General features: G+C 68.3%; 54 protein-coding genes and 3 tRNA genes (2 of these 57 running past the window's edge). 23 read left to right on the forward strand and 34 right to left on the reverse strand.

Annotated elements, in window-relative coordinates; translation table 11 throughout:
* Positions 1-485, forward strand: partial view of an inorganic diphosphatase gene (locus CQ045_RS06005; protein WP_105721758.1) — the 3' portion only. 7 nt of this gene lie to the left of the window's left edge; the window shows 485 of its 492 coding nt (coding positions 8-492); the start codon falls outside the window, past its left edge; its stop codon occupies positions 483-485.
* Between the two features lie 92 nt (positions 486-577).
* Here CQ045_RS06005 and CQ045_RS06010 read toward each other — a convergent pair whose 3' ends face one another.
* Positions 578-1,930 carry a M23 family metallopeptidase gene (locus CQ045_RS06010; RefSeq protein WP_105721759.1) on the reverse strand — a complete coding sequence of 451 codons (1,353 nt, stop codon included), beginning with the start codon at positions 1,928-1,930 and terminating at the stop codon, positions 578-580.
* Positions 1,931-2,141: 211 nt separating this feature from the next.
* Between CQ045_RS06010 and CQ045_RS06015 the strand changes: the two genes are divergently transcribed.
* From CQ045_RS06015 to CQ045_RS06025, 3 genes are all read left to right on the forward strand, one after another.
* A tRNA-Glu gene (locus tag CQ045_RS06015) sits at positions 2,142-2,214 on the forward strand.
* Positions 2,215-2,243: 29 nt separating this feature from the next.
* Positions 2,244-2,317, forward strand: a tRNA-Asp gene (locus CQ045_RS06020).
* Between the two features lie 69 nt (positions 2,318-2,386).
* A tRNA-Phe gene (locus tag CQ045_RS06025) sits at positions 2,387-2,459 on the forward strand.
* 117 nt (positions 2,460-2,576) lie between these two features.
* Here CQ045_RS06025 and CQ045_RS06030 read toward each other — a convergent pair.
* From CQ045_RS06030 to CQ045_RS06045, 5 genes are all read right to left on the reverse strand, one after another.
* Positions 2,577-3,527 (reverse strand): manganese catalase family protein, encoded by a 951-nt coding sequence (locus CQ045_RS06030; RefSeq protein WP_105721760.1) that lies wholly within the window; start codon positions 3,525-3,527, stop codon positions 2,577-2,579.
* A gap of 157 nt (positions 3,528-3,684) precedes the next feature.
* A complete protein-coding gene (locus tag CQ045_RS06035; RefSeq protein WP_105721761.1) occupies positions 3,685-3,960 on the reverse strand; it encodes a hypothetical protein in 276 nt (91 codons plus the stop codon).
* A 103-nt stretch (positions 3,961-4,063) separates the two neighbouring features.
* Complete coding sequence (locus CQ045_RS06040; protein ID WP_105721762.1) at positions 4,064-4,402, reverse strand: ATP-dependent DNA ligase; 339 nt, start codon at positions 4,400-4,402, stop codon at positions 4,064-4,066.
* A gap of 117 nt (positions 4,403-4,519) precedes the next feature.
* The gene (locus tag CQ045_RS19010; protein ID WP_258130968.1) at positions 4,520-4,645 is read right to left on the reverse strand and encodes a hypothetical protein; all 126 of its coding nucleotides are present in this window, start codon (positions 4,643-4,645) and stop codon (positions 4,520-4,522) included.
* A 139-nt stretch (positions 4,646-4,784) separates the two neighbouring features.
* Positions 4,785-5,060, reverse strand: a complete 276-nt coding sequence (locus tag CQ045_RS06045; protein WP_308737007.1) for a hypothetical protein — start codon at positions 5,058-5,060, stop codon at positions 4,785-4,787.
* A 195-nt stretch (positions 5,061-5,255) separates the two neighbouring features.
* Here CQ045_RS06045 and CQ045_RS06050 point away from each other — a divergent pair, with 195 nt between their 5' ends.
* A complete protein-coding gene (locus CQ045_RS06050; protein ID WP_105721764.1) occupies positions 5,256-5,567 on the forward strand; it encodes a hypothetical protein in 312 nt (103 codons plus the stop codon).
* Positions 5,568-5,575: 8 nt separating this feature from the next.
* The gene (locus CQ045_RS06055) at positions 5,576-5,866 is read left to right on the forward strand and encodes a hypothetical protein (protein WP_105721765.1); all 291 of its coding nucleotides are present in this window, start codon (positions 5,576-5,578) and stop codon (positions 5,864-5,866) included.
* A gap of 25 nt (positions 5,867-5,891) precedes the next feature.
* Here CQ045_RS06055 and CQ045_RS06060 read toward each other — a convergent pair whose 3' ends face one another.
* Both CQ045_RS06060 and CQ045_RS06065 read right to left on the reverse strand, forming a co-directional pair.
* Entirely contained in the window at positions 5,892-7,373 is a 1,482-nt protein-coding gene (locus CQ045_RS06060; RefSeq protein WP_181156458.1) for an APC family permease, read from the reverse strand.
* Between the two features lie 22 nt (positions 7,374-7,395).
* Positions 7,396-8,676: an amidohydrolase family protein gene (locus tag CQ045_RS06065; RefSeq protein WP_105721767.1), complete on the reverse strand. Its 1,281-nt coding sequence runs from the start codon at positions 8,674-8,676 to the stop codon at positions 7,396-7,398.
* Between the two features lie 207 nt (positions 8,677-8,883).
* Between CQ045_RS06065 and CQ045_RS06070 the strand changes: the two genes are divergently transcribed.
* On the forward strand, positions 8,884-9,375 hold the full coding sequence (locus CQ045_RS06070) for an Lrp/AsnC family transcriptional regulator (protein WP_181156459.1): 492 nt from the start codon (positions 8,884-8,886) through the stop codon (positions 9,373-9,375).
* 24 nt (positions 9,376-9,399) lie between these two features.
* Here CQ045_RS06070 and CQ045_RS06075 read toward each other — a convergent pair whose 3' ends face one another.
* The 3 genes from CQ045_RS06075 to CQ045_RS06085 form a co-directional block, all read right to left on the reverse strand.
* Entirely contained in the window at positions 9,400-10,242 is an 843-nt protein-coding gene (locus CQ045_RS06075; RefSeq protein WP_105721769.1) for a transposase, read from the reverse strand.
* A 19-nt stretch (positions 10,243-10,261) separates the two neighbouring features.
* A complete protein-coding gene (locus tag CQ045_RS06080) occupies positions 10,262-11,590 on the reverse strand; it encodes a VCBS repeat domain-containing M23 family metallopeptidase (RefSeq protein ID WP_105722191.1) in 1,329 nt (442 codons plus the stop codon).
* A gap of 155 nt (positions 11,591-11,745) precedes the next feature.
* Entirely contained in the window at positions 11,746-12,009 is a 264-nt protein-coding gene (locus CQ045_RS06085) for a hypothetical protein (RefSeq protein WP_258130969.1), read from the reverse strand.
* A gap of 231 nt (positions 12,010-12,240) precedes the next feature.
* Between CQ045_RS06085 and CQ045_RS06090 the strand changes: the two genes are divergently transcribed.
* Both CQ045_RS06090 and CQ045_RS06095 read left to right on the forward strand, forming a co-directional pair.
* Positions 12,241-12,762: a hypothetical protein gene (locus tag CQ045_RS06090; RefSeq protein ID WP_258130970.1), complete on the forward strand. Its 522-nt coding sequence runs from the start codon at positions 12,241-12,243 to the stop codon at positions 12,760-12,762.
* Between the two features lie 233 nt (positions 12,763-12,995).
* Complete coding sequence (locus tag CQ045_RS06095; protein WP_105721771.1) at positions 12,996-14,384, forward strand: cell division initiation protein; 1,389 nt, start codon at positions 12,996-12,998, stop codon at positions 14,382-14,384.
* Between the two features lie 86 nt (positions 14,385-14,470).
* On the opposite strand, the gene CQ045_RS06100 is transcribed toward CQ045_RS06095, so the two are convergent.
* The 4 genes from CQ045_RS06100 to CQ045_RS06115 all read right to left on the reverse strand — a co-directional run bounded on the left by CQ045_RS06100 (position 14,471) and on the right by CQ045_RS06115 (position 18,485).
* Positions 14,471-15,589: an acyl-CoA desaturase gene (locus CQ045_RS06100; protein WP_181156479.1), complete on the reverse strand. Its 1,119-nt coding sequence runs from the start codon at positions 15,587-15,589 to the stop codon at positions 14,471-14,473.
* Between the two features lie 180 nt (positions 15,590-15,769).
* Positions 15,770-16,075 carry a hypothetical protein gene (locus tag CQ045_RS06105; protein ID WP_146115190.1) on the reverse strand — a complete coding sequence of 102 codons (306 nt, stop codon included), beginning with the start codon at positions 16,073-16,075 and terminating at the stop codon, positions 15,770-15,772.
* A gap of 218 nt (positions 16,076-16,293) precedes the next feature.
* Positions 16,294-17,262, reverse strand: a complete 969-nt coding sequence (locus CQ045_RS06110) for an intradiol ring-cleavage dioxygenase (RefSeq protein ID WP_105721773.1) — start codon at positions 17,260-17,262, stop codon at positions 16,294-16,296.
* Between the two features lie 80 nt (positions 17,263-17,342).
* Positions 17,343-18,485 carry a low temperature requirement protein A gene (locus tag CQ045_RS06115; RefSeq protein WP_105722197.1) on the reverse strand — a complete coding sequence of 381 codons (1,143 nt, stop codon included), beginning with the start codon at positions 18,483-18,485 and terminating at the stop codon, positions 17,343-17,345.
* A gap of 343 nt (positions 18,486-18,828) precedes the next feature.
* Between CQ045_RS06115 and CQ045_RS06125 the strand changes: the two genes are divergently transcribed.
* Positions 18,829-20,358, forward strand: a complete 1,530-nt coding sequence (locus tag CQ045_RS06125) for a sugar transferase (protein ID WP_105721775.1) — start codon at positions 18,829-18,831, stop codon at positions 20,356-20,358.
* Positions 20,359-20,495: 137 nt separating this feature from the next.
* Here the strand turns inward: CQ045_RS06125 and CQ045_RS06130 are convergent, their stop codons facing one another.
* The 9 genes from CQ045_RS06130 to CQ045_RS06170 all read right to left on the reverse strand — a co-directional run bounded on the left by CQ045_RS06130 (position 20,496) and on the right by CQ045_RS06170 (position 33,744).
* A complete protein-coding gene (locus CQ045_RS06130; RefSeq protein WP_146115191.1) occupies positions 20,496-22,106 on the reverse strand; it encodes a glycosyl hydrolase in 1,611 nt (536 codons plus the stop codon).
* A 232-nt stretch (positions 22,107-22,338) separates the two neighbouring features.
* Positions 22,339-23,580 carry a YveK family protein gene (locus CQ045_RS06135; RefSeq protein ID WP_105721777.1) on the reverse strand — a complete coding sequence of 414 codons (1,242 nt, stop codon included), beginning with the start codon at positions 23,578-23,580 and terminating at the stop codon, positions 22,339-22,341.
* A gap of 50 nt (positions 23,581-23,630) precedes the next feature.
* The gene (locus CQ045_RS06140) at positions 23,631-24,587 is read right to left on the reverse strand and encodes a beta-1,6-N-acetylglucosaminyltransferase (RefSeq protein ID WP_105721778.1); all 957 of its coding nucleotides are present in this window, start codon (positions 24,585-24,587) and stop codon (positions 23,631-23,633) included.
* Entirely contained in the window at positions 24,568-26,055 is a 1,488-nt protein-coding gene (locus CQ045_RS06145) for an oligosaccharide flippase family protein (protein ID WP_146115192.1), read from the reverse strand. The genes CQ045_RS06140 and CQ045_RS06145 overlap by 20 nt, the downstream gene beginning before the upstream one ends.
* Positions 26,048-27,346 carry a ligase gene (locus CQ045_RS06150; RefSeq protein ID WP_105721780.1) on the reverse strand — a complete coding sequence of 433 codons (1,299 nt, stop codon included), beginning with the start codon at positions 27,344-27,346 and terminating at the stop codon, positions 26,048-26,050. Before CQ045_RS06150 ends, CQ045_RS06145 begins: the two co-directional genes overlap by 8 nt.
* Positions 27,343-31,461, reverse strand: coding sequence for a delta-60 repeat domain-containing protein (locus tag CQ045_RS06155; protein WP_105721781.1), 4,119 nt, complete (start codon positions 31,459-31,461; stop codon positions 27,343-27,345). Before CQ045_RS06155 ends, CQ045_RS06150 begins: the two co-directional genes overlap by 4 nt.
* Positions 31,462-31,601: 140 nt before the next feature.
* Positions 31,602-32,186 (reverse strand): hypothetical protein, encoded by a 585-nt coding sequence (locus tag CQ045_RS06160; protein ID WP_146115193.1) that lies wholly within the window; start codon positions 32,184-32,186, stop codon positions 31,602-31,604.
* A gap of 8 nt (positions 32,187-32,194) precedes the next feature.
* On the reverse strand, positions 32,195-33,121 hold the full coding sequence (locus CQ045_RS06165) for a glycosyltransferase family 2 protein (protein WP_105721783.1): 927 nt from the start codon (positions 33,119-33,121) through the stop codon (positions 32,195-32,197).
* Positions 33,118-33,744 (reverse strand): CDP-alcohol phosphatidyltransferase family protein, encoded by a 627-nt coding sequence (locus CQ045_RS06170; protein ID WP_181156460.1) that lies wholly within the window; start codon positions 33,742-33,744, stop codon positions 33,118-33,120. The genes CQ045_RS06165 and CQ045_RS06170 overlap by 4 nt, the downstream gene beginning before the upstream one ends.
* A 289-nt stretch (positions 33,745-34,033) precedes the next feature.
* On the opposite strand from CQ045_RS06170, the gene pssD reads away from it, so the two are divergent.
* Together pssD and CQ045_RS06180 are read left to right on the forward strand one after the other, a co-directional pair.
* On the forward strand, positions 34,034-34,513 hold the full coding sequence (gene pssD / locus CQ045_RS06175) for a PssD/Cps14F family polysaccharide biosynthesis glycosyltransferase (RefSeq protein WP_105721785.1): 480 nt from the start codon (positions 34,034-34,036) through the stop codon (positions 34,511-34,513).
* A complete protein-coding gene (locus CQ045_RS06180) occupies positions 34,510-35,088 on the forward strand; it encodes a glycosyltransferase (RefSeq protein WP_181156461.1) in 579 nt (192 codons plus the stop codon). The genes pssD and CQ045_RS06180 overlap by 4 nt, the downstream gene beginning before the upstream one ends.
* Positions 35,089-35,092: 4 nt before the next feature.
* Here CQ045_RS06180 and CQ045_RS06185 read toward each other — a convergent pair whose 3' ends face one another.
* Entirely contained in the window at positions 35,093-36,313 is a 1,221-nt protein-coding gene (locus CQ045_RS06185; RefSeq protein ID WP_105721787.1) for a glycosyltransferase, read from the reverse strand.
* Between the two features lie 120 nt (positions 36,314-36,433).
* On the opposite strand from CQ045_RS06185, the gene CQ045_RS06190 reads away from it, so the two are divergent.
* Positions 36,434-36,889 carry an adenylyltransferase/cytidyltransferase family protein gene (locus CQ045_RS06190; RefSeq protein ID WP_105721788.1) on the forward strand — a complete coding sequence of 152 codons (456 nt, stop codon included), beginning with the start codon at positions 36,434-36,436 and terminating at the stop codon, positions 36,887-36,889.
* 19 nt (positions 36,890-36,908) lie between these two features.
* Here the strand turns inward: CQ045_RS06190 and CQ045_RS06195 are convergent, their stop codons facing one another.
* Complete coding sequence (locus CQ045_RS06195; RefSeq protein WP_105721789.1) at positions 36,909-37,301, reverse strand: SIP domain-containing protein; 393 nt, start codon at positions 37,299-37,301, stop codon at positions 36,909-36,911.
* Between the two features lie 128 nt (positions 37,302-37,429).
* Between CQ045_RS06195 and CQ045_RS06200 the strand changes: the two genes are divergently transcribed.
* The 5 genes from CQ045_RS06200 to CQ045_RS06220 are packed head-to-tail and all read left to right on the forward strand — an operon-like array spanning position 37,430 to position 42,467.
* Positions 37,430-37,930: a hypothetical protein gene (locus CQ045_RS06200; protein ID WP_258130971.1), complete on the forward strand. Its 501-nt coding sequence runs from the start codon at positions 37,430-37,432 to the stop codon at positions 37,928-37,930.
* Complete coding sequence (locus CQ045_RS06205; RefSeq protein WP_308737008.1) at positions 37,927-38,949, forward strand: cation diffusion facilitator family transporter; 1,023 nt, start codon at positions 37,927-37,929, stop codon at positions 38,947-38,949. The genes CQ045_RS06200 and CQ045_RS06205 overlap by 4 nt, the downstream gene beginning before the upstream one ends.
* Before the next feature lie 9 nt (positions 38,950-38,958).
* Positions 38,959-39,222 (forward strand): glutaredoxin domain-containing protein, encoded by a 264-nt coding sequence (locus CQ045_RS06210; RefSeq protein ID WP_105721790.1) that lies wholly within the window; start codon positions 38,959-38,961, stop codon positions 39,220-39,222.
* Between the two features lie 31 nt (positions 39,223-39,253).
* Positions 39,254-40,648 (forward strand): MFS transporter, encoded by a 1,395-nt coding sequence (locus CQ045_RS06215; protein WP_258130972.1) that lies wholly within the window; start codon positions 39,254-39,256, stop codon positions 40,646-40,648.
* A gap of 28 nt (positions 40,649-40,676) precedes the next feature.
* Complete coding sequence (locus CQ045_RS06220) at positions 40,677-42,467, forward strand: aldehyde dehydrogenase family protein (RefSeq protein WP_105721791.1); 1,791 nt, start codon at positions 40,677-40,679, stop codon at positions 42,465-42,467.
* Positions 42,468-42,470: 3 nt separating this feature from the next.
* On the opposite strand, the gene pip is transcribed toward CQ045_RS06220, so the two are convergent.
* Positions 42,471-43,448, reverse strand: coding sequence for a prolyl aminopeptidase (pip, locus tag CQ045_RS06225; protein ID WP_105721792.1), 978 nt, complete (start codon positions 43,446-43,448; stop codon positions 42,471-42,473).
* A gap of 65 nt (positions 43,449-43,513) precedes the next feature.
* Positions 43,514-44,398: a neutral zinc metallopeptidase gene (locus CQ045_RS06230; RefSeq protein ID WP_105721793.1), complete on the reverse strand. Its 885-nt coding sequence runs from the start codon at positions 44,396-44,398 to the stop codon at positions 43,514-43,516.
* Between the two features lie 52 nt (positions 44,399-44,450).
* Between CQ045_RS06230 and CQ045_RS06235 the strand changes: the two genes are divergently transcribed.
* The 5 genes from CQ045_RS06235 to CQ045_RS06255 all read left to right on the forward strand — a co-directional run bounded on the left by CQ045_RS06235 (position 44,451) and on the right by CQ045_RS06255 (position 49,299).
* Complete coding sequence (locus tag CQ045_RS06235) at positions 44,451-45,440, forward strand: malate dehydrogenase (protein ID WP_105721794.1); 990 nt, start codon at positions 44,451-44,453, stop codon at positions 45,438-45,440.
* Positions 45,441-45,554: 114 nt separating this feature from the next.
* Positions 45,555-47,843 (forward strand): DUF6571 family protein, encoded by a 2,289-nt coding sequence (locus CQ045_RS06240; protein WP_105721795.1) that lies wholly within the window; start codon positions 45,555-45,557, stop codon positions 47,841-47,843.
* A 2-nt stretch (positions 47,844-47,845) separates the two neighbouring features.
* Positions 47,846-48,451: a hypothetical protein gene (locus CQ045_RS06245; protein WP_105721796.1), complete on the forward strand. Its 606-nt coding sequence runs from the start codon at positions 47,846-47,848 to the stop codon at positions 48,449-48,451.
* Positions 48,451-48,732: a hypothetical protein gene (locus CQ045_RS06250; protein WP_105721797.1), complete on the forward strand. Its 282-nt coding sequence runs from the start codon at positions 48,451-48,453 to the stop codon at positions 48,730-48,732. Before CQ045_RS06245 ends, CQ045_RS06250 begins: the two co-directional genes overlap by 1 nt.
* A gap of 90 nt (positions 48,733-48,822) precedes the next feature.
* A complete protein-coding gene (locus tag CQ045_RS06255; protein WP_105721798.1) occupies positions 48,823-49,299 on the forward strand; it encodes a recombinase family protein in 477 nt (158 codons plus the stop codon).
* 21 nt (positions 49,300-49,320) lie between these two features.
* Here the strand turns inward: CQ045_RS06255 and CQ045_RS06260 are convergent, their stop codons facing one another.
* The 6 genes from CQ045_RS06260 to CQ045_RS06285 form a co-directional block, all read right to left on the reverse strand.
* A complete protein-coding gene (locus CQ045_RS06260) occupies positions 49,321-50,019 on the reverse strand; it encodes a hypothetical protein (RefSeq protein ID WP_105721799.1) in 699 nt (232 codons plus the stop codon).
* Positions 50,012-50,494, reverse strand: a complete 483-nt coding sequence (locus CQ045_RS06265) for a hypothetical protein (RefSeq protein ID WP_181156462.1) — start codon at positions 50,492-50,494, stop codon at positions 50,012-50,014. The genes CQ045_RS06260 and CQ045_RS06265 overlap by 8 nt, the downstream gene beginning before the upstream one ends.
* Positions 50,494-52,242, reverse strand: coding sequence for a hypothetical protein (locus CQ045_RS06270; RefSeq protein WP_105721800.1), 1,749 nt, complete (start codon positions 52,240-52,242; stop codon positions 50,494-50,496). The genes CQ045_RS06265 and CQ045_RS06270 overlap by 1 nt, the downstream gene beginning before the upstream one ends.
* Positions 52,239-53,270 carry a hypothetical protein gene (locus CQ045_RS06275; RefSeq protein WP_105721801.1) on the reverse strand — a complete coding sequence of 344 codons (1,032 nt, stop codon included), beginning with the start codon at positions 53,268-53,270 and terminating at the stop codon, positions 52,239-52,241. The genes CQ045_RS06270 and CQ045_RS06275 overlap by 4 nt, the downstream gene beginning before the upstream one ends.
* Before the next feature lie 82 nt (positions 53,271-53,352).
* A complete protein-coding gene (locus CQ045_RS06280) occupies positions 53,353-53,649 on the reverse strand; it encodes a WXG100 family type VII secretion target (protein ID WP_017204355.1) in 297 nt (98 codons plus the stop codon).
* 115 nt (positions 53,650-53,764) lie between these two features.
* On the reverse strand, positions 53,765-56,189 hold the 3' portion of the coding sequence (locus tag CQ045_RS06285) for an FtsK/SpoIIIE domain-containing protein (protein WP_105721802.1). It continues 2,051 nt past the right edge of the window; the window shows 2,425 of its 4,476 coding nt (coding positions 2,052-4,476); its start codon lies off the right edge, out of view; it ends in the stop codon at positions 53,765-53,767.

Genomic DNA, 56,189 nt, shown 5'->3' on the forward strand with positions numbered 1-56,189 from the left:
CACACGACGCCGTCATCGAGATTCCGCGCGGCAGCCGCGTGAAGTACGAGGTCGACCACGAGACCGGGCGAGTGCACCTCGACCGCGTGCTCTACACGACCTTCGGCTACCCGGCCGACTACGGCTACTTCGACAACACGCTCGGCGAGGACGGCGACCCGCTCGACGTGCTCGTGCTCCTCGACCACGCCATCTACCCGGGCGTCGTCGTCGAGGTCCGCCCCGTCGCGGTCCTCAAGATGAGCGACGAGGCCGGCGGAGACGACAAGCTCGTCGCCGTGCTGGCGAAGGACCCCCGCTGGGCGCACATCCAGGACATCGAGGACATCGCCGAGTACACGAAGAAGGAGATCTCGCACTTCTTCGAGCACTACAAGGACCTCGAGCCCAACAAGTGGGTCAAGGTCGACGAGTGGGGGAACGCCGCCGAGGCGCAGCGCATCCTCGACGAGGCGATCGTCCGTTTCGGCGAGCAGGGTCACTGACCTCCAGAGCCTTCCGACGGCACGCCGTCGACGCGAAGACCCCCGGTTCCGCAGAGCGGCCGGGGGTCTTTCGTGTTCCGTGAGGCGGATGCTCAGGCAGAGACGCCGCGATCGGCTAGGAACTGCACCGGGTTGACCGCGTTTCCGCGCACGTAGACCTCGAAGTGCAGGTGGCAGCCGAAAGAACGCCCGGTGTTGCCCGCGTAGGCGATGACCTGACCGGAGTTGACCCACTGACCGGAGCGCACGAGGATGCCGCCGTTGCGGATGTGCGCGTAGCCGGTTCCGATGCCGCCGCCGTGCTGGATGCGGATGTAGTTGCCGTAGCCGCCGTTGCCGCCCGCGTAGTCGACCGTGCCGGACTGCGCGGCGTAGATCGCGGCGCCGCAGCCGTTCGCGAAGTCGGTGCCGTAGTGGAAGGGTGACGAGCAGCCCTGCGAGCCGCACTGCTGCGAGCGGGGACCGTACCCCGAGCTCTTCCCGCCGCCGTGAGGACGGCACCAGCCGCCGCTGCCCTGGGACCCTCCACCGCCGCCGTTGCCGCCGGCGTTGGCCGCGGCTTCCGCAGCCTCGCGGTCCCTGCGCTTCTTCTCCTCGATGGCGACGCCGACCTTGTAGCCCTCGACCGTCTTCGTCGTCGCGTCCTTGAGGGCCGCGAGCTGCGCCTGCATCGTGGCGAGGTTCGCGGACTGCTCGTCGAGCGCGGCCTGGGCGGCGTCAGCGGCCTGCTGAGCTGCGACCATCTTCTCCTCGGCGAGCTTCTGCAGCCGGTCGCGCTCGTCGCGCGCCACCACGGCCTGGTCGCTGAGCGACTGCGCGGAGTTGCGGGAGGCGACGGCATCGTCGTACACCGACTGGTTGTACTCGAAGAGCTTGTCCATCGTGCCCAGGCGCGCGAGCAGTTCGTCGGCGTTGTCTGCGGAGCCGGTGAAGAACAGCTCCAGCGAGGTGTCGTCGCCACCGTTGCGATACAGCTGCGCCGCCACCTGGCCGGCCTTGCGGGCGGATGCGTCGGCCTTCGCCGCCTGCTCGTCGGCCTTCGCCTGCACGGCGTCGGCGGCGGTGGCTGCGGCGAAGTACTTCTGCTGCGCGTCGTAGAACTCGTCGGAGGCGACTTGCGCCGCCGCCTGCGTCTCGGCGACCTTCTGGGTCAGGGACTGGATGAGCCCCTCGATGCGGCTGACCTCGGCGGCCTTCGCGGCTTCGTTGTTCTTCGCGCGCTGCACGTCGTCCCAGCTCGGGTACGACGCGGCGTAGGCGGCGGAGACTCCGTTGGTGATGCCGAAGGCGCTGAGCGCGACGACGCTGAGCGCGCCGATGCCGAGAGCTCCGCGACGGCTGACGCCCGTCTTGCCGAAAGCACGACGTTCTGTCGGGCTGGGCGCGCAGCCGCAGTCCTCGGATGCCGCAGCAACTGCAGCATCCAGTGTGATCTTGTCGTTCACACGGCCCCTTCCGCCGGTTTCACAGTTGCCACACTAACAACAACTGTCACATCCGCACCAGGGCGGTTCGCGCGGGCGTCGTCGCACGCCTGACGTCTCCATCGTCCTCCTGAAACACGCCCGGGGGTAGCCGCCGCGCCCTCGATTCGCGATTTGCCCGAATCATCCCTTATGCTTGAGCGTCGGCAAGGAAGTCCCCCGGGACTGACTCGGCCCCATCGTTTAGCGGCCTAGGACGCCGCCCTTTCACGGCGGTAGCACGGGTTCGAATCCCGTTGGGGTCACACCTTCCGATACAATTGAAAACAAGTATGGCCCTGTAGCGCAGTTGGTTAGCGTGCCGCCCTGTCACGGCGGAGGTCGCGGGTTCAAGTCCCGTCAGGGTCGCTCCGTGCGTCGAGCTCTTTCTTCGGAGAGGGCTCTTCGTCTAGGACGCGACAGGTTCGCCGGTCGCGCGGCTCTGTAGCTCAGTTGGTAGAGCGTTCGACTGAAAATCGAAAGGTCACCGGATCGATGCCGGTCGGAGCCACACGGGTGATCATTACAATCACCCCAGAAACCCTCGCCTAGCTTCTACATGGCGGGGGTTTTGCTTTGCCCGCCGAGCCGGCCCGACCGTCTCCGTCCTGTCACGCGCCCCGGACGATCACGGGAGTCGCCCGAACGTCGCATCGATCTCCGCCATCTCCATCGCAGCGGTCGCTTCGATCAGGGCACGCAGTTCCTCATCCGCCCCGGGCGAGAACTCCTCGAGACGCTCCGGCGAGATCGTCATCGGAGCACCGACGGGCGCCTGCTCGCTCGCGTCGAGATCCGTTCCGTCGTTCGACGGCGATGCGCCCTGGAAGATCTTGCCGGCTTCCGACTGCGCGGTGAGATCGAACGAATACTGCTTGCTCTGCAACCCCAGATCGAGGAGCTTCTTCACCTCGGGGAACTGCTCGGCGTTCGTCTTCGGGATCGGGAGTGACGTGCGCCAGTTCACTCCGAGTGTCTCGAGGGCCTTGGCGTAGGCGTTCTCATGCGCCTGGTCCCGCACGATGAGATAGGAGATCGTGCTGCGCGCCATCTTGTTGTCCGTCATCTCGTACAGGCGGCACTTCTGCAGCCGGCCGGTGGACTCGAGCATGAGGTTGTAGAGCAGGTCGAGCACGAGGTTCCCGGAGTTGTAGACGTAGCTTCCGGACCAGGGGTTGCCGACCGCGTCGACGGGGAGCGCGCCCTGTGCGCCGACGAGGTAGTGATGGATGTTGCTCGTGTCGACCGCGATGCGCAACGGCGTCGCGCCTCCCGCTCCCGGCTGGTCGACCGGGTCGGTCGGCTTGCCCTGGTACTGCGGGGAGCCGTCCAGCAGTCGCGAGATGGTCGTGCCGATCAACTCGACGTGGCTGATCTCCTCCGTGCCGATCCCCTGGATGAGGTCCTTGTAGGGCTTGCCGTCGGGTCCCCGGAAGTTGATGCTCTGGAAGAGGTACTGCATCATCGTCCGCATCTCGCCGAATTGACCGCCGAGCCCTTCCTGCAGCGCATTCGCCGCCGCGGGATCGGGCTCGTCCTGAGCGATCTCGTTGATGAATTCCTGAACGTGGAAATACATGCTGCCTCCATTGGCCGACTCTGCGATGTCGGCCCATACTGCTCCCGTCGGCCGACATCTCCGCCTCCCTCGACCTGCGGGGCAAACGGACGTACTATGCGGCACTCCCGCTGCACCCCGCGGTCATCGGGCACCCTCCGGGCAGCGTCGAGGAGGGTCAGTACTCCCAGTCCGGGAGCGGGGCGATCGGTGCCTCATCCGAGGTCACCGCGATCCCGTCGCGCTCGACGGTGATCACGATCCTCGACCGCGACGACACCAGGACGCTCACGAGCTCGTCCCCGGCGGAGAGATGCACGAACGTCGGTTCCGACCGTGCCGCTGCTTCGATCTCGCCCATGAGGTCGACCAGATCGCGGTCACCGTCCAGGAGGAAGGGCTGCCCATCGATCACGATGTGCGTATTGGTGCTCGCCGTTCCCGGACTGCTCATGTGGGGACCCTATCCCCGGCGCGCGTGACCGCAGAGGGGGGTTGCGTGCTGACGCGCCCGCCGGTAGCGATGACGACGAAGCCGAGCGTGATGGTCGCGTCGGCTAGACGTGGGCAGGCACGCCGACTCGCTCCGCCGGTGCCGTCTGCTGCGGTTCGGGGACGAGGTAGAGGCCGGAAGGAGAGCTGGCCGTGAACGCGAGAGCTTCGATCCAATCGCGGTTGATCGCCGGCTGTCGACTGCCGCTGTACTTGAAGACGAGAGAACTGCCCGCGTGGATCCACACGGTCGTGCGACCACCGCCGACGCTCTGGTCCTCTCTCCAGGTGAACCCGAAGGGCTCTCCCCGCCGGAGCTTCGCCGTCATCACCAGCTGCAGATGCGTGAGCGCGCGATCCTCGATCTCGGTCTTGACTCCGTTTTCATAGATGAGCCTGCCCATGGTGATGTCCTCTGTTCGCCACGGGACCCGTGCCAAGAGGCGCAACCGAGATGATCACTGGTGGTGATACCCAGCATCTCACGCTTCCCTGTGTGCCGGCCGGGGCGGCCGGAAGCATCACCCGTCGTCTGGATCTTCTGCGAGGACGTCGCCCTCCGCGTCGCTCGTGGACGGCATGTCCGGATCGATGCCTTCGGCTTCGACCTCGCGGTCGTCGTCAGGATACGTCTGAGGGTCTGACATCACAGTCTCCGATCACGTAGGGGCGTCGATCAGTCTCACCCCTCACGACCGTCACGGGAGGCCCGTTGACAGGCGCGGGCGGCGGGCCGACAATCCGCCCGCTCCCTCCATCGAGGCGCGAGGTCCGTCGCCGAGCGCGTCAGGCTGTAGCGAGCGGCGGCAGGTGCGGGATGGGGACGGGGCGCCCGGCTCGGCGGGAGCCGTGGAACCGCTGCACGTCTTCCAGGACGTCGGCCGCGGACATGTAACAGCTCGCGAGCGGAAGGTCGCGGAGCCAGACGACTTCCACCTCGACGGCATCGACCTGATAGACGCAGGCGACCGTCTGGCGAGAGTCGTTCGGCGCATAGCGATGATCGAGGATCAGCCACTCGGTATCGGTGATCTTGCGCAGCTCGAATCGGGGATCGGGCATCGCGGACATCTCAACACTCCAATCAGTCGACAGACACTGACTGCCGAATGGAGCGCACCGCACCCGAGCGACGCGGGCAGCTGCGCCGCTCGGTCAACGGGCGCCCTTCGGCCCGCCAGAATTTCACCAGAATTGTACGTCGGCGAGAGGCGCTGCTCAACTCGTCCACGCCTCCCGGACCGTTAGGGTTCTGATATGGGATTGATCCAATACGGCAGTGGTGACGAGATCCATATCGACGACCGCGCACTCGCGCACCTGAAGGTGGTCATCGCCACCAAGCTCCGCCGCAACGAGAGCTTCACCCTGTCGTGGAAGCACGCGGACGGCAACCCGGTCGGCAGGTCCACGATCTGGCTGCATCCCTCGATTCCGCTCCGGTTCACCTTCGAGGAGCCTGAGGCGCCCCAGCTGAACGTGAAGTGGATCGAAGAGCTCATGCACTCCGCCAACTCCACCGGGGGCATCATGCTCGTGGATGAGGTGCTCGACACTCCGGAGGGCTAGTCGCAGAGATGAACGTCCGCCGGATCGAGCTCACCATGCACAAGCCGTGGTTCGCGCTCTACGCGGGAATCAGGCCCACGCTCGTCATCGGCGAGCGCGGCCAGCCCACGCAATGGGGGCGGGGCACGTGGCAGGTTCCGTCCGATCGGACGGTGACCATCGGCGTCTATCTGTTCAACCGTCTCTGGCGCTTCGGACAGGCCGAACTCATCCTCGACCCCGAGGATGCCGCGGCGTGGGAGTACCGAGCACCGGCGCTGCCTTTCCTCCGCGGCCGTCTGCGCCGCAGTCCTCTCTGAGCCGGGCGGCATCCGCCCCTCGACCTCACCCTTCGGCGTCGACGTCGACCGTGTTCAGCGCGGCGTAGCGCTGCGGACGCCGAGAGCGGAGGACGAGGGCGATCACGATTCCCGCCACGATCGCGAGCGGGATCGGCACCAGCAGCAGGACGTTGACGAAAGGCTCGGCAGCGGTCAGCAGCTCGAGCTGGGACACGCTGAGCCCCACGAAGACGAACAGACCGATCGCCGCGAGCACCGGCGCCACGATCACCCGCCAGACGCTGTGCCCGTGCCGGTCGCGGAGGAAGAACGCGACGACCGCGATCGCGGCGATGCCCTCCAGCAGCAGGATCCCGAGCACGCCGGGGGCGGCCGACCACAGGAAGACCACGAGGTACGGATCGGCGCCGGCGAGGGCAGCGAACCCCAGCACCACGACGCAGATCGCGATCTGCAGCGCCACGCCGCCGACGGGTGAGCCGTGCGCACGGCTGATCCGCGCGATGCCCCGCGGCAGGATCCCCTCGCGCGCGAGCGTGAAGTGGTACCGGGAGGCGGCGTTGTGGAACGCCAGGGCGGCGGCGAACGCACTGGTGCAGAGCAGCAACTGGGAGAAATCGGACAGCCAGGGCCCGACGAACTGCTCCATCGATGCGAACGTCAGCAGAGCCACATCGTCGCTCGCGGCCGCCTCCAGCGCGCCCTGCGTGCCGTAGGCGGCGAAGATGCACCACACCGAGAACGTGTAGAAGACTCCGAGGAACGCGATCGCGATGTACGTGGCGCGCGGAACCGTGCGCTTCGGATCCTTGACCTCCTCCGCATAGATCGCGGTCGCCTCGAACCCGATGAATCCGCCGGCGGTGAGCACGAGCATCGCCCCGAAGCCGGGGTCGGCCATCACGGCCGGGTTGAAGATCGCGACCGTCTCGGCGATGTCGCCGCTGCCGCCCTGGCCGAGCATGAACACCTCGTAGATCACGAGCACCGCGACCTCGAGCGCGAGCGCGATACCCAGCACCTTTGCGCCGAGCGTGACCTTGAAGTATCCGAGCAGGGCGATCCCGACCACGGCGAACGCGGCGAGGATCACCCAGTTCACGCTCAACCCGAACAGCGAGGCGAGCATGTTCTGCGCGTACACCGCGAAGCCGGCGACCAGGCAGATCGTCATCGCGTTGTACGAGACGACCGCGAGGAGCGCGGAGCCGACCCCGAACGGCTTGCCGATCCCGTGCGTGATGTACGAGTAGAAGGCTCCGGCGTTCTTGATCCGCGGGCTCATGGCGGTGAAGCCGACGGCGAAGAGGATCAGGACGACCGCGGGCACGAGATATCCGTAGGCCGCCGACTCCCCTCCGGTGCGGATCGCGAGCGGCACGACCCCCGCGACCACGGTGAGCGGTGCTGCGGCGGCGACCACGAAGAAGACGAGGTCGGCGGTGCCGAGTCCGGCGCGGCGGAGCGTCCGCGGCTCGGACGCCGCGGCGGAGGTGTGGCGTGCTGAGGGGGCTGTCGGGGTCATCATCGTCCTCGTATTCGGCGTTTCAGCGGGCGGGTGAGCGGTGCGCGGGGGGAGTGAGCTCGTCCAGCCACAGTTGTTCGCCGCGGCGAACATATCGCAGACGGTCCTGGGCGAGGGAGCGGATGTCGTCGAGCGGGTCTCCGTCGACGACGAGGAAGTCGGCGGCCTTGCCCGGTTCGAGAGACCCGGTCAGGTGGTCCACCCGCAGTGCCTTCGCTCCGTTGAGGGTGGCCGCGACGATGGCGTCGGACTCGGGCATTCCGGTCTCGACCATGGTGTGGATCTCGGAGAGCGTCGAGGCACCGTACGGGACGTCGATGCTCGAGAAGCTGTCGCTGCCGACCGCGATCGTGACGCCGGCGAGACGGGAGGCGGTGAAGTTGTCGGCGACCCGGTTCTTCTCCTTCTCGACCATGGTCTCCCCGCGGTAGTTCTCGAGACCTTCCCGTGGGGGCGGCGGGTACTCGTCGAACCACGGACCGAGGAACAGCTGCAGAGTCGGGACGTGGATGACGCCGTTCTCGACCATCATGCGGCGGCACTCGTCGTCGAGCTCCTCGCCGTGCTCGAGGGTCGCGACACCGGCGCGCAGGCAGTCCTTCGCGGCAGCGAGCGACTCGGCGTGCGCGAGCACGGGGATCTTCACCATCGCCGCCTCACGGACGACCATGCAGAGCTCTTCGAAGTCGTAGTGCTGGTCGGTCTCGAGCTCCTTGTCCCACATGCCTCCGCCGGTCGCCCAGATCTTGACGGCATCGGCGCCCATGCGGTTGAGAAGGCGGACGGACTTGCGCAGCTCTTCCGGGCCGTCGGCGAGCATGGCCCACGGGTGACTTCTCTGGATCATGTCGCACGGGAGGTTGTGCGCGTCTCCGTGCCCGCCGGTGCGGGAGAGACCCGGCCCGCAGGCGACGATGCGCGGTCCGTGCATGTGGCCGTTGTTGACGGCCCACTTGAGGCGGAGCCCGTTGCGCGAGATGTCGCGGATCGTGGTCACACCGTGCTCCATGAGCGCGCGCATCTGCTGCCCGGAGAGGATGGCCTGGCGCAGGTCGTCTTCGACCACCCAGGTCGTGTAGTTCGGCGAGGAGGCGCCGCCGAGGTGCGTGTGGCAGTCGATGAGGCCCGGCATGACGGTCATGTCTCCGGCATCCACCTGCTCGGCGTCGGCCGGGATGACGATCGTCCCCCGCGGTCCGACCGCCTCGATCGTGCCGTCGCGCACGATCATCGTCGCGTCGTCGATCACCTGACCCGTGCCGTCGAGCAGACGCCCGGCCTGCACAACCGTGATTTTGCTCATCACGAACTCCTCGAACCGCTGATTTCATCGTCGAACATCTGTCTGGACACGAATATAGCGGCGGCGTGGATGAAAAGCAACGATTTTTGAAGATCTCGGGTGTGGCGGCCATCAAATTGATCGCCGCGACCGGCTTAGGCGATGAGAATGACGGTTTCCAGTACGCTGACAGCGGGCCGCCACGCCCGTAAGAGAGGAGCACCCACGATGCGATCCGGTGAATTCCACGGGCTGGTCCCAGCGCAGCTGGATGAGCTCGACCGTAAGCTCGTCCGCCTTCTGCAGGAGGACGGCCGCCGGTCCGTGACCGAGATGGCCGGGGCCGTGGGACTCTCGCACGCCGCTGTACGCCAGCGCATCCAACGGCTGCTCAACGAGCGCGTCGTGACGATCGGGGCGATGACCCACCCGCAGACCCACGGCTACGCGCAGTCCGCACTCGTCGGCGTCCGCGTGGACCACCGGGTGCACGAGGTGAGCGACGCCATCTCGGCGATCGACGAGGTCTACTACCTGGTCACGACGACCGGGCATTACGACCTCATGGCAGAGCTCATGGCCACGGACAACGAGCATCTGCTCGACCTCGTGATGTCCATCCGCGCGATCCCGGGCGTGACCGAGACCGAGACCATCAGCTTCGTCGACACCGTCAAGTGGATCTACCGCCCCGACTTCGCGACCCGCGGCACCCCCTGAGAACACGGAGAACGCGGGCACGCGCTACAGCTCTTCGCGCGCCTTCCGCGCCAGATCCGCAGCGCTCGCGGCCGCCTCCGCCCGCGTCGCCGCCTTCTCACGGCTCTCCTCCGCGTCCGGGAGATCCTGCTTCACGCGCTTCAGGTCCGCGCGAGCACGGGAGAGTTCGGCCTCGAGCTCCGACGCCCGCTCGGTCAGCTCCTTCGCCCGGGTGCGCAGGAGCTGCAGAGCCCGATCCTGCGTCGTCAGCTCCCGTTCTGCGGACGCCTGCTCCTTCTCGGCTGCGGCGACCCGGCGCTCGGCCTCCCGGCGCGCCCTTCGCGCCTGCAACTCGCCGGTCGGCCGCGGCTCCGACTCGAGTGCGGGGATGTCGCCCACCACCGCGTCGCGGATGTCGTCCTCCGTCGAAGACGGCGTGATCGTCCGCAGCAACCGCCCGGAAGCCACGGCCGAGGCCGCAGCAGGGTCGAAGAACGCGGCGGAGATGCTCTGCTCGACGGCCTCGAGCGTCGCGGGGGTGATCCGCTCCCCGCGCGCGGCGGCCAACTCCCCCGCCGTCTCCGCAAGCCTCTTCGTCAGCGCCCGACGCTCTCGTCCGAGTTTCGCCAGCGCCGGAGCATCCAGATCGTCCTGCGCCTCACGGAGCTCACGTGCCAACTGCAGCGCCTCCCTCAGCTGGCCCGCCCGCTCCTGCGCGAAGAGGTTCACCACCCAGGCCGCGACCGACGGCTTCCGCAGGGCGCGCACGGCCGATGCGAGTCCGGGATCGGCAGCTTCCTCGGCGCGGGCCTTGCGTGAAGACACGAAGTCCTCAGGTGGCCCGGCGTACAGCACGGCCGCGATCTCCTCGAACGTGGGGGCGGCCATGCGTCAACGATACGCCGCGCTACTCGATGGTGAGGTGATCGCTCCAGTCCGCTCCGACGAGCGTCTTGGTGCCGAAGGTGCCGTTGCCGAGACCGGCGTAGAGGTACAGCTCGCCCGCCGGCGTCCGGCCGAGCAGGTCGGCGCGTCCGTCACCGTTGTAGTCGACGCCGCCGGTCAACGCCGTGAACTCCACCCAGCCGTCTCCGGCGAGGCGGCGCTGCGCGAATCCGTACGGAAGACCCGGATAGAAGTAGAGCGTTCCGGTGTCGCTGACCGCCACGAGGTCGCCGCGTCCGTCGTTGTCGAAGTCACCGCCGACGATGAAGTGGAACCCCTCCCACCCGCCTCCGGCAAGGGTCAGATGGGCGGTCCCGAAGGCACCGGCGCCATTGCCCTGGTAGATCGTCATGACACCGCTCCGGGAGACACCGACCACATCCTGCTTGCCGTCGCCGGTGTAGTCCGCTCCGGATGTCACGTGAAGCAGGTCGTACCATCCCGTTCCCATGCTCACCGCCGCGGCGAACCCGCTCGCCCCGTTGCCGGCGTAGAACTCGAGGGAGCCGTCGGATCTCGCCGCGAGGATGTCGGCCTTGCCGTCGCCGTTGAAATCGGTGTGGGTCAGGTGTCGACGCGTCCCGCCCCAGAGCCCCAGAACCGTCGTCGTCGGAAGGAAGCCGCCCTTGCCGTTGCCGGGGCGGAGTCGCAGGTCGCCGTTGCCCGCGACCATCAGGAGATCCGCATTGCCGTCGCTCGTGTAGTCGGCGGAGGCGATCGTCGGATCGGGTCCTGTGCTGAGCCCGGGGAAGAACAACGGAATCGGCGCGCCCCGCGTCACGTTCGTCAGGCAGGTGTAGCCCTGGTTGATCGCGGTGTACACCGATCCGTTCAGCCGGACCTCGAAGTGCAGGTGGTAGGCCGGCGAGTTGCCGGTGTTCCCCACGACGCCGATCTGCTGCCCGCGGACCACCCGGGTGCCGGGCGCATAAAGTCCGGGCGATGCCATGTGCGCATAGCGGGTGACGTAGCCGCCGGGATGCTCGACGTCGGTGTAGTTGCCGTAGCCGCTGTTCACGGTGCGCGACTTGATGACCCCGTCGTAGGCCGCGAGGATCGGCGTGCCGCCCGCCGCCGAGATGTCGATGCCCTCATGCGCGCGGTAGTTTCCGCGACAGCCGTCGCCGACCTTCGATTGGATGTTGCCCGAAGCCGGGTGGACCATCTGCCCGTCGGTGGCTGCGGTCGCGAACGTGCTCGTCGACAGCGCGGGGGCCAGTGTTCCGATCACGACCGCGAGCACGGTGGCGATCCCGATGCGACCAAGACGCAGACGGGATGGTCGCTTCATCTCGAAGTTCACTCCTGCTCGTCGGCCCCAGGGACGCGATGCCCACCGCCGTCACCGTACCAGTGCTCCGGCCCCCGGCCGCGAACGCCGCCGGGGAGCCGGAGGATCAGTCCCGCGCATCCGGCCGTCGACGTGACAGGTCCGCGCGGGAGCGTTCAGAGCAGGTCGAACTCCCCTCCGTACGGTGCGCCGCCGTCACCGGTGTCCCGGGGATCGAACTCCACGTTCTCGACCGAGATCACCACGTGCGTCGAGGCGGAGACGAGAACGCTGACCGCGCGGTTGCCCACCACCACGAACTCGACGAACTCCCCGCCGGAACGCACCGCATCCTCGATGCGGTTCTTCAGGTCGGTGTCGTCCTGCCCCTGTGCCAGGTAGAACCCGACGTCGTTGACCATGATCCGGGTACGTGCCATCGTCTGCACTTCGCCCTCCATTCGTCTTCTTCCTCGGTCGTCGTTGCGGTGACCGTAACGCCGCGCTCGACCGACGCAGAAGGGGATTGCGCGAGGGCGCGAGAAGTTGCAGACGCATCGCGCGGCAAGAGCCTCGGCGCCTCATCCGGACTCCTCGCCGACCGGCGGATCAGCGCGCTCCGAGCCCGTGGGGACCGGATCGCGCCGGGTGGATCCCACTACGCTGTGGCAGTGGACACTCCCCTCTACATCCTTCTCGGCCTGCTGATCCTCGCGCTGATCATCGCCGGCCCGCTCCTGAAGAGCAGGCTGAGCCGCCGAGTCTCCGAGGCCGGCGACCGGGCGGGGAAGAGGTACGCGTCGACACAGCTCGTCAAGACGCTCGGCGAGTTCGGCACCACCCTGGTGATCCACGCTCCGGAACCCGTCGCGCGTGAGATCGTCGCGGTGGCGGCGGCACCCCAGAAGCACATCGCACTCCGCGACGACGGATCGTACGGCATCCGATTCGTCGAACCCGACGACACGATCGTCCGCCTCGTCCGCGAGCCGGACGGCACCCGGATGCAGGTGGAGACGTTCCGCGAATATCTGGGCTTCCCGCAGACCGCGCCGCTCTGGACGGAGCTGCGCTCTCGCATCGCCTCGACCGCCGGAGTCCGCGACGTGTCGGTCACGGAAGGCGTGACGGCGGAGTATGTCCGGGGCGCGCTCCTCGACGACAGGAACGCGCGGTGGGAGAGAAACCCCTGATCCGCCTTCCCCACCCCGGAGCCCGACGACCGGAGCCCGGAGCCCGGAAAACCGAGCGCACACCGGAGCGCAGACGCAACTAGGCTGGAGGATGCGCCTCGCCCCGCCGGGCCTCCGCCGGGTCACGGTGGTGGCGTGAGCCCTGACGACATCCTCCTCCGGTCCACACGATCCCTTACGTCGGGATGGAGCCGCAGCTCCCGGTGTGACCACGCCAGAAAGGCAAGAATCCCATGAGCGAATCCTCCGGACCCGCCGACCGCGACGGCGAGCGCTCGCCGGACTTCTTCGACCAGCTGATCGAGACCACACCCCGCGACCAGCAGGGTGCGTTCACCGTCGGCTTCCGCGGCTACGACAAGGGTGAGGTCGATTCGGCACTCTCGGCCCTCCGCAACCAGCTCAAGCAGGCCGCCGCCGATGTCGCCGAAGCGCAGGCCCGCGAAGAGGAAGCCGTCGAAGCAGTACGAGAGGAGGAGCGCAAGGCCCGCGAGGCACTCGAGAGCGAGCTGACGGCCGCGAACGCCAAGGCATCCGAGGCCGAGCAGCAGGTCGCGACCCTCACCTCCGAGCTCGTCGATGCTCCGCAGACGGACGGCGAAGAGGCCCCGTCGCGACAGCAGTTCGAGGCGATCCTGCGCGTCGCCGAGGAGCAGGCGAACGTGCTCATCCAGAACGCCGCCGTGCAGGCCGACCGTCTGATGACCTCCGCCCGCGAAGAGGTCACGGCGCAACGCGCCGAGGCCGAGGCCGACGCCGACCGGATCACGTCCCAGGCCCAGCGCGACGCCGACCAGGTGCGCCTGAAGATGGACACCGAGTACACGGCGCACGAGGCCCGCATCGAACGCGAAGCCGCGCACGCAGCCGAGAAGGTCAACCAGGCCGCTCAGGAGGCGACGGCGATCCGCACGGAGGCCGAGAAGGGCGCGGCCGCGCTGCGCTCGCTCGTCACCCGGGAGACGACGCAGCTGCGCGCGGATGCCGAACGCGAGGTGCGCGACATGAACGCCCGGGTGCTGGAGTTCGAGGAGACCCTCACCCGTCGCCAGGACGATGCGCAGCAGGAGTTCCTCGTGCTGCACAACCAGGCGGTGGCACACGCCGAGCGCATCACCAACGACGCGAACGAGCAGGTCGCCGCCTCGCTCGAGCACGCGCAGCGCATCTCCGCCCGGGCCGAGGACTACGAGCGTCTGACCCGTGCACAGGCACAGGCCATCGAGGCCGACGCCCAGGTCCGCGCACGCGAGACCCTCGACCGTGCCCGCCAGAAGTCGCAGAAGATCGTCGACTCCGTCACCGGTCACACCACGGCCGTGCTGCACGATGCCGAGGACCGCACCCGTCAGCTCCGCTGGCAGCAGCAGCAGCTGACGAGCTTCATGGCCGAGGTGCGCGAGCTCATCCGCCCCGACGGGATCTTCTCCGACGAGGCCCTGCCCGCCTCGATCGCCGCGATGGACGAGACGTCCCTCGGCGAGGAGCCGGCAGAGGCAGCCGCCGACGAGACGCCCGAGGACACGTTCCTCGGTGACGAGGTCCTCGAAGACGAGCTCGACGACGGTCCGCTCGAGAAGATCACGATCGACGTGGTGGAGACCAAGAAGAAGTCCAAGTAGGGACACGAACGACAGAGGCGCGAGCAGGGATTCCTGCTCGCGCCTCTGTCGTGTCCGGACTGATCAGGCCCGATGGTGTCCGAGGGCTACGGCCGACCGAACTGCGCCACCGCCGGGCAGTCGAAGGGGTCGGCGCCGGCGGAGAGGCCGACGCGGTTCAGGTACTCGATCACGATCATGTACGAGCGGCCGAGGCTGGTCTCCGTGTACGGCACGTCGTTCGCCGCGCAGTAGTCGCGCACGATCTCACGTGCCTTCGCCAGGTGCGGCCGCGGCATGCTCGGGAAGAGGTGGTGCTCCACCTGGTAGTTGAGACCGCCCATGAGCCAGGTCGTCCACCATCCGCCGCTGATGTTGCGGGAGGTGCGGACCTGCTTGGTGAAGAAGTCGAGACGGGCGCCGGGTTCGATGATCGGCATCCCCTTGTGGTTCGGCGCGAACGCGGCACCCATGTAGACGCCGAACACCGCGAACTGCACGCCCATGAAGGCGAAGGCCATTCCGAGGGGGAGCATCATGAACACGGGCACGAGGATGAGCGCGAACCGCAGGGCGATGATGCCGAGCTCGGTCCAGCGTCCCTTGACGTTCTTCGTCGTCATGAGGTACTTCAGGCCGAGGAAGTGCAGGTTCAGCCCCTCGAGCGTGAGGAGCGGGAAGAAGAGCCAGCCCTGCTTGCGGGTGATCAGCTTGATCAGGCCCTTCGCCTTCGCGGCGTCCTCTTCCAGGAAGGAGATCGTGTCGACCTCGATGTCGGGGTCCTTGCCGACCTGGTTCGGGTTTCCGTGGTGCTTGGTGTGCTTCGAGTCCCACCACGAGTAGCTCATGCCGATGCTGGCGATCACGATGCGGGCGAGCTTGAAGTTCGCCGGCCCCGTGGTCAGGATCTGACGGTGCGCGGCCTCATGTCCGAGAAACGCGATCTGGGTCAGGACGATGCCGAGTCCCGCGGCGATGAGGAGCTGGAACCAGCTGTCGCCGAGCAGGATGAAGCCGGTGATGAGGCCGCCGAGTGCGACCGCGATGCCGGCGGCCACGAAGACGTAGAACCACTGCGTCCGCTGGAGCAGGCCCGTCTCCTTGACCACCTGCGACACCTGCTTGTACGCCTTGGCCATGGGCGGGAAGTCCGCGTTGCCGGAGTACGTCTGACGAATCGGACCCAGCGTTGCCGCGGTCGGTGCGATCTGTGTGATGGAGATGATCTTCTCCTGACGATCGGAGCCCTTGAGCTGTGAAAGCCCAAGGCGACTGCCCAACGCTTACCTCACACTAACCCCGCCCGCATGCGCCTTCGGGAATACTTCCGCACCCCTTGACGGCGCGCATTCCGTGTGCGTGAGGGCGCATCGCGAGGGCCGGAGTCGACGGCGGCCCTGACGCGCTCAGACGCGGGCGCGACGGGGCCGCCGACGCCGCACTCGCGGCAGGATCGACGGGAAGGCTGCGCCCCGCCGAACCGGCTCGTGCGCCTCGTCGAGGGCGGAGAGTGCGGCTTCGAGCGCCCGGAAGGCGTCGTCGAGCGAATCGAAGGCGCCGAGATCGACGCCGTGATTGTCGCGCACGAGGTGCGCAGCGCCGTCGAACTCGACGAAGCCGGCGAACTCGCCGGCGCGCGTCGCGACGTGCACATCGGTGTCGGCCTGCTTCCAGGTCAACGGATCGGAGGGAGGGAAAGTGGTCGTGCTCATGGTGATGCTCATTGCTGTGTGGCGGACACGCGTGGGCGTTCCGCAAGATGTGAAGATCGAAGGCGGATTCCGCACGCATCGATGTGCGCGGTCCGTAATGGCCCTGATCAGTGGCGACGTGGCGGCCGAGAGGGGCGATGCACACACGCTGCATCATCAGCATAGCAGACCGCTTCTCCGACCTCGAATCGCGGCTTCGTCGATTCCTGTCGCCGGCCTCAGTTCGCGGGCGGCTGTCCACCGCCGCCCGGGCCGCCCTGTCCGCCGCCGGGAGCCGCGCCGGCGGCGGGAGTCGTGGAGGTGTCGACACCGACGACCAGCGTCGCCGTGTATCCCGTGGACACGTCCCCCGTGACGGTCGCCACCTGCAGAGCGCCCGCGTCATCGCCGAACACGTTGTCACCGGCGAGCGTGGTCTGCGAGAGGTTCCTCGCGGATCCGTCGTACGCCGATCGGGCATACACGGCGGTGCAGGCCGCCTCGGGGAGTGCGAGCTGCGAGGTCGCGACGGCCGTGGTCGAGTCGGCGATGGATCCGACGTCCGGGTAGACCTCGAAGTGGATGTGCGGCCAGCGACCCGAATAGCATCCGGGGAAGATCGAGGTGAACGACACCATGCCGTCCGCATCCGCGACCTGCACCCCGCGCAGGTAGGTCACATCCTCCAGCCCGGCGGAGTACATGGAGTACTCGCCCTGCGCGGTGCAGTGCCACGCGTACACCGCGACGCCGGCGAAAGGGACGCCGCCGTTCGCGAGGTCGACGATCTGCAGCTCGAACGAGAGCGGCACCCCGTCGGCCGTCTCTCCGCCGTCGATCGACGAACGGATGTCCTGGCGAACGATCCCGGAGTCCTCGAGCACATCGGGCCCGTTGGAGCCGTCGCCTGGATACGGACCCGCAGTCTCATCGGGGATCTCCCCCACGCTCACCGATCCACCTCCCGGGGCGGCGGACGTCGAGGCCGGCGTCGGATTCGGCGTCGCACCCGAATCGGCGGGAGCACACGCCGCGAGCACGACAGCGCCGAGGCCGATCCCCGCGAGGCCGAGGACACCGCGACGGCTCATCAGGGTGCGGATATCGAAAGCCGCGCCCTGATCGACGACCTCCTCGTCCACCCGATCGAGCAGCCGTCCTTCATACGTGGGGCCGTCGGGCGTCTGGGTGGGTTCGGGAATGCTCATGATCGGCTCCTGTCCAGCGGACTTCGGGTGTCTGGTCGCACCAGACTCGCGGAGCATCCGATCAGCGGCCTTTGCCTGGCTTATGCCTTGTCTGTGCCTGTGGACGCCACCGGCGGGCGGATCACCAGGACCACGACGATGCCGACGAGGATCAGGGCGCTCAGCGTGACCGGGACCGGGAGGATCGGATCGAGCAGGACGAGGAGCGCGCCGAGCGGGAGGACCGTGTTCACGACCCGGTCGGCGTTCTCGCGGATCGCGATCCACCAGATGCCGATCAGGAAGACGGCGATCGGGACGGTGACGGTGAACGATGCGGCGACGTTCGACAGGTGGCTCTCCCCCGTCAGCACGTCGAGCTCCACCTCGATGCCCGCGGAGAACGCCGCAGCGGCGGCGAAGACGAGGTAGTGCGTGTATCCGTAGCGCAGCGAACGGCGGAAGGTCGTGATGGCGCGGTGATGAGGCGGCCAGAAGTAGATCCACCAGAGCGACGCGGTGACGACGAGCGTGAGCACCGAGATCGCGATCAGCGGCCCCAGCGACTCCACCTCGTCCAGCGCGTCGATGATCGCGTTCGCGGATGCGAGCAGGCTCTCACCGAGCACGATCAGGGTGAACAGGCCGTAACGCTCGGTGATGTGATGCGGATGCCAGGGCGTCTGCCTGCGGTACTCGGCGAACACGGGGACGCTGATCTCGAGCAGCGCGAAGACGACGAACGCGATGAGCTGCAGCATCCCGGCCGGGATGAGGAGGAAGAGGATCCACAGCACCTGGACAACCGCGATGCCGAGAGCGTACCGGCGCGTGGCCGAGCGCAGCGGGCCCGCAGTCCGCGAAGCTCGCAACCACTGGGCCACCATCGCGACCCGCATCACGACGTAGCCGAGCACGGTGATCGTGAAGTCGCCCTCGGCGAACGCCCGGGGGACCCCCGCGGCGAGCACGAGGACGCCGCCCATCTGCACGAACGTCGTGACGCGGTAGAGCCAGTCATCGGTGTCGAACGAGGTGGCGAACCAGGTGAAGTTCATCCAGGCCCACCAGATCGCGAAGAACACCATCGCGTAGGAGGTGACGCCGTGCAGGAAGTCGCCTTCGCTGAGCGCGTGGTGCAGCTGCGCGGAGGCGATGCTCACGGCGACGACGAAGACGAGGTCGAAGAACAGCTCGAGCGAACTCGCTGTGCGATGCGGCTGAGCGGGATCCCGCGGCAGCATCGTGCGGAGCTGGAAGCGCGGGGCGGCTGAGTTCGCGGTCACCCGCGACAGGATAGCGCCCGCCTCGACGATGCTGATTCATCCATTCGTGAGAATTACCTTCCTATGACGGGCATGTTCCGCTACAGTGATGAAGGTCTGCAGTGCCTGCTGTCAGCGACCGCCGTGTGGGACGGCGAAAACGCACTCCGTGATGTGGGAATCACGAAGGGTTTCAGCAGGACCCGAGGGGTCGGGACGCAGACGAATGCCGTGAACGTGGGGTTCATGGTCTGGGGAATCTGGGGAATCAAATGACGCACTGGGGTTATTTGCGTACATTCACGGCTCAAGGGGCCTCGGCATGACTTCCGTCGAGGATGCTCTGAGCATCACTCGTACGGGCTTCGTGCCGGTCGCGGCTCCACGAGCCACCACCAGGTCGGCGACGCGCACGGTGGTCACACCGCGGGCTTCGGCGACATTGGAAAGGCGCCGGCAGTGGGAGCGCGGCTATCGGATGCGGCTGCGGATCACGGATGCGGCTGTCATCCTGTTCGCCGTCGGTCTGACGGCAGCGATCCAGCTGATCACCGACGTCTGGGCCGCCGAGGCGCTGCGTAACGCCGCGTTGCTCGGCCTCGCCTGGTACCTGATGCTGTCGGCCCTCAACACCCGGGCGGCCGCCATCTTCGGATCCGGGACGACCGAGTACCGCCGCGTCGCGCACGCGGGCGGTCTGGCCTTCGGCATCGCCGCGATCGCCGGCGTCCTCCTGGAGTGGGAAGGACTGCAGCCGCTGTTCTTCGCCGCACTCCCGGTGGGGATGCTCGGGCTCCTCGTCGCGCGCTGGACCTGGCGCCGCTGGCTGCAGCGGCAGCGCCTTCGGGGACAGTACGCGTCGAGGACCCTGGTCGTCGGCGATACGGGGGATGTCGAGTATGTGATCGATTCTCTGCAGAAGGGTGGAGAGAACGGCTACCACGTCGTGGGGACGACGTTGCTGGATCGCAATGCCGGCACGCTCGCCATCGGGGAGAGTGTTTACCCGGTCGTGGGCAATCTTCATTCTGTCGCCGCAGCAGCGGCGCAGCTCGGGGCGGACACCATCATCGTGGCGAGCCGCCCCGAGGGGGACCCCGACTTCATCAAGCAGCTGAGCTGGCAGCTCGAAGGAACCGCAGCCGAGCTCGTGCTGTCCAGTCGCCTGACCGATGTCGCCGGTCCGCGCATCTCCCTCCGTCAGGTCGACGGCCTGCCGCTGATCCAGGTGAAGATCCCGACGTACGAAGGCGGCGTGCACGTTCTCAAGCGCGCGCTCGACATCGCGGTCGCAATCGTCGCACTCATCCCGATCGGCCTGATCACCCCGGTGCTGGCCACCCTGATCAAACTCGATTCCCCGGGTCCGACTTTCTTCTTCCAGGAGCGCGTCGGCCGCGACGGCCGCACCTTCAAGATGGTCAAGTTCCGTTCCATGAAGACCGATGCCGAGCAGCAGCTCGCCACGCTCAAAGCGCAGAACGAGGGCGCCGGTCTGCTGTTCAAGATGAAGGACGACCCGCGCGTCACCCGCGTGGGCAAGGTGCTGCGCAAGCTGTCACTCGACGAGCTGCCGCAGTTCTGGAACGTGCTCACCGGCGACATGAGCGTCGTCGGACCGCGGCCGCCACTGCAGAGCGAGGTCACGGCGTACGACGGGACCGTGTTCCGTCGCCTCTACATCAAGCCGGGCATCACCGGCCTGTGGCAGGTGTCCGGTCGCAGCGACCTCTCGTGGGACGAGAGCGTGCGCCTCGACCTGCGCTACGTCGAGAACTGGTCCGTCATGAACGACCTGCAGATCATGTGGCGCACCGCGAAAGTCATGGTTCGACCGAGCGGCGCATACTGACCCCTCCCCCACGACGACGCGGGCGGCCCACTGAAGCTTCAGTGGGCCGCCCGCGTCCGTTCGCCCTCATCCCGGGCATCTTCATCCGGCGGCACGTGCGGGTGACCAGCCGATCGACTGGTCACCCGCACGGCGACTCACTTGCCGACGTTGACCCACGGATCGAGACCGGCCTTCGCGAAGGCACCGGCCATTCCCGGGCCGTTCTCGATTCGCATGTCGCATGTCGACGTGCCGGAGCCGGCATCGAACCGCACGAGTCCCTTGATGTTCGGGTACTTCTTCAGCACCGACGGGATGTCGTGATAGAACTGCTGGGACCGAGCCGGGTTGGCTTCATCGAACTCCGTGCCGTATTCCATCAGGATCTGCGGCTTGTCGTCCCATCCGTTCTTCACAAGGAAGTCGTGAGGGCCGGCAACCTCCTGCTCGAAGGTCGTCCACCCGCTCCCATTGCAGGTGTAGAAGTTGTACGGATCGAACCCGACCCAGTCCACGTACGCATCACCCGGGTAGCCGGACGCGATCTTCTTGTCGTTCCCCGCCCCGAGATAGCCGGTCGACACCCACAGCCACGCGACGTTCGTCACACCCTTCGCTTCGAAGCGATCGTGCACGCGGGTGTATGCCGCGATGTATTCGGCCATGGTCCCCTTGTCGAACCTGTCGAACTCGGGGTCGAAGGCGATCATCACCGGATTGCCGAAGGCGTCGACTCGATCGGCTGCGGCATCGATGTACTCGTCCCATTCTCCTCGTGCGATCGACGCCCACCGGATATCGGTGTTCGTGCTCGCGACGCGGGCCTGCCACGCGAAGAGCAGAGTGCGCGACTGTCCGAGCGTCTGTTCGTGCGAGTCGGGGAAGAGCCCCTGGTGCGTGCTCTTGGAGAAGTCGTGGTAGCGAAGCGTGATGTCGAGCTCACGCCCGATCTTCTGCTCGAGGTCGGTGACCGCCGTCGTGAGGGTCGAACCCTTGAGGGTGTACGCACCCCACAGCGCTCCACACGCGGGCGCGAGGTATCCCTGAGCGCCGCACTGGTCGCCACCGGGCTGCGGCGCGGGAGCAGGCTCCGGTGCGGGAGCAGGCTCCGGTGCGGGAGCCGGTTCCGGGGCGGGAGCCGGTTCCGGGGCGGGAGCCGGTACTGTGCTCGCCGTCGCCGTGATCTCGGCGTCGAAGCTGACGTTCGGGGTCGCACGCCAGTTCAGATGGGTCGACGCGGCGACGACGTTGGTTCCGTCGCGCAGCGCTGAGGCCGGGACCGTGACGGTGTGCAGCCGCGCTGCCAGTTTGGAGTTGGGCGCCTTCGTCGCATACGTCGTCGCCGAGAGCGTCTTCGACGGCAGGTTCTGCCGTGTGATCTCCTTGCCGTTGACGTACACGACGGCCCCGTCGTCTGCCCGGAAAGAGAGCGTGATGTCGGCGAGCGCGTCGACATCGGTCACGGTGAACTCCGTGCGGAACTGGATGCTCAACGGTTTACGGGCGGGGCTGCCCTCCGGCGACGTGCGGGTGCGGGCATCGGGGCCCCACCCCAGCGGGGCTGTGCCGTCTCGCCAGGATGAATCGTCGTAGCCCGGGGCCTGCCAGCCGGCATCCCATGCACTCGGAGAATAGTGCCAACGCCAATCGGCTCCCTTTGCGAGGAGCGTGACGGGCTCGGACGCGGCGGCAGCCGGTGCGATCGGGGTCGATGCCGGTTCGGCAGCCGCCGCCGGTGCCGAACCAGCGAGAGCCGCGGCCAGCATCACTGCGGATGCGATGACCGCGGTCGACGAGAGGGAGAGTTTTCTGAGCGCGCTTGATCGGGATCTGCGGTCTTTCAAAAGAGGGGTCCTCAGTGTTGTTTACACGGTCTGGTCGCCCCGCGGTCTGCGAGACGACAAGAACACCACGCCCCCCTCCGGGCCTAACTGGGCGTTCGCTCCGGCGAGTTAACCACAGCCGTATCGATCGTGCAACTTTCTGATAACGGTCGAATCACGCACTCGGCGAGTCTGCGGGCTCCTGCTCCCGCGTCGGGTCGAAGCCCACGACGAGAGGCCTCTCCGTGCTCCGCAGCAGCTCGAAGTCCGATTCGACATCAGCAGATCGCGCATCGCTCGGCACGAGGAGCACCACGACATCCGCCCCGACGGCCAAGCGAGCCACGGCCCGCGCGGAGCCCAACCCGGACGCATCGATGATCCGCGCATGCGCCTCGGCGTCCTCGGAGCGCAGCACCGAGGACTCACTGCCGTCTTCCTCCTCGTCGACGTCGACGGCCCACAGGTCCACGCCGTCCTTCAACGCCCCCGCGTCCGACTCCGCATCCGCCAGCGCGTTCTCGAGATGATTCGCCCAGTCAGCGGCATCGGAGACCCCGACGCCGCGAAGCAGCACACGTTGCACGACCCCCTCGGACTCCGTCGCGTCGGCGACGTGATCCGCCAGGGAAGCCCAGAAACCGTGCTGATGATGCGACGACGAGACGAGGGGAACTGCACCCACGATCTTCTCAAGGCGATCGGCCGACCGCACGAGCGGATCGGTGCGCTCGCGAAGGAGAGCGGCCCCGATGCCCAAGACGATGCCGCCCACGATTCCGCCGGCGAGGGATACGATCAGGCCGGGCGTCGACGGGCTCGAAGGAACCTCGGCTTCACCGATGATCCGCCCCGGCTCCGACGAGGACAGCAGCAGACTCAGCCGCTGCTGCTGCAGTGTCGCGATCAGACTGTTCGTCGCGTCGTCTCGGGGGCCCGCCTGCAGCTCGGCGAGCTGCCCGTCGATCTTCTCGAGATATCCATCGACGACCGTATCGGCGCCTTCCCGACGGAACTCCAGATAGGCCTCGCTGAGCGCGTCCGCAGCCTTCGCCGCTTCCGACGGGGAACTGGCGCTCACCGTCACCTGCAGCACCTGCGAACCGGAGGGCGCGGCGACGTCGACCTGCGAGAGCAGGAACGAGCCGGGGACGAGGTCGACGCCCAGGGCCTCGGACGCGCGCTCTGCTACCTGACGGGAACCGAGGATCTCCTGCTCGGTGCGGATGTTCACCTCTTCTTTGGTGCCGGTGAACGGATTGGAGACACCGGCGGACACGACGAGACTCGTCGTTGCGGAGTACTTCGTCGGCATGGCCGTCCAGAGCGCGATACCGCCCAATGCGCCCAGCAACGCGAAGGCTGCGATCGTCTTCCAGCGGCGTCGCAGCACCGTCAGTATCAGCGAGAATGTCATCCGTTGTCCTCCCGTCGGACGCACTGAGCGCCGACTCCCTCTCTACAGTCTCATCTATCGTCAGCTTCGCGTCCCGTCACGCGTTCATCCAGCTTGTCGAGCAGGGTCGCGGACCGAGCCCGGTCGACCTTGCGGATGAAGTACGCGTCGGACGCGTCGATGCGCTCGAGGTCCTCCTCTGTGAGGACCTTCGGATGGCCGAAACCATCGCTTTCGAAGTCGATGTAGCGTGCGTTCGAATTGATGAAGTCGAAGGTGCCCGCACTCAGGAGGATGCTCTGGAAGAAGACCTCGTCGACGGCCAGGCTCGTCCGCGCCCAGCGCAGGATGTCCGGTCGGGAATCCACGGTCGCGAGGACGTGGCGGACCGCGCGGCGCGAGATGGTGAACCACGCGGATCCTCCATGCACCGTCATTCCGTTCGGCAATCTGCCGCGAAGCCATGCGAGCCGGAACGTCCCGTACGAGATGTTCACACGGAGGAACGGCTGCACGTAGTTGACCCCGTGGAGCCAATGCCAGCGCCGTCGCGACGACGCGCTCAGCGGCCAGAGGATCCACCAGCGGTAGAGGTAACGCTGGCGCGCTTCATGCATCGCCCAGTCGCTGCCCTGTGGATCGAGAGCAGGAAAATTGTGAAGGTAACCGTCACCCGCGCTCGTGAGGGCATCGAGGAAATCGGAGATGGGCCTCGCCGGGTAGTCCATCCCCGACAGCACGGTCACGTAATCGGCGCCGCCGTCCGCCTCGACGAGCCGAAAGAGCGAGACGATGCGTTCGATCTGCGTGAAGTCGCCGCGCCCTCCCACCTCCCGGATGACGGTGCACCGCGGCCCCACGAGGTCTTCGACTCCGGGTTCCCCCGCGATGTCATGACTGATGTACACGCGCACGTCGGGCGATCCCGCGAGCAGCCTGTCCACCAGACGACGCAGCAGCGGGATGTCGGCGTGGCTCGTGATCACGAAGGCGGCGCGGGTCGACGTGTCAGCCGATTGCTTTTCCAAAAGGGCCCCCTCGTCTTCGCAGCGTGTAGAGGAGAACGGCGCCGTAGACGGCGAGCACCCCGAAGAGTCCGGCGAGACGCCAGAAGGTCGATGCGTCCTGAAGGACGTAGCTGACAATGAGCGTACCGCCGAGCACGATCACGAGCGGGAGCACGGCGGCGACCACGATCTCGCGGATGCCGGTCCGGAAGCGCAGTGACCGGTAGACCTGGAAGCCCGCCAGCAGAGTGTCGACGAGCACACCGAGCGCGTAGGCCACCGCCGCGCCGTTGATGCCCCACACCGGGACCAGCACGATCGTCATCACGATGAGGATGACGAGTTGAACCGCTTTGTTGCGAAGCTGGCTCATGCTGTGCCCTGCCATGAGCAGCACGGTCTGCAGGGCCCCTCCGGTGTTACGGAGCCCCATGGCAACGGCCAGGATGACGAGCGCGAAGGTGCCGCTCTGGAACTCCGGGCCGAACAGACCCAGCAGGTCGTGCGCGAACACAGCGATGGCGATGTAGAACGGCCACGAGGAGATGATCAGGAGATTGGTGACCCTCTGGAACAGGGAGTGCGCCTCGTCATGCTTGCCCTGAGCGACGGCGGCGCTGAGACGCGGCCCCATCACGATGCGCATCGCGGCCTCGAGCATCGACCCGGCCTGGACGATTCTCGTCACCACACCGTAGACACCGCCGGCGGCCGGTCCGAGCAACGCGATGACCAGGAGGACGTCGGCCCAGTCGAGCGCGCGCTCGAGGACGACCGCGCCGCCTCGGGGAAGCGAGAAGGCCCAGAACGCACGCCGCTGTTCCTTGGTCTCCTCTCGTCCCACGACCTGCCGTTGGGGGTCCACCGCGGTGATCTGCCGCCACAGGGCGATACCGGCGATGGCTGCCGCGAAGACGAGCGGGAGCGCCCACCCCCAGACCGCCGCCCAGGCCGTACCGATCCAGATGACGACCGCTGCGACGGCCGCGAGGCGAGCGATCGGGATGAAGAGGTTCTGAACGACCGTGTACGTCGCGATATGGCCGAGGCCCCGCGAACCGCCGAGAAGCACACCGATCAGCGCTCCCGGAACCAGTGCGATCGCGAGGATGCGAAGCGTGTCCACGCCGGCGGCGTCGAGTCCCAGCCAGTCCCCCAGCAGCGGGGCCGCGAGGAGGACGGCGAGTGATACGACGGCCCCGAACCCGATCACCGGCAGGACCGCCACCCGGACGGTGGGTCGGAGGTAGCGTTCGTCGCCGAGAGCGCGCTGGCGAGAGAGCGAGCGCACCAGCCCGGTGTCCGCTCCGAGGCCCACGACACTCGTGGCGATCATGAACCACGAGGTCAGCTGGAAGAACTCCCCTGTCGCCGTCGCGCCGAGCCCACGACCGACCATCCAGGTCACGACGAACGCGAGACCTGCATTCACCACGATGCCGCCGAAGGTCAGAAGCGATTCCCGTCCCAATCGCATTCCGCTACTCACGCACGAACACCTCTTCCTTGTCTGCGCTCGCGCGGCTGAGAATGGCCGCGGCGAGGAGCAGGATGAGGCACTGCGTCACCGCGAGTCCGTAGAACCAGATCGTGACCCCCACGGTGACCACGAGACCTTGCATGACGAACATGGCGCCGCCGCGAAGGCGCCAGCTCACGGTGATGATGCGCACCAGGAACAGGAGGAACAACACGAGCCCGACGAATCCGTAACAGAACATCAGGGTCCAGGCGTACCCCTGGGTTCCCAGAGAGATACCGATGGATGTATCCATCGCCGGTGTCGCCCACCCGACCAGGGGCGACTCGAGAACCTTCTCGATCGTCGCCTGATAGATCGTGCTCCGGCCGGTCGTCGTGTCGCTGTATTCCTGCCTTCCCGCGATCGCCGCGAAGACCCCCAGCCCGGCCAGCGCCGCGACACCGGCGACGAGCGCTCCGAGAGTGAGCAGACCCGCTCGAATCATCCCGCCCGCGAAGAACCGGAAACACATGAAGACGACGAAGACCCCGAGCGCGATGAACATGCCCCTGTTGCTGGTCTGGGCCGCCGGATACAGGGAGGCGAGCATCGCAGCGCCGAGCCCGACGCGCGCCCACCGAGAGCGCAGACGCGACCAGACGAGTGCCATCACCGGAGTCAGCAGCGCATACGCCATTCCCCACGAGTTGGTATACGGGAACGGAGCAGCCGGACGTACGAACGGCTCTTCGACGCCCCAGGGCTGCTGAACCTCTGCGAGGCGCGGGTAGACGAGCTCGCGCACCAATTCGTTGTTCATGAGCGAGCCGGGTAGAACCTGCGCCAGCGGTGTCGCGATCCGGACATCGGGGAAGATCGTCGCGAGCGTGCCGAGCACGATCACCGTGAACCAGATCACGGCGAAACCGCCGAGGATCCGATCGACGTTGACCCGCTCCCTGGCGTTGACGTAATAGAGGAACGCGATCCCGACGGCGAAGAGATCTATGGTCCGCTGGAAGAATCCGATCGCCTGCATCACGCCGGTCAGGGAGACGGCGCAGACGAGCACCCATCCCAGAAACGCGCCCCAGACCAGGACGCCGGGCGTCGCCCGCAGTCCTCCGCGAAGGACGAGGAATGCGGCCATGAGCGAGCCGAAGACGATCGGCACGACGATGCTGAATCCGGTGACCCAATAGAGCGGAAAGCCGTAGAGCCACGCCAGCAGGGGCCATGCCGGCAACACCTGCGCCCCGGGCGTGATGGCCCAGGGCGCAGGTGCAGGATGCGGCCGGACGGTCGTGTCCGCGCTCACGTCCCGGCAGCGAGCCGGACACCCGTCATGTCGAAGCTCAGTCGCGACTGCCCGGCGGCCACCGAATGCACCTCGACGGTGATCACATCGACGCCGTCGGCGAGCACGGTCAGCGGGATGGCCACGGTGACGGGCTTCTGAGCCGCGTCGGCGGGGAGGGCGAGCGTGTCGGCCGTGATCGCGCCCTCGGGCATGTTGACGCGACCGACCTCGGTTCCATTCACATACACCACGATGCCACCCGACGACTGAGGGGTCAACGTGACCGACTGTGTTCCGGCCGTCTCGTTGAGATCCACCTTCGCGCGGAAGTACGTGGTGATCGGGCTCGCCTCACCGGCGTCCTCCAGGACGGTTCCGGCGAAGTCCTGCGGCGCCTCGACGCCCCGCAGGAACGAACCGGTCCCGGTCGGCCACGACGAGTCGTCGTAGCCGTTCGTCGTCCACTCCGGTGCCGGAGCCTCCGCCCCGACGTGATAGCTCCACACCGACTTGGCAGTGAGGACATCCGTCGAGATCGGAGCCGGGGTCTCGTCGACGGGGGCCGGAGCCTCCTCGACGGGAGGCGCGACCGGTGCAGGAGTCGAAGGCTCCTCGGTCGTGGCCTTCTTCTCGGCCTTGGGGGCGTCCACGGGCTTCTCGGCCGGGGCGACCTCGGGAGCCGGAGCGGTCGCTCCGCGCATGCGCTGCTGCGCATCGCCCGCGCCTGCCGGCACCGCGGTCGCCACGAGCTCGAAGCTGTGGCTCGGCGTCGTCCGGTAGTTCGAGTGCACCTCGACGCTCACGTTGTTCGCACCGTCGCGGAGCAGGGTCAGAGGCACGTCGACGACCACCGGGTTGGCGAGCGCCTGTGCGGCGCTGGGCACCGCCGTCGCGTAGGTCGTGTGTCCGACGGTCCCGGCCGGAAGGTTCACGCGACTCACTTCGGTTCCGTTCACCGAGACCCGGATCCCGTCGTCCGCTCGCGTCGTGATGACGAACGATCCGAGCGCCGACACGTCATCGACCGTGAAGTCCTTCCGGAAGTACGACGTGAGAGGTCTGGTTCCTTCGACGGTGAGCGTCGTACCGAGGTTCGTGTGACCCCAGCCCAGAGGTGCCGTGCCGACAGCCCAACCCGATGCGTCGAAGACGTCAGCGGCCCAACCGGCAGCCGGAGCATCCGCGCCGAAGTAGTACGACCACTGCGACTGCGCGCCGATGACATCCACCGGAACCGGTTCCGGTTCCGGCTGCTCACCCAGCGTGAGCATCCCGGTCAACTCGAAGCTCGCGCTGGGAGTGGTGCGGTAGTTCGAGTGCACCTCCGCCGTGATGGTGTTCGCGCCGGTCTGCAGCAGCGAACCGGGGACCGTGAACGTCACGGGGTTGGCGACGGCACTCGCCGCGCTGGGCGCCGAGCTCGCGTACGTCGTGAATCCCACTGCGCCTGCCGGCATGTTCGCGCGGCCGACCTCTGTTCCGTTGACGTAGACGATGATGCCGTCATCGGCCCGGGTGGTCAGAGTCAGGGACTCGACCCCCGCCGCATCCTGCACATCGAACGTGCGCTGGTAGTAAGACGTGACCGGCTTCGTGCCGTCGATCGTCAGCGTCGTACCGAGGCCGGAGTGCCCCCATCCGAGCGGAGCGGCTCCCGTCCGCCAGCTCGACACGTCGGCGCCCGGCAGCTGCCAGCCGGCGGCGGGTGCCGTCGCGGCGAACCAGTACGCCCAGTTCGCACCGGCGGTCAGCACGTCGACCGGCTGAGCGAGCACGGCGGGCGTGATCACGGGTGTCGACGCAGATCGGTTGCCTGCCGCGTCGACCGAGCGCACGAAGTACCGCGTACCCTGCCCGGCGGCCGGAAGCGAGTACCTCGTGTCGGTGGTCGTGGCGATCGTCCGATCGTTGCGCAGCACCTCATAGCTCGCGCCGTCCACCGCATCCCAGGTGAGGGTGTCGGTGCCGTCGGCACGCGCCGCGGTCAGACCGGTCGGGGTCGTCGGAGCGACAGCATCCCTCGGAGCGAATCGAGCGAATGCGCCGGTCCATCGGTTGGTCGCATCGGCCTGTCGCACGTGGGTGAGGTCGCCGCCGAGCCACAGCGAGCCGTTGCTCGCCTGCTCGATGGCCCAGACGCCGTACCCGACGCGCATCGTGATCTGCGGGTTGAAGTCCGCGGAGAACGATCCGTCCGCCGTGTTCCAGAATCCGGCCTGATCGATGTGCTCCACGCGGTGGTAGTTCGTCGGGGTCGGCCACGTCGTGGCTCCCTGGTAGACGTTCTCCGAGCAGTGGCAGCCGGCGACGAGATAGTCGTTCCAGGTGTTGATGGCTTGGAAGTCGCCACCGTTCTGGGTGATGTTGGACGTGTCCAGAGCCATCGTGTCGCGGGAGTAGCTGAACAGCGAGTGCTCAGAGCCACCGAGCCAGACCTTGTCGCCGATCTCCCTGACCGCCTGCTGGTATCCGCTTCGACCGTTGTCGCGGTTGGAGAAGAGCACCGACCACGGGATGACGGAGCCGTCGCTGACGTTGTAGGCGCCGCCGCGCTCGGTCACCGTCTCCCAGTTGCTGAGGCCGAAGTACCCGGCGGCGTACACGCGGTCGCCGCGAGCAGAGGCATCGACCGACACGACGGTGCCGTCGAGGAGCGGGTTCCACGCATCAGGCGCGAGGGTGGAGAGGTTCAGCCGCCCGAGGTTGCGCATGTAGACCTCGCGGGTCACGCCGCTTCCCGTCGCGTGAGTGAACCGACCTCCGATGTACAGATATCCGTCCTGGACGTCCATGGTGCGCAGCAGCGGCGGGGTGCCGCCGGTGTAGTTGATGATCTTGGTCGTGACGGTCGGGTCGACCGCGCCGGTGCTCGGGTTGAGGACGGCGAAGGCCGGCGCGCTCACACCGTTCACCGTGTTGAAGGCGCCACCGATCGCGAGGCGTCCGTCCGGGAGTGCGGCGAGCGTCTTGACCTGGTTGTTCAACACCGGGCGGAAGGTGGAGATCCACTCGCCCGTCGCCACGTCGAACGCGGCCAGGTAGCTCTGCTCGACCTGTCCTGTTCCGCCCGCGGTGCGCTGGACGTACTTGAAGTTGCCGCCGACGTACATGACACCGGCGATCTCGACGAAATCGGAGACCTCGGTGTTGAGCTCACCGGAACCGCCGGCCCCCAGACCGGAGACTCCCCAGGAGTTCAGCTGTGCGTAGCTGGAAGCCGTCGCGACGACGGTTTTCTGCGGCGTGCCTGCGTCGGGGATCGGCGTGGCGAAGATGTCGGCGCTCATCAGGCGCGGGCGCAGGAACACCTGCGTGAAGGGGCGCGGGTACGGCGACGAGGTGTCGGCCTGCCAGAGGTAGGAATCGGCTGCGGGGTTTCCGCGCGCGCTCGACCCGTACTGGAAGCCTCTCGCCCAGCCGCGGGTGCCGCCGCCGACGTTCGTCTCGACTCGACGGAACGTGTTGTCGCGTCCGAAGCTGCCGGTGTTGCCGCCCGAAGACGTCTCACCGTTGAAGGAGTACGTCCCGACCTGCTGCACGCCGGCGAACTGCCACGACCACTTGGCGCGAGGAGTGGCGTACTTGAAGCGCACTTCCTGCCACGTGGTTCCGGCGACGTTCTGCGCGCGGCGCAGTCGCACACCCTCCTGCAGCGCGTCGACATTGCCACCGTTCAGCAGCCCGGTGACGGTGTCCGTCGGGAGCTGGGCGGGCGAGAATGCGGCCGGACCGGTGGGGTTCTCCCACACGTCCTTCGGCGTCAGCCTGCCGACGTTGCCCTGCAGCCAGTTCTCTCGCCCGCGACCGATGAGCACCCATCCGCCGCCGTCGGTCACCTGGTCGCAGTAGAACTGCTGCGGTGCTCCGAGTTCCGGCGTGTTCAGCCAGTAGACGCCCGACCCTGCCGCGGGGGCGGTCTGCTTGATCTCCCAGCATGAGGCGGCCGCAGTCTCCTGCGTCTGGCCGATCGACGTCGCCGATACGGCGGCGGGCGCGAGGTCAGCGGTGACCGGCGACGCCGCCGACGCGGCGGTCGGAGTGAACAGCGCGCCCACGACTGCCAGCGCGGCGATGGCCGCGACGGACAGCCGAGACCGGCTTGATGACTTCTGCTGCGTAATCCCCAGCGACATGATGACTCCCCAGAATCATTGAAAAAGTGAACTGCTCAAGGTGAAAAGAACTGTTACTGCGTACTACTGGCGTCGCCGGGCGTTTCGCGTCAAGAACGTTTCGTATATGAGTTGTCGGGCAACGAAGACGGGCGGAGCCGTCAACAAGCGGGATCGTCGGCGAATGTCTGCCCGATGATCTTCCATGCGCCGTCGACCTGCTCGATGGCGAATATCTTCCACGCCCGCGGCGACCCACCGGTGACGACATCACCGGCAGCATCGTGGATGACCACATCGGACGAGTCGATGCAGGCGCGTATGGTGGCCGTCGCGGGCGTCTTGGACGCGTCGTACTCCAGGGTCTCGACCCCGTCGACGGTCGCCTGGCCCGATCGAGTCCAGCCCTGATCCTCCAGCTCCATGCGCTCCGCTTCCACCCCGCTGAGGTAGATGGGCGCGGCGACCGCCTTCAGACTGTCCAGGACGACGTCGATGTCTCCGGCGTTCACGGTGGTCGTGACGTCGAGGACGCTGGAGACCAGGTCTTCGAATGCGTCTTCGACAGCCGCCGCAGGCGCGCTCGGCCCGGTGGTCGGCGGAACGACGGTCGGGATGGGAGTCGGCGTCGCCGTGGCTGACGCGTTCTGCGCGGAGGGGCTTCCGGACTGCCCCAGGGCGATGACGGCAACGGATGCCGCTGCGGCGAGGACGACGGCGGCCGAAGCCCCTGCGATCCACTTCATCCGGGCGTTCATATCCCACGTCCACGGTTGTTGAGGGCGGTGACGATCCGCTCGGGCGAGACGATCCCGGAGAGCGCGATCCAGGTCAGCGCCACGCGAGGCTCGCTCGCGCGATGTCTGCGGGCTCGTCGCACCCAGTGCTTGGCCGACGCCTTCGAACCCGCCGCCGCGTAGGCGAATGCGACCTGACCGCACATGCGGGCGGCGTTGCTGTCGTCGAGGAGCAGGTCCTTGTGCTTCTCGAGCAGGAACCCGAGCCCTTCGGCCATGGGTGCCCAGCGGCCGGCGAAGTAGGACGTGCGGTCCCAGTGCACGATGACCAACGGATGCGGGACGCTCACGATGTCGCCGCGCTCCGTGAGCTGCAGGAGGAGATCGTAGTCCTCGCCGTACGAGTGCGGGATCGCCTCGTCCACCCCGACCGGCAGATCGAGAAGATCGCTGCGACGGAACAGGAAGGATGAGGGATGGATCTCACCGATGCGCGAGGCGAGGAAGTCCTTCCGGGTGCTGACGGCGGGCGGAATGCGGACGATCGACTCGCTCTGCGTGACGATCTCGATTCCGGCCGAGACACCGACGGCATCCGGCACCTGCGCCCACAGCGCGACCTGCTCGCGGAGCTTCACGGGCAGCCATTCGTCGTCGTCATCGCAGAAGGCGAGCAGCTCTCCCGTGGCGGCGGCGATACCGGTGTTGCGACCGCCGGCGAGGCCAGGAGTGCGATCGTTCGCCATGGTGCGAAGGGTGACCGAGCCCAGCACGGGCCTCACGTCGTCGAGCGGGTCGATATCGCACTGGTCGTACACGATCACGATCTCGACGCCGCCCGCGTACTCCTGGGCGGCGATCGATCGAACCGCGCGGCGAAGCAGTTCTGCACGTCCTCGCGTCGCGATCACGACGGACACGGCGGGTTCGACCACGACGCTCATCGCTGACCTCCTTCGGCGAGTTCACGCCAGCGGCGGCGCGCGGAGAAGATCATGTGCGCCACGTTGGCGAGCATCAGCAGCAGGTAAGCCGCGACGAAGAGAGGGAGAACACCCCACAGCACGAACACCCAGCACAGGACGCCGGGGTCGGTGGGCAACAGGATCCAGGACTGCATCCGCCGCACCTCCGTCCGCTCCACTCGCGCGTTGTCGCGCAGCAGGCCACCGACGTTCTGGCTCAGGAAGCTGGCCGATGCGAGAACCGAGAAGAGCGCGGCGGCCACGGCGAGCGTGGTCATGCCGGACATCAGGAAGGCTGCCGCGATCGCGAGGTGGACGGCCGGGAGACGGACGGCGTCGAGCGTGTGATCGAGCCACTCGCCCTGGAGGCTCGATGTGCCCTGGAGCCGCGCCAACTGGCCGTCGGCGGAATCCAGCGCATACCCGATCGCGAGGAGCAGCGCGGCGGCGAAACCCGCGAGCACCGGCGAGTACGCCTGCAGCAGCAGGAACGAGGCGAGTCCGGCGAAGGTGAACACGATGCTGACGACCGAGACGGCCGACGGCGTCGCTTTCACCGCGCCGAAGAAGGCCGCGAACACCCGCGCCGCGCGTCGGTTCACCCAGCGCGTGTACGCGGGTACTCCTACGCCAGGCTTCTGCGCGGAATCGAGGCGTCTGAGCGCCGAACGAAACGAAAGTGGCGCTTCAACGCCAAGGTCTACCCCAGTCATAAGACCGTTCTCCCCAAAAATCCCCAGTTGACGGAAATCCCTACATTCCCGCCGATCACCTCCCCCGAGGTGACCTCCCCGAAGCGTACCAGAATATCGAGCGCCCGCACGGACCAATTTCTCCGCTCACGATGCCGACTCTCACCGGGACGCCTCCCGCGCCATACTGGGACTCATCATGGGAAAGACAACCCCCGACCGCGATCGGTTGAAGATCCTCTTCGTCGCCTCCACCGGCGGACACCTCACTCAGCTGCTCGCACTGCGCGACTGGTGGGCCACGCAGGAGCGCGCGTGGGTGAGCTTCGATCACCCGCATGCGCACGCCGCACTCGCCGATGAGCAGGTGACCTGGGCGTTCTCGCCGACGACCAGGAACATTCCCAACGCGATTCGCAATCTGTTCCTGGCGCGCCGCGTCCTTCGGCGATATCGACCAGACATCGTGGTGTCGACCGGAGCCGGTGTCGCCGTGCCCTTCTTCTGGACCGCACGAGCTCTCGGCATCCGCACTCTCTACATTGAGGTGATCGATCGCATCTCCACTCGGACGATGACCGGACGGATGGTGTATCCGACCGTGGATGCCTTCGCGGTCCAGTGGCCCGAGCAACAGGCGCTCTATCCGGATTCGCGCGTGATCGGAGCCACCCTGTGAGCACGCGGATCTTCGTCTCGGTCGGGACGGACCATCATCCGTTCGATCGACTGATCGCGTGGATCGATCAGTGGGTCGCTGCGCAACAGGACGTCTCGCTGATCGTGCAGAACGGCTACTCGGCCGCCTCGACGACCGGTGAGAACCACATGATGATGACGGGCGACGAGTTGCAGCGGCACTATCGGTCCGCCGACATCGTCGTGTCCCAGGTCGGCCCGGGCACCATCGCCGACGCGAACGCCGCCGGCGTCGTCCCGATCGTGGTCCCCCGTGACCCGAGCCTCGGCGAGGTGGTCGACGATCATCAGTACGCGTTCGGGGAGTTCATGGCGGATCGCGGGCGCTGCACGGTCGTCACCACGGAGGCGGATCTGCGGTCGGCGCTGGACCACCTGATCTCGACCCCCGGCGCCCAACGCTTCCAACCGGATGCCGACGACGTCAGCGCGAGCGCCGCGGTCGCCGCACTCGTCGCAGAGCTGGTGGCCCAGCCCCGCCGCCGCCTCGCATGGCGACGTGTCACCGCGATGATCCGCCGCCCGTCACCGCAGCCCCCACGACGGACGCCGTGAGCTCCTAGAGCTCGCCGGGCTTCATGACCTCGACGTCGATCGCCCGGATCACCCGCTGCGCGGCCGTGTCGGTTGGCGGCTCGACCCCTGCAGGCTCTCCCTTGCGGCGGCGCTGCGGCGCGTAGACGACGAGGGAGTGGAACAGGAATCGGGCGAAGAACGCCACGATGAGCGAGAGCGCGGTCGCGAGCACGCTCGAGATGTGCCAGGACTCGACCATCAGAGCCATCACCGGGATGCGCAGCGCCGCTTCGACGTTGTTGAACGCGAAGGAGCTGGCGAACCGGATGCCGAGCGCGCGGGCATCCGTCCGCATGTCGGCGAACACGAAGCGCTCCTGCAGCAGGAAGTTTCCGATGATCGTGACCTCGGCGCCGATGATGGCGGCCCAGACGTACGGGACGCCGGCGGCCGTGAGCCCCCACATGATCGCGAGGTTCGCGGCGGCCCCGATCACGCCGATCAGGGCGAAGAGCGACATCTTCCCGAACCGCAGGCGCGCGAGGTGCGCGATGAACGTCGCCCCCTGGCGCAGGCTCGCCTTGGACGTGCCGTGTCGTCGTTCGGCGAACTCCATCGGCACCTCGGCGATGCGCAGGTCGTTGCGCGCGAGGATCTCGAGGAGGATCTTGAAGCCCTGCGGCTTGAGCGCGGCGAGGTCGAGACGCCGTCGGTCGGCCAGGAAGAAGCCGGTCATCGGGTCGGTGCTGCGGGCGAGACGGATCGGGAACATCGCCCTGGTCAGCCAGGTCGCCACGCGCGAGACGCCGAAGCGCACGGCGGTGCCGAGCCCGCTCGTGTCTCCCCCGCCCACGTACCGGGAAGCGGCGACCACGTCGGCGTCGCCCACGGCGTGCCGTTCGAGGAGCGCGGGCAGAAGCTCCGGCGGATGCTGCAGGTCGCCGTCCATCACGATGCAGAGATCGGATGCCGCGGCCTCGAGCCCGACGACGACGGCGCCGCCCAGCCCTCCCGTGTTCTCGGTGCGGTGGATGACCCGCACCGGGATCAGGGCATCGGCCGCGACCCTGGCGACCTCGGCGGCGGTGTCGTCGGTGCTGTCGTCGACGAACAGGATCTCGGCGTCCCACTCGGTGAGCGCGGCGGCGGTGCGGGCGACGAGTTCGGCGACGTTGTCGCGCTCGTTGAACGTCGGCACGATGACCGTGACCGGTGTCCCCACGTCCGCCCCCTGTTCCGCATGCGCATCGCCTGCGGCCTCCATCGTTCCACGGGTTCCTATGGGGAAGGAAACCGAGACCTGCTAGACTGTCGATCCGCGGCTGTGGGAGTCGCGAAGCGGATGGGGATCCGCTTACTGGGGAATCACTGATCTGGGGAGATCATGGGGACGCGTATCGGCTACGCCGTTGGTGCTTTCGACCTGTTTCACGTCGGGCATCTGAATCTGCTTCGTCACGCCAAACAGCACTGCGACATTCTGATCGCCGGTGTCGTCAGCGACGAGATGCTGCGCCAGGTGAAGGGCATCGAGCCCGTCATCCCGACGGCGGAGCGTGCGGAGATCGTGAAGCACATCTCGTTCGTCGACGACGTCTACGTCGAGACGACGCCGTCGAAGATGGACTCGTGGCGCGACGTGCAGTTCACGCACTTCTTCAAGGGCGACGACTGGCGCGGCACCGACAAGGGCCTGCGCCTCGAGCGCGAGTTCGCCGAGGTCGGCGTCGAGGTCGTGTACTTCCCGTACACCGCGCACACGTCGAGTTCCACGCTGCGCCGCGCGCTCGACGCGATCACCGCCGGCGCGGGTGCGCCCGCGGTCGCGTCGACCCGCTGAGACCTCGACCGTCCCGGCGTCAGTTCGCGACGCCGAGCAGGCTGCGCGCCATCCGGGCGACGTGCGGCGGCGTGTGCGGTCCGAGCCAGACCGTCCACTGCGCGGGCGGCTCGGTGCAGGTCCACTCGACGCACCAGGCATGCACGGCGTTCGCGAGCCGTTCGCCCCGAGTGTGCGCGCGGATGCCGTCGCCCCGCACCAGCCAGCGCACCGAGACGCCTTCCGGGACGTCGATGTGGCGGAACTGGATGCGCGCCGCCGCCTCGAGGATGACCACACCCTGCGCATCCCACGGCAGCCGTGCGGCGATGCTCGCGATGAAACCGGCGTCCGCCGCGTCGCCGGCGATGAGGACGGCACCTTCGATGTCGTCCCAGTCGGGATCCTCCAGGTGCTCGCACGCGCTGCTCATGCGGTCAAGTATAGGTAAGGCTACCCTTACTGACAAGGGATGATGTCCGGCTCTCCCCTGCCTAGCGCCCGCTCGAGCCTCTCGTCAACGCCTTTGCCGGGGGCCGCCCGTGGGAGCAGGCTCCGTTCGTGAACAGTTCTTCGGTACAGCGCCGGCGGCGGGTCGTGCGACTCGCGACATCTCTCGCCGGGCTCACCCTGATCGGCGCCCTCTCCGGATGCGGCCTGACGATCCCCGCCGACCCCGATGGGACGCTGGACACGGTCACCGGCGGGGAACTCCGGGTCGGGACCTCACCGGACGGCGCACTCGTCGAAGTGCGCGGAGACGAGCCGACGGGGAGCATCGTCGAACTCGTGGACCGCTTCGCCGAGAGCATCCACGCCGAACCGGACTGGACCGTCGCCTCGGAGGAGACACTGGTGGCGATGCTCGAGGCGGGAGATCTCGACCTCATCGCGGGCGGCATCACTCCCGACACCCCGTGGATCGACAAGGCCGGCGTCACCCGCGGCTACCGCGGGATCGACGGCGCCGACGGACGCGAGCTCGTCATGCTGGTGCCCCTGGGCGAGAACGCGTTCCTGTCGAGGCTCGAGACCTTCCTCGACGCGGAGGCAGGTCAGTGAGCGAGCTGAAGCGGTTCGGACGCACGACCCTGCCGGACGAGCAGGAGCGCGCGATCCGCCGCGCCGTCCGGTGGGAGATCTTCACGATCGTCTACACCTCGATCACGATCGCGGTGATCGCCCTGGTGGTGGGCGAGTCGCAGGCCATGCGCACGGCCTGGATCGAGGACATGCTCTCCCTGATCCCGCAGTTCGCGTTCCTGATCGCGCTCCTCTTCGTGCGCCGCCGCCCGACCAGGAAGCACCCCTACGGCCTGCATCGGGCGATGGGCGTCGGGCACCTCGTCGCCGGCGTCGCCCTGCTCGCGGTCGGCGTGAACCTCGCGATCGAAGCGGTCACGGGTCTGATCTCCGGAGAGCACCCGACCATCGGCACGATCCAGCTCTGGGGCCAGACGGTCTGGCTCGGCTGGCTCATGGTCGGCGTGATGGTCGTGGTCATCATCGGACCCGTGTTCTTCTACGGTCCGGCCAAATCGAAACTCGCGCCGGTGCTGCACAACAAGCTCCTCTACGCCGACGCCGACATGGCGAAGGCCGACTGGCAGACCACCGTCGCCTCGATCGTCGGCGTGCTCGGCGTCGGCATCGGCCTGTGGTGGCTCGACGGCGCCGCGGCACTGTTCATCTCGCTCGGCATCATCTGGGACGGGTTCCGCAACACGAGGACCGCCATCGTCGACCTGATGGACCAGCGGGCGCGCACCTACGACAGCAAGCATCCGCATCCGCTCGCCGCCGACATCGTGTCGTACCTGCGGAGCCGTCCGTGGGTCGCGCAGGCAGGGGTGCGCATGCGCGATCAGGGTCAGGTGTTCCACATCGAGGCCTTCGTCGTCCCCCACCGTCGCAAGGTGTCGATCCGCGAGATGACCGACCTGCAGGCGCAGGTCACCGAGCTCGACTGGAAGATCCAGGACGTCGTCATCGTCCCGGTCGAGCGATTGCCGCAGGAGGCGGACCCCGGACGGCGCGAGACTCCCCCGACTCTCAGCGCCTCCCCTGCTGAGCGCCCGTAGGCTGGAAGCATGACTTCTGCTGTTTCCGACACCATCACGATGTTCGGCGCCGACTGGTGCCGCGACTGCATCCGCACCAAGAAGCAGCTCGATGCGCTGGGCGTGGAGTACACCTACGTCGATCTCGTCGCCGAGCCCGCTGCCGCGGACGTCGCGAAGGAGATCTCGGGTCGCACGAACATCCCGGTGGTCGTCTACCCCGACTCCTCGCACCATGTCGAGCCCTCGAACGCCGACGTCGAGTCGAAGCTGCGCGAGCTCGCGCTGATCTGATCGGCTCCCATCGCGCCGCTACACTGGCGCGATGAGCACTGAGGCTCGACCCGAACGAGCATCCGCCCGCCTGTCTCCGCGCACGATCGTGCTGTACGCGATCGGCTCGCTCGGGACCGGCGGCTATGCCACCCTGCCCGGGCTGGTGCTGACGTACTTCCTCACCGACAACCTCGGTGTCGCCGCGTTGGCGGCGGGGCTGATCGTCACGGCGGCGAAGATCTGGGACGTCCTGATCGACCCGCTGATCGGCGCCGCCTCCGACCGGCAGCTCGCCCGCACGGGATCCCGCCGCGGCTTCATGGTCACCGGCGCTCTCGCACTGCCGCTGTTCTTCGCCCTCACCTTCGCGGTGCCGCCCTCGTGGGGACCGGTCGCGGGAGCGATCAGCGTGCTGCTGGCGTTCCTCGCCACCGCGACGGCCTTCAGCCTGTTCCAGGTGCCGTACGTCGCACTCCCCGCGGAGCTGACCGGCAGCTATGACGAGCGCACCCGCCTGCTCGGGTGGCGGGTCGTCGTGCTCACGGCCGCGATCCTCCTCTTCGGCGCCGGCGGGCCCGCCCTGCGCAATGCGGGCGACGATCCCGTCATCGGCTACCTGCTGATGGGCATCGCCTCCGGTCTCGTGATCGGCATCGGCATGCTGATCGCCGCCCGGACGGCGGATGTCGCGGCCAGACGGACGGCGGCCATCCCGGCCACCGCGGCGGCACCCTCCACCTGGCGCGATCAGTACATGTCCGGATTCCGGGCACTGGGCCGCAGCCAGCCGTTCCGCGCACTCCTGGGCACCTTCGTGCTGCAGGCCCTCGCAACGGGCACGATGCTCGCCGGTGCGCAGTATGTGGCGACCTGGGTCCTGCGGTCCGAGGATGCGGTGACCTTCGTCTTCGTCGCCCTCGTGGGACCCGCGCTGCTCGCGACTCCCGGATGGACGATCATCGCGCGACGCATCGGCAAGGAGCGGGCGTTCGGGATCGCCAGCGTCGTGTTCACCGTCGCGGCGGCCTCGCTGGTCTTCGCGGTCTGGGCGCCGGGCGCGTGGATCTACGCCTCGGTCGCGGTCGCGGGCATCGCCTACGCGGGCCTCCAGTCGCTGCCGATGGCGATGCTCCCTGACGTCATCTCGCACGACGAGCGCCGCAGCGGACCCGGTCAGGCGGGCACGTTCACCGGTATCTGGACCGCCGGCGAGACGGTCGGATTCGCACTCGGCGCGACTGCGGTGTCGCTGACGCTCGCGGCCACCGGCTACGTCTCGACGGTCGCCGGCGCCACGGTCGAGCAGCCCGAGGCCGCGATCACGGGCATCGTGCTGAGCTTCAGCATCCTGCCCGCCGTGCTGATGGCGGGGAGCCTGTGGACGCTGCGGCACTACCGTCTGCGTCGCGAGGACATCGATGCCGCCGTCACCTCCGACGCCTAAGCTGGGATCCCGTCCGAAGGAGACACCGATGACTTCTGCGAGCACGTCCGCCCCCGCCGCTGCGAAGAGCGCGCCGAAGCCCGAGACCCCGGCGCTGGGCGAAGGCGAACGCGACCGGCTCGACGCCGCCGTCGGCGACCTGCAGGCCGGAGCCCGCACCTGGTCGGCACTCACGGCCGCGCAGCGCGTGACCCTGCTGCGCGCCGTGCGCACCAGCGTCGCCGCCACCTCTGAGGACTGGGCCCTCACCGCCGCCGCCTCGAAGGGCCTCGACGGGAAGCACCCGCTGCGCGGCGAGGAGTGGCTGAGCGGACCGTACAGCGTGCTCGGTGCGCTCGACGCCTACATCGAGACCCTCTCCCGCCTGGCGAACGGCACCAACCCGCTCGACGGGCTCACGATCGATCGGGCCCCCGGAGGGCGCACACGCGTGCACGCCTTCCCCCTGACCGGGATCGACAAGTTCCTGCTGTCCGGCTTCACCGGCGAGGTCTGGCTGGAACCGGGCATCACCCCGAACGCGGCGCGCGCCTCCGCCGGTCTCGCGCAGCGCACGCCGACCGAGTCGGGTGGTGTCGGCCTCGTGCTCGGCGCCGGGAACGTCACCTCGATCCCGGTACTCGACGTGCTCTACGAACTGCTCGCCCACAACCGCACCGCGCTGCTCAAGGTGAACCCGACGCAGGACGCCTTGGTGCCGGTGTACAAGCGCGCGCTCGCGCCGCTCATCGAGCCCGGCCTGCTGCGCATCGTCCGCGGAGGGCCGGCGGTCGGCGCCTATCTCACCACCCACCCCGGCCTCGTGCACGTGCACATCACGGGGTCGGCGGCGACCTTCGACACCATCGTCTGGGGGCCGTCGAAGGGCGAGGGCGCAGCGGCGACGAAGCGGCGACGACGGGAAGGTCGGCCCCTGCTGAAGAAGCCGATCACCGCGGAGCTCGGCGGCGTCTCGCCCATCATCGTGGTCCCCGGCGCCTGGACGGATGCCGACATCACCTACCAGGCCGAGCACATCGCGACCATGCGCCTGCAGAACTGCGGCCACAACTGCATCGCCGGCCAGGTCGTCATCATGTCGTCCGACTGGGACCAGGCCGACGCCTTCCGGGCCGCGCTGCGACGCGCCTATGCGAATGCCCCGGAGCGCCCGACCTGGTACCCCGGTTCTCCTTCCCGGATGCAGCTGGCGACGGACGACTACCCCGACGCGCTCGTGCTCGGCGATCGGCTGCTCGTCGAGATCGATGCCGACGACGACCCGACGGCACTCGAGACCACCGAGTACTTCGCGCCGGTGCTCGGCGTCGTCACCGTGCCGGGCACGGGACAGGACTTCCTCGACGCCGCCGTGGCCCATGCGAACGACAGACTCCAGGGCACGCTCGGCGCGAACCTGCTGATCGACCCCGCGACGGAGAAGGCACTCGGCGTCGGTTTCGAGCGGGCCATCACCGCGCTGCACTACGGCTCGATCGCGATCAACGGCTGGACGGCCTTCGGCTTCATCACCCCGACCCTCACCTGGGGCGCTTTCCCCGGCGGCACGCTCGACGACGTCGGCAGCGGCCTCGGCGTCGTGCACAACGCCCTCCTCCTCGACGGCGTCGAGCGCTCCGTGCTCCGCGGCCCGTTCCGGCCCTTCCCGCGGTCGCTGCCGATCGCGAACGGGGGCGGGCGCCTGACGATCCTCCCGAAGCCGCCGTGGTTCGTGTCGGCGCGCACCGGCGCAGCCGTGAGCGAGGGGCTGACCCGGCACCGAGCGAACGGCGGCGTCGTGGGATTGATGAAGACCCTGACGAAGGCGCTGCAGGCCTGAGGGTCAGCGGTCGTCGCGGGCGAAGCGGTCGGTCGCGGCGCGCAGCGCCTTCTGCGTGCCCGGTTCGGTGGCCGCATGGCCCGCGTCGTCGACCACGACGAACTCGGCCTCCGGCCACGCACGATGCAGATCCCACGCCGTCATCATCGGCGTCGCGACGTCGTGCCGTCCCTGCACGATCACCGTCGGGATGTGGCGGATGCGGTCGACGCCCGCGATCAGCTGCCCCTCCTCCCACCAGCCGCGGTGCACGAAGAAGTGGTTCTCGATCCGGGCGAACGCCGTGGCCTTCTGCGGATCGGACATGGTGGCGATCTGCGCGGGGTCCGGCGTCAGCGTCACCGTCGCCGCCTCCCACGTCGACCAGGCGATCGCGGCCGGCACGTGCACGGCAGGGTCCGGGTCGAACAGGCGGCGGTGGTACGCGTCGATCATGTGCGAGCGCTCCAACACCGGGATCGGCGCGACGAAGCCCTCCCAGAGGTCGGGGAACAGCGCGGCCGCTCCGCCCTCGTAGAACCATTCGAGCTCGACGCGACGCAGCGTGAAGATCCCGCGGAGGACGAGCTCGGTCACGGCATCCGGATGCGCCTGGGCATAGGCGAGAGCGAGGGCGCTCCCCCACGACCCGCCGAACACCTGCCACCGGTCGATGCCGAGGTTCCTGCGCAGCAGTTCGAGATCGGCGATCAGGTGGGCCGTGGTGATGTGACGGAGATCGGCGTCCGGCGCGCCGGCGTGCGGAGTGCTCCGGCCGCAGCCGCGCTGGTCGAGCAGCACGATGCGATAGACGTTCGGGTCGAAGAACCGTCGCTGCCACGGCGATGTCCCACTGCCGGGGCCGCCGTGCAGGAAGACCACCGGCTTGCCCTCGGGGTTGCCGCTGACCTCCCAGTAGACCCGGTGCCCGTCTCCGACGAGCAGCTCCCCGGTCTCGTACGGTTCGATCGGTGGATACAGTGCATCCGTCTTCTTCATCATCGGCCCCCCAGCCGGTCGTGCTGACTTCTTCGTCAACGGTAGCGGACGCTCTCGCGTCGCCGGGACTACGGGTCGAGCTGGTCGGCGGGGAGCGTGAACGCCTGCCCGCAGACGTCCAGTCCGTTCTGGTAGCCCTCGGCGAACCAGCGCTGACGCTGCTCGCTGGAGCCGTGCGTCCAGCTCTCCGGGTTCACGAACCCCGACTGGGCCTGGATGCTGTCGTCGCCGACCGCCGAGGCCGCGTTCAGGGCGTCCACGATCTCGGGCTCGGTGGGTGTGACGAGATACGGGTCGCCGTCGGCATCGGTCTGCTCGGTCATCCGCCCGATCCACGCCCCGGCGTAGCAGTCGGCCTGGAGTTCCATCCGGACTCCGTTGCTGCCGGGGCCGGTCCCGTTGTTCGGGTAGCGGTCCATGTCCCCCGTGATGTTCTGGATGTGGTGGCCCCACTCGTGGCCGACGATGTACAGCTGGGCGAGGTTGCCGGCGGATGCTCCGAACTGCTGCTGCATGAGCTGGAAGAACGTCGGGTCGACGTAGACCCCTTCCTCGGGCGGGCAGTAGAACGGGCCGACGGCGTTGGAGGCGGTGCCGCACTGCGTCGGGGTAGAGCCGTCGACGACGACCATCTGCGGCTTGCGGTAGCCCTCGACGTTGTCGGACCAGAACGCGTCGAGAGCAAGCTGCGCGCCGGCCATGCGGCAGTCCACATCGGCGTTCGCGTCCGCCCCGGTGTCGCAGTTCTCGATGACCGATCCGCCGGCGGGCTCGCTGCCCCCGCTCGGTGCGCCCCCGCCCAGCAGCCCGGTGAGGTCGATGCCGAGCAGCGGGCCCGCGATCAGCGCGATGATGCCGAGCACGCCCACTCCGGCGCCGCCCGCGATGGCGGCGGTGCGTCCGCGTCGGCGGGTGGTGTTGCCCGAGATGTCGGCGTCGGGATTGAAGGTCATGCGTCGAGGGTACTCCGCGCGAGAGCCCGCCGAACGGACGTAGGCTCGGGGCATGACCACCACGATCACCATCACCGGCGCCGGCGGACAGATCGGCTACGCACTGCTGTTCCGCATCGCGGCCGGCGACCTGCTCGGACCGGACGAGAACGTGCGACTGCGCCTGCTGGAGATCCCGCAGGGTCTCGGCGCGGCGGAGGGCGCGGCGCTCGAGCTGCAGGACGGTGCGTTCGGCCTTCTCGAGCACGTCGAGGTGACCGATGACGCCGCGGTGGGCTTCGACGGATGCGACCTCGCCCTGCTCGTCGGCGCGCGCCCGCGCGGTCCCGGCATGGAGCGCGCGGACCTGCTCGCCGCCAATGCCGGAATCTTCGGCCCGCAGGGTGCGGCCATCGCCGCCAACGCGGCCCCCGGCGTGCGCGTCACGGTCGTCGGCAACCCGGCCAACACCAACGCCCTGATCGCCGCGGCGTCCGCCGACGGCGTGCCCGCCGAGCGTTTCACGGCGCTGACGCGGCTCGACGAGAACCGAGCGCGGGCGCAGCTCGCACAGACGCTGGGCGCTCCGGTGCACACCGTCCGTCGCGTGCCCATCTGGGGCAACCACTCGGCGACCCAGTTCCCCGACATCTCGCATGCGACGGTCGGCGGGGCGCCCGTCGCCGAAGCGCTCGCGCAGATCGTGGGAGACGTGCCGACCTGGCTCGACGAGACCTTCATCCCCCGGGTCGCGAAGCGCGGTGCCGAGATCATCGAGGTGCGCGGATCGTCGTCCGTGGCATCCGCGGCGAGCGCGGCCATCGACCACGTGCGCGACTGGGTGCAGGGCACGGAGGACTGGACCTCGGCGGGAGTCGTCTCGCACGGCGAGTACGGCGTCCCCGAGGGGCTCATCTCCTCCTTCCCCGTGCGCTCGGTCGACGGCGCCTGGCAGATCGTCGAAGGACTGGAGCTGAGCGACCGGGCACGGGCGCGGATCGACGCCTCCGTCGCCGAACTGGTCGAGGAGCGCGAGGCGGTCCGGTCGCTCGGCATGCTCTGACGGTCCGAGTCCGCACCCGGTCGCGCCCATGGGGAGTTCTGCCCATCGCCGCTGCCGTGCGGCCCCGATAGATTTACTCGGGGACGGGAACACCGTCGAGGAGGGGCGCACGACATGACTCAGTGGGACGATCTTCATCCCGGCCGGGGGAACACCGGAGGGGTGAACGACGCGGCGACGCGCGTGAGCAGCCGGAGCACCGGCACGGAGACGGTGCGCACCGCCCTGTCCAACGCCGCGACCGCCACGACGGAGGCGATCTGGGCGGGCGATGCCGGCGCCGCATTCCGCACGTCGCTCACCAAGCCGCAGACCCTGTGCACGGAGCTGACGACCGAGTTCGCCGCGGTACAGGCCGCGCTGACCGCGTACGCCACCGAGGTCGACCGCATCCGCGTGGCCACGACCGCCGCTCATCAGTCGTACGCCACCGGCTACGCGACCTGGAAGACCGCGCAGCAGGAGGACAGCCCGTTCCTGCCGTCGGCGTTCACCTTCAACGCGCCCAACCCCACCCTGCAGGCGGGCCTCTGGGTGCCGAGCGGGAGCGAACCGGGGCTCTACGACATGCGGATGGCCGCGCAGAAGCTGCGGACCCTCGCCACGGAGCGGGAGACCGCCGACAGCACGCTCGTCACCGCCCTGCAGCCGCCGGCGTCGCAGCGCTGGGATCAGATGCAGTCCGCACTCAGCGCGGCCGGCATCGACGACATCGACGACCTGACCTACGACAACCTCGGGGACGCGTTCGCGAACCTCGCCGACGAGATCGCCGAGGGCGACGTCACCGACGAGAACGTGCAGGCCCTGCAGGACTTCTTCTCGGTCTGGGGCGACGACACCTTCGTGATGTCGCAGTTCTTCCTCGAGGTCGGCGGCGAGAACACCGTCTCGATGATCGACAACCTGGGTGACGCGGCCATCACCGAGGGCTTCGACCCCGCAGCGGCACTCGCGCTCGCCACCATGATCCGCGGCGGCCTGTCGACCGGCTCCCAGATCTGGATGCCGTCGACCTCGAGCGACTTCGCCGAGAGCATGCTCGAAGGCGCCTCCTCGACCGTGGGCGGCGCGGTCGCGGCGATCGGCTTCCTCTTCTCCGACGAGAAGAACAACCCGCTGGGCGTGAACCTCACGGTGGCCATGGCCGACGAGATCGACCGCATCGAACGCGACCCGATGAGCATGCAGAACGGCGGCTGGTACGACACCTCGCCGAACGCCGGCGGTCGCTTCCTCGCAGAGCTCGAGGGGGAGACGACCGGTCTCGACCAGAACCGCGTCGACGACCTCGCCGGGCGCGTCTTCTCGACGCTCGGCACCTACCCGGACGCCGCACTGGACTGGCTCACGGCGACCGGAGACGACCCGTACGGCGAAGGCGACCTGGGCCCCGGACGTGTCGAGTACTGGTTCGGCGACCGCGACTGGAGCGCCGAGGGCAGCGGCGACGGCTTCGAAGGGCCGGGAGCGCTCTGGGCCGGTGCGCAGCAGGCCGCGGGCGGTCCGGCGGATGCGACGCACACGTACAACCCGGAGACGTGGGAGCGCGTGGCGGAGCTCACGACCCAGGTCGTGCGGGAGCTGACCTCGAACGAGAGCTTCCTTCCGGAGAACCTCACGAGCATCGGCCAGGTGCGCATCGCAGAGGGCATCTCCGTGGCAATGCCCTACTTCTCGGAGAACCTCAGCGAGAGCGACCCCCGCACCGCGAGTGCGCTGTCGATCCAGGACGCACTCATCGGGACGACCGACCCCCGCTCGATCCCCAATGTCACGCAGGCGCAGCTGTCCCAGCTCCTCGGCACCGCGACCTGGAGCGACGGGGATTCGCCGTCCGCCGGTGCGGATGTCATCGCCCAGTCCGTGCGGCAGTACCAGGATGCGCTCATCGCTCTCGCCGACATCGCTCCTCCCGGCAGCGCCTTCGCCGCCGACGCCCTCGAACGCGTCGTCGAGCTGCAGGGTTGGCTCGACGGGTCGACGGAGGGCGCCGCGCTCGGAGAGGCCGGGCGCCACGATGCGGCCGTGCAGGAGGCCATCGACGGCGTGAGCACCGTCGTCGGACTGATCCCGATCCCGGCCGTCGGCGACATCCTCGTCGAGGGCGGCAGCGTCGCGATCGATGTCGTGCAGGATGCCGTCATCGGCGGCGTCTCCGACTGGGGCTTCGGCAATGCCGAGGCGGCGTGGGGCAACTCGCACGAAGTACTGTTGGAGGAGCAGCAGAACAGCGCCTCCGGCCGAGAGATCGCGATGATCAACACCATCGAGCAGATGCTCGCCGACCTCGGCATGACGGAGGGGCTCTCTCCGGCGGAGGCGACCGATCTCGCCGAGGAGATGTTGGCGGATTATCAGCGAGGCGTCGAGGCCAGCTCGTCGTGGGCAGAGGGGCATTGAGAATGCAGCAGAGGCGTGGACCCCTGGGTCTGACGGTGATCGGGATCGCAGCGATCGGTATCGCGCTGACGGGGTGCACCCCCGCGGCTGTCGAGCCGCCATCGGTCACCTGGCAGTCGGGCGAGCCGTCGGGCGAACTCGAATCCAGCCCCTGGGTGCAGGCCGTTCGCGCATCGGACACCGCCCTCAGCATCGCGGCGTTCACCCGCGACTACACCTCGGACGCGCTGCAGGACACCACGACGGAAGAGGCGATCGACACTGCGGCCCAGTGGCAGCGCGACGAGGCGAAGGCCGACCGGTTCTTCACCTACCCCGGCCCGGTGCCGATGATCCCGCTCTCGGTGGACGAGCAGGGTGACGAGGCGCTCGTGACCGTCTGCCAGGCGAAGGACTGGTACCTGGATGCCGACCACACCTCCGCACCGGAGCTCACCGAGGGAAGAGAAGTCGTCTACCGAGTGATCAGCGACGGTGACTCCCGCCTCGTCGAGACTGAATCCGTGACCACGGAGGAGTGCGACATCTCCGACGCGAGCATCGCGCTCTTCGACCCCCAGCCCGATCCGACCGAGACCTATTCTCCCGACGATGTGAAGGTGCCGTGATGACCGATCTCCAGTTCGACTCCGACGCCGTCGGCGCGACCGGCAGCACCCTGCAGAGCACGGCATGGGCGATGAGCCTGGACGTCGACCTCGAGCTCGCCGGCTGCGGCAGCTCGACCGTCTCGGCCGCGGCCGACACCTGGGCCATGTGGGCGAAGGCCTCCCTGCTGCAGCTGCAGAGCATGACCGCCGGCGCCGGCGTGGTCGCCCGCGACTCCGCCACCGCGTTCGAGACGCAGGAAGCCGAGATCGCGGACTCGGCGAACAACGGCACCCCCTGACGACTCACGCCGGGCGCGAGGTGGGTGCCGTCACGAGGCCGGTCTCCATCCGCGCCCCCGACAGGGCAGAATGGATGACGGAGGTGCGCGATGAGCGAGACGATCGAACCCACGGCGGCGGCATCCGTGGATGAAGCCCTGACGAGCCCGCTGCATCTCCCGCACGACGCGGCGGTGTGCCCGAAGTGCTTCACGGAGCTGCAGGAGAACCGGAACTTCTGGCTCGCCCGTCCCGACGGCTCACGCCTGGTCGGACTGGTGGTCGCCAGGGACGACATGCCCTCGGTCGTGGAGCAGCGTGCAGACCTCACGCGGTTCGGCGTGCCCATCGAGGGGTTCCGTCACCCCGCACCCGACATCCTGGAAAGCTGGAGCGACCGCCTCGCACGCCTCATCGGAACCCTGCGCCCGGGCGACGTGCTCGTCGTGGTGACCATCGCCGCGCTGGGTCGCGACAGCGACGAGGGAGCCAGGACGGTCGCGGAACTCCGCCGTCACGGCATCATCGTGAAGGTCCTCAGCCACAACGCCCGACACCTCGCCGACGCCGCCGCAGCCACGCGCTGAACGCGCCGCGCCCTCCGCGGATCAGGCGTCCTGCGCCACCGGCTCGCCGGCCAGCTCGAAGTACGACGCCTCGATGATGCTGTCGAAGAAGCCGAGGAGCACGTGCGGGATGTCGCCGATCGGCGTCGACAGATTCACGAGCAGCACCTGCTTCGTACCGGGGACCGTGTACCAGTAGTCGGCGGAGAGCCTGCGGAACCTCGCGTCCGCGGCCTCGGCTGCCAGCTCCGGCGGCGCCGCGCGCAGCTCTTCGTCGGTGACCGGCATCCGCTGCTCCTCGACGCTGTGCAGCCGCAGGATCGCCGAGCCGGGGATCTGCAGCCGTTGCGCGGTGTCGAGGTGGGGTCGTTCGAGCACGGTGAAGACCCGCTCGAGAGTCGCCGCGACAGCCTGGGGCGAGACGCCGATCGCCGGCGACATCCGCAGATCGGGCTGCTCGAAGACGGTGAGCGTCACCGGAAGCGCGGTGCCGGGGCGCAGCTCGGTCATCAGGAACATCGCCTTCGCATGCAGCGCCCGCGCCTGCGCCACCGCCTCGGTGAGGTCACGGCGGGTGAGGGCGCGCAGCGCCGAATCCTGATCGCGACGGCCGAAGGCCTGCTCGACGAAGTCCGCGACCAGCTGTCCGCTGTCGAGCTCGTTCAGCAGCACCGGATGCCAGGCGCCGAGGAGCCGGAAGCGCAATTCGGGCGTCGCCGCCGCGACGGCGCCCTCACTCACCGGCGAGCTTCTCGATCTCGTAGTCGGGGACGTTCACGCCCACCGAGAAACTCGGACTCCAGTCGATGCCGAGCTCATCCGCCGCACGCTGCGCCTCGATGGCGCCCTGCTTGCCCTCATAGGTGGACCACGGATTGAACTTCACGAACGCCGGCTTCGGCTCCGAGGCGTTCCAGGCCGAGACGAGGACGGCGGAGAGGCTCTCGCCCGTCACCACGTATCCGAGAGGGACCTCGACGTCGATCATCCAGCCCGAGGTCAGGCCGTCCTTGTTCGCCTCGACCTCGACCTGGAGGGCTTCGGGGAGCGCGACCTTCACCGCGTCGACCACGGGTGCGGCATCGGACATTTCAGCCTCCTGGGTGGATGGGGGCGGAGTCTCCTCCGGGGCGGGTGCGCCGAGCGGGAAGCATCCGGTCAGCAGCATCGCGGCGACGCCGATCCCTGCGGCGGACAGCGTCAGGCGTCGAACCATCACTCACTCCATGCATACTGCTCGGTCACGACCGTCGCGCCGTCGTGCGCGTAGAACTGCTCCAGTCTGGCACGCTCATCCGCCGGGAGATTCGCGAGCTGCTCCTGCCAGCTGATGTTGTACAGACCGGCGTTGTGCGCACCCGCGTCGATCGCGGCCGGCTGATGCCCGGGGGCGACCGGGGTGAAAGTGCGCCAGTGGTCCTCCTGACGCGGACCGACGGCGCCGTTGGTGAGGGTGTCGAGCATCGGCACCGGGTCACCCTGGTGCTGCATCGAGATGACCTGGGTCGTCGGCGGGATGCGCATGGCGTCGATCGGCGACCCGCACGCCATGACCGCATCGAAGTTGTAGGCGTCCGACCGGTTCGCGGCGAGGTGGCCGGCCATGATCCCGCCCTGGCTGAAGCCCACGAGCATCACCGGGTCGCCGTTCGGTCCCGGTTCGATACCCGCATCCCGCATCGCCTGCATCACGGCACGCTCGTACTGCGTCTGCAGCTCCGGCGTCAGCATGAGGGCCAGGTTGCTGTCGAGATCGTTGGTCGCGCCGGTGTCGTTGATGCCGGACATGCTCATGACCCAGTCCTGAGTGGAGGGGAGGACCACGCGCCAGCGGGTGACGCCGTCGGCGCCGACGACCTTCTCGACGCGGATCACGCCCTGCTCGTCGGCCGCGGACGTGCCCCCGAGGTCATCGACGAGCCCGGCCTCCGCGAAGGCGTTGTCGAGCGATGCCCCACTGACCGTCGACATCTGGTTGCGCCAGGCTTCGAGCGCCTGCTGGTACTCGGCGTCGGTCGCGTAGTCGGACCGGGACGGCATCGGGATGTTCCGCTCGTCGACCTCGAAGGGGGTGACCTCCGGATCGGGAGCGAGCACATCGGTGAGGATGCGGGTGATCAGCACCCCGCCGATCGTCAGTGCCACCGCGCCTCCGAGGAGCGCGAGCACGGCGCCGAGGAGCGGGCCGCCGAGGAGAAGCCCCGCGAGGCCCAGAACGACCGGAATCAGGAGGAGGAGCAGCGCCGCCATGATCTTCGGCAGCAGCGCGTTCCAGATGTCGGAGAGGGTGTCGAGGACTCCCTTGATCACATCCGCGACCCAGCGGCCGATGCTCGCGAGCAGATCGCCCACGCCCTCGAAGAACTGGGCGATGTTGTCGAGGACCGAGTCCTTGCCCTGGCTGATCACGCTCTCGATCGCGCGGATCGCGGCCTGGGCGGCGTCCTCCTTGCTCTGCGCGCCGGCGCGGAGCCGCGCGATGATCGCGTTGATGTCGCCCTGCGCGGCGGTCGCCTGACGCTCGGCACGGGCGAGGTCGTCGGCCGTGTCCTGCCGGACGTCCTGCGGAGAGTTGCTGAGGCCTTCGAACAGCTGCCGCCGCTGGGCGTCGCCGGCCGCGTGCTCGGCCGTGCCCAGCCGCCCCTGAGCCGATTCGAGGGCCGGGATGTCCCTGGCCGCCTGCTCCTTGATCGGCGCGAGCGTGACAGCGTACGTTCGCAGAGCGGACGCGGTCTCGTCGTACCGCAGATACGCCTGCGACATCGAGGTCTGCAGCTCGGCGGCCGTGGACCGCAGAGCGGTGGTCGACTTGCTCAGCTGCCCGGACACGATGTCCTGCAGCGCCTGCGCTGCGTCGTTGATGGCCGCTGCCTGTCGGGCGAGCGCGCCGGAACGCGTCTCGAGCGTGCCCGGGTCGCCCTCGAGCAGCTGCGACCAGTCGGACTGGTTCCAGAGACCGTTCATCGGACCGGCTCGCCTTCGGTGTGGATGTCGATGAGGGAGCGGAGATCGCCGAGAACCGTGTCGATGCGCTCGGACGGCGCGGAGAACGCGATGAGGTTCTCGGGAGGCAGCACGGCCTCTGCCGGGAGGGTGACGAACTCGGGAGCGGCCGGCGGGTCGGCGACCGGGAACGGCATGGGCAGCGCCTCGATCGTCGGGAGACCGACGCCCGGGGCGGGCGCGATCGGCGCGCCGGGAAGCGAAGGCACATCCACCCGCGGGGGATCCGCGATCAGGTCGGGGAAGTCGGGGCCGGCGACCTCGCCGGGCAGCGACGGCAGGTGCACGCGCGGCGGATCCGCGATGAAGTCGGGAAGAGACGGCAGCACCGGCGCAGGACCACCACCGACACCGGGCTCCGGAAGCGACGGCAACGGAGCGGGAATCGGATCCGGAAGCGACGGCAGGACCGGCGCAGGACCACCGCCGATACCCGGATCACCCGGAAGCGAAGGCAGCGGAGCGGGAACCGGATCCGGAAGCGAGGGCAGGACCGGCGCAGGACCGCCGCCGATACCCGGATCACCCGGAAGCGAAGGCAGCGGAGCGGGAATCGGAGCGGGTCCGGGACCGGGCGCAGGCGCGGGCTCCGGAGCAGGACCGGGTGCCGGCCACGGGCCCGGCGTCGGCGCTCCGTCGGGACCGCCGCCGACCGACGGCGGAGTCGCACCCGGAGCGCCCTGAGGCGGCTGCTCGACATGGTTCATCGCATCGGTGACGCTCTTCGCCATGTTCCGGTCGAGGTCGCCGAACGTGTCGGCGATCGCCTGCAGCGTGTCGCGGATGCCTTCCAGGCTCTTCTGCAGCTGGCCGCGCTTGCGATCCCAGTTGCCGGCGAAGTCGTGCACCTTGTCGGAGAGGCCGCCGTGTCCGGTGAGTCCGGCCACGTCGTCGCCGAACCGGTCGGCGCCGGCGAACGTCTGGATCGCGGCACTGATCGATGAACGCGATGCGTCCAGAAGACTGCTCTCGAGCGTGAGGTCGCTCATCGTTCCCCCCGATGGATGAATGGCGTGCAGGCGCACACGAGGGGATGCCGAGGTCGGCATCCCCTCGTGTGATGTGCGGCGATTACTGGCGGATCTGCGCGGCCAGCTGCTCGTCGGTCGACTGCAGCGACTGGGCTGCGACGTCGAGGAAGCGAGCCATGCCCTCGATGCCGGCGATGGTCGCGGTCGCGCCCTGGTTGAACTGCGCGTACGACGCGTCGAACGCGCCCGAGGCGGACGTGGTCACGAAGCCGCCCGAGACGAGCTGCGAAACGTACGCGCGGAGGTTCTTCAGCTGCGTCTCGATGTCCTGCTGACCCGTGCGGAGACGGCCAGCAGCATCCTTCATGTCGGCGTAGCTGACTTTGAGGTTCGTCATGGTGTTACCTTCCGGTCGCCCCGGCGGGTGCCGGAGGGTGTTCTTGTCCTTCGAGACTAACGAAGGGGATCCCTTCCGCAAATGGGGAGAAGTCCCCATCGGTCGGGAGGTGGTGTCAGACGGTCTCCGGGATCACGAGCGGGAAGTGCACCCGCACGGTCTTCCCGCGCTGGGCGAGCACCGCGCGACCGACCGGGAACTCGCCCCGTCCGATGCGCGGCAGCGGCGCCTTGAGCACGAGCTCGCCGTCGATCGTCTCCGGTTGCAGGACCACGCCGCGGCGGGCCTGCTTGATCTCGCCGAGCAGACCGAAGTTGCTGGTCCACTCGCTCGTGTCGCCGGTGAACAGCAGCAGCAGCTCGCCCCGGCTCGCACGCTTGACCAGGTCGGACAGCGGGATCTCCAGCAGCGACGACGCGAACTCCGCCACGCCCTCGACGGCCACGACGGGCTTGAGGCCCGCCTCGGCCTGCGTCACGATCTCCGCCACCGCGGCCGTACCGCTGATGCCGTCGGCGGCCGCAGCCGTCCACGCCACCGCCTTCTTCGCCGGAGAGCGGGAGGAGCCGAGGAACAGCGTCGGCGTGCCGGGCCGCGACCGGAGGACCTGCTGGGTGATCGCGGCGAGCGCGTTGCTCTTACCGCTCGCGGGCGGACCGGCGATCACGAAGGTGCCGGTCGGCTCGATCCCGAACGGCCCGAGATCGGCGTCGGAGAGGCCGACCACCAGCTGGTCGCCGATCGTGGCGGGGATGTCGTCCACGCCGTAGCTCAGCGGCAGAGCCCGCACGGGCGGAGCATCCGGAACGCCCCGCCGCGACATCGACGCGGCCATCCGCTCGATCGCGAGCGACTGCTCCTTCATGCTGCGCGTGCCGCCGACGATCGCGATCTGGGCCTCGTTCTCGCCCACGATCGCCCGGCCGGGCACGGACTCCGGGTTCAGGACGTCCTTGGGGACGTTGAGGATGTTGTACGAGTCGGCGTCGGCCATGCGCAGCACGACGCGGCGCTGGATCATCGCGTTCAGCGCGCTCGGGATGCTCTGGAAGCGGTCGGCCGAGAGCACCACGTGGATGCCGACCGACCGGCCGTCGGACAGCACCTCCTGCAGCGCGCTGTACGTGTCGGCGCGGCCGATCACGGCCTCGTAGTCGTTGCGGAACGCAGCGAACCCGTCGATGAGCACCACGATGCGCGGCTCGTCCGACTTGCCGGAGAGCGCGCGGTACTCGGTGAGGGTCGCCGCACCGACCGCCGAGTAGGCGTCACCGCGGCGGTCGAGCTCGCTGCGCAGCGTCGCGAACAGCCGGGCCACGCGTTCGGCGTCGTCGCCGGAGATGATCGAGCCGACGTGCGGCAGCGGCTCCAGCATCCGCAGCGCGCCCGAGCCGAAGTCCAGGCCGTAGACGTGCACGGGGCCGCCGCGCGGGGTGATCCCGGCCGAGACCGCGAGCGTGCGCAGCGCGGCGCTCTTGCCGGCGCCGCTGGTGCCGTAGATCACCATGTGACCCTCGGTGTCGGGCAGGAAGTGGAACGGCACCTGCTCCTGACGCTCCGGCTGGTCGACGACGCCGAGCAGCAGTGCGGCGTCGGTGCGCTGCGGCAGCTTCAGCTGGTCGAAGGTCGGCGCGAGCTCGTCGAGCCACGGCCGGCGCGGCTTGTCGACCTGCGCGGCCTGCGCGGCGAGCACCATGGTGCTGACGAGACGCTGCTGATCGTTCGGACCGAGATCCTCGTCGATGACGACGGCGTTCTCGTCGATCGGCAGCTCCCACGGGCCCTGGTCGGTCGTCCCGAACGCCGCGATCGCCACGTCGACGCCGTCGCTCTCACCGAGGCTCCAGCCACCGGCGTAGGCCGACTGGAACATCGTCATGCGACCGGGGCCGGTCTTCGCGATGCCGCGACCCGGGGTGCCCGGATCGAACAGCGCCGCGTCCTTCGTGCCGATCACGTCGTTGCTGTCGGTCTCGTCGGCCATCCGCAGCGCGACGCGGAGGTTCGTGTTCGCGCGCAGGTTGTCCTTGATCACACCGGCCGGACGCTGCGTGGCCATGATCAGGTGGATGCCGAGCGAACGGCCACGCTGGGCGATGTCGATCACACCGTCGACGAACTCCGGCACCTCCTTGGCGAGGGCGGCGAACTCGTCGATCACCAGCACCAGGGCCGGAGGAGCCTGCGGGTCGCCCGCGCGCTCGAGCTCGAGGATGTCCTTGGCCTTCTTCCGGTTGAACAGGTGCTCCCGGTAGTGCAGCTCGGCACGGAGGCTCACCAGCACGCGGCGCACCAGGTGCTCGTTCAGGTCGGTGACGATGCCGACGCAGTGCGGCAGGCTCGTGCAGTCCGCGAAAGCCGATCCGCCCTTGTAGTCGACGAAGAGGAACGTCAGCCGCTCCGGGCTGTACTCGGTCGCCATCCCGAGCACCCAGGCCTGCAGGAACTCGCTCTTGCCCGACCCGGTGGTGCCACCCACGAGGGCGTGCGGGCCCTGCTGGCGCAGGTCGAGCTGCAGCGCTCCCTCGGCGCCCGCGCCC

Source organism: Microbacterium sp. MYb66, assembly GCF_002979435.1.
Lineage (GTDB): Bacteria > Actinomycetota > Actinomycetes > Actinomycetales > Microbacteriaceae > Microbacterium.

What these genes read in the sequence shown, in the direction of transcription:
- CQ045_RS06030 (WP_105721760.1), bottom strand. Translation starts at nt 3,527, where the DNA reads ATGTATTTCCACGTTCAGGAATTCATCAACGAGATCGCTCAGGACGAG.
- CQ045_RS06035 (WP_105721761.1), bottom strand. Translation starts at nt 3,960, where the DNA reads ATGAGCAGTCCGGGAACGGCGAGCACCAATACGCACATCGTGATCGAT.
- CQ045_RS06040 (WP_105721762.1), bottom strand. Translation starts at nt 4,402, where the DNA reads ATGGGCAGGCTCATCTATGAAAACGGAGTCAAGACCGAGATCGAGGAT.
- CQ045_RS19010 (WP_258130968.1), bottom strand. Translation starts at nt 4,645, where the DNA reads ATGTCAGACCCTCAGACGTATCCTGACGACGACCGCGAGGTCGAAGCC.
- CQ045_RS06045 (WP_308737007.1), bottom strand. Translation starts at nt 5,060, where the DNA reads ATGCCCGATCCCCGATTCGAGCTGCGCAAGATCACCGATACCGAGTGG.
- CQ045_RS06050 (WP_105721764.1), top strand. Translation starts at nt 5,256, where the DNA reads ATGGGATTGATCCAATACGGCAGTGGTGACGAGATCCATATCGACGAC.
- CQ045_RS06055 (WP_105721765.1), top strand. Translation starts at nt 5,576, where the DNA reads ATGAACGTCCGCCGGATCGAGCTCACCATGCACAAGCCGTGGTTCGCG.
- CQ045_RS06060 (WP_181156458.1), bottom strand. Translation starts at nt 7,373, where the DNA reads ATGACCCCGACAGCCCCCTCAGCACGCCACACCTCCGCCGCGGCGTCC.
- CQ045_RS06065 (WP_105721767.1), bottom strand. Translation starts at nt 8,676, where the DNA reads ATGAGCAAAATCACGGTTGTGCAGGCCGGGCGTCTGCTCGACGGCACG.
- CQ045_RS06070 (WP_181156459.1), top strand. Translation starts at nt 8,884, where the DNA reads ATGCGATCCGGTGAATTCCACGGGCTGGTCCCAGCGCAGCTGGATGAG.
- CQ045_RS06075 (WP_105721769.1), bottom strand. Translation starts at nt 10,242, where the DNA reads ATGGCCGCCCCCACGTTCGAGGAGATCGCGGCCGTGCTGTACGCCGGG.
- CQ045_RS06080 (WP_105722191.1), bottom strand. Translation starts at nt 11,590, where the DNA reads ATGAAGCGACCATCCCGTCTGCGTCTTGGTCGCATCGGGATCGCCACC.
- CQ045_RS06085 (WP_258130969.1), bottom strand. Translation starts at nt 12,009, where the DNA reads ATGGCACGTACCCGGATCATGGTCAACGACGTCGGGTTCTACCTGGCA.
- CQ045_RS06095 (WP_105721771.1), top strand. Translation starts at nt 12,996, where the DNA reads ATGAGCGAATCCTCCGGACCCGCCGACCGCGACGGCGAGCGCTCGCCG.
- CQ045_RS06105 (WP_146115190.1), bottom strand. Translation starts at nt 16,075, where the DNA reads ATGAGCACGACCACTTTCCCTCCCTCCGATCCGTTGACCTGGAAGCAG.
- CQ045_RS06110 (WP_105721773.1), bottom strand. Translation starts at nt 17,262, where the DNA reads ATGAGCATTCCCGAACCCACCCAGACGCCCGACGGCCCCACGTATGAA.
- CQ045_RS06115 (WP_105722197.1), bottom strand. Translation starts at nt 18,485, where the DNA reads ATGCTGCCGCGGGATCCCGCTCAGCCGCATCGCACAGCGAGTTCGCTC.
- CQ045_RS06125 (WP_105721775.1), top strand. Translation starts at nt 18,829, where the DNA reads ATGACTTCCGTCGAGGATGCTCTGAGCATCACTCGTACGGGCTTCGTG.
- CQ045_RS06130 (WP_146115191.1), bottom strand. Translation starts at nt 22,106, where the DNA reads ATGCTGGCCGCGGCTCTCGCTGGTTCGGCACCGGCGGCGGCTGCCGAA.
- CQ045_RS06135 (WP_105721777.1), bottom strand. Translation starts at nt 23,580, where the DNA reads ATGACATTCTCGCTGATACTGACGGTGCTGCGACGCCGCTGGAAGACG.
- CQ045_RS06155 (WP_105721781.1), bottom strand. Translation starts at nt 31,461, where the DNA reads ATGTCGCTGGGGATTACGCAGCAGAAGTCATCAAGCCGGTCTCGGCTG.
- CQ045_RS06160 (WP_146115193.1), bottom strand. Translation starts at nt 32,186, where the DNA reads ATGAAGTGGATCGCAGGGGCTTCGGCCGCCGTCGTCCTCGCCGCAGCG.
- CQ045_RS06165 (WP_105721783.1), bottom strand. Translation starts at nt 33,121, where the DNA reads ATGAGCGTCGTGGTCGAACCCGCCGTGTCCGTCGTGATCGCGACGCGA.
- pssD (WP_105721785.1), top strand. Translation starts at nt 34,034, where the DNA reads ATGGGAAAGACAACCCCCGACCGCGATCGGTTGAAGATCCTCTTCGTC.
- CQ045_RS06185 (WP_105721787.1), bottom strand. Translation starts at nt 36,313, where the DNA reads ATGGAGGCCGCAGGCGATGCGCATGCGGAACAGGGGGCGGACGTGGGG.
- CQ045_RS06190 (WP_105721788.1), top strand. Translation starts at nt 36,434, where the DNA reads ATGGGGACGCGTATCGGCTACGCCGTTGGTGCTTTCGACCTGTTTCAC.
- CQ045_RS06195 (WP_105721789.1), bottom strand. Translation starts at nt 37,301, where the DNA reads ATGAGCAGCGCGTGCGAGCACCTGGAGGATCCCGACTGGGACGACATC.
- CQ045_RS06210 (WP_105721790.1), top strand. Translation starts at nt 38,959, where the DNA reads ATGACTTCTGCTGTTTCCGACACCATCACGATGTTCGGCGCCGACTGG.
- CQ045_RS06215 (WP_258130972.1), top strand. Translation starts at nt 39,254, where the DNA reads ATGAGCACTGAGGCTCGACCCGAACGAGCATCCGCCCGCCTGTCTCCG.
- CQ045_RS06220 (WP_105721791.1), top strand. Translation starts at nt 40,677, where the DNA reads ATGACTTCTGCGAGCACGTCCGCCCCCGCCGCTGCGAAGAGCGCGCCG.
- pip (WP_105721792.1), bottom strand. Translation starts at nt 43,448, where the DNA reads ATGATGAAGAAGACGGATGCACTGTATCCACCGATCGAACCGTACGAG.
- CQ045_RS06230 (WP_105721793.1), bottom strand. Translation starts at nt 44,398, where the DNA reads ATGACCTTCAATCCCGACGCCGACATCTCGGGCAACACCACCCGCCGA.
- CQ045_RS06235 (WP_105721794.1), top strand. Translation starts at nt 44,451, where the DNA reads ATGACCACCACGATCACCATCACCGGCGCCGGCGGACAGATCGGCTAC.
- CQ045_RS06240 (WP_105721795.1), top strand. Translation starts at nt 45,555, where the DNA reads ATGACTCAGTGGGACGATCTTCATCCCGGCCGGGGGAACACCGGAGGG.
- CQ045_RS06245 (WP_105721796.1), top strand. Translation starts at nt 47,846, where the DNA reads ATGCAGCAGAGGCGTGGACCCCTGGGTCTGACGGTGATCGGGATCGCA.
- CQ045_RS06250 (WP_105721797.1), top strand. Translation starts at nt 48,451, where the DNA reads ATGACCGATCTCCAGTTCGACTCCGACGCCGTCGGCGCGACCGGCAGC.
- CQ045_RS06255 (WP_105721798.1), top strand. Translation starts at nt 48,823, where the DNA reads ATGAGCGAGACGATCGAACCCACGGCGGCGGCATCCGTGGATGAAGCC.
- CQ045_RS06265 (WP_181156462.1), bottom strand. Translation starts at nt 50,494, where the DNA reads ATGGTTCGACGCCTGACGCTGTCCGCCGCAGGGATCGGCGTCGCCGCG.
- CQ045_RS06270 (WP_105721800.1), bottom strand. Translation starts at nt 52,242, where the DNA reads ATGAACGGTCTCTGGAACCAGTCCGACTGGTCGCAGCTGCTCGAGGGC.
- CQ045_RS06275 (WP_105721801.1), bottom strand. Translation starts at nt 53,270, where the DNA reads ATGAGCGACCTCACGCTCGAGAGCAGTCTTCTGGACGCATCGCGTTCA.
- CQ045_RS06280 (WP_017204355.1), bottom strand. Translation starts at nt 53,649, where the DNA reads ATGACGAACCTCAAAGTCAGCTACGCCGACATGAAGGATGCTGCTGGC.